The sequence below is a fragment of the Amphritea pacifica genome (assembly GCF_016924145.1).
Taxonomy (GTDB): domain Bacteria; phylum Pseudomonadota; class Gammaproteobacteria; order Pseudomonadales; family Balneatricaceae; genus Amphritea; species Amphritea pacifica.
This window is the reverse complement of record NZ_JAFFZO010000027.1, coordinates 1-57,671: the sequence shown is the minus strand read 5'-3', so window position 1 is coordinate 57,671 and position 57,671 is coordinate 1. Positions and strand designations below refer to the sequence as shown.

General features: G+C 52.3%; 52 protein-coding genes (1 of these 52 running past the window's edge). 26 read left to right on the top strand and 26 right to left on the bottom strand.

The features are described from left to right. From JW499_RS15710 to JW499_RS15670, 9 genes are all read right to left on the bottom strand, one after another. On the bottom strand, positions 1-3,948 hold the 5' portion of the coding sequence (locus JW499_RS15710) for an alpha-2-macroglobulin family protein (protein ID WP_205211475.1). 1,536 nt of this gene lie to the left of the window's left edge; the window shows 3,948 of its 5,484 coding nt (coding positions 1-3,948); it begins with the start codon at positions 3,946-3,948; the stop codon falls past the left edge of the window. A gap of 362 nt (positions 3,949-4,310) precedes the next feature. After that, positions 4,311-5,576 (bottom strand): DEAD/DEAH box helicase, encoded by a 1,266-nt coding sequence (locus tag JW499_RS15705; RefSeq protein WP_205211474.1) that lies wholly within the window; start codon positions 5,574-5,576, stop codon positions 4,311-4,313. Positions 5,577-5,674: 98 nt separating this feature from the next. Further along, positions 5,675-6,250 carry a phosphoribosyltransferase gene (locus JW499_RS15700; protein ID WP_091352549.1) on the bottom strand — a complete coding sequence of 192 codons (576 nt, stop codon included), beginning with the start codon at positions 6,248-6,250 and terminating at the stop codon, positions 5,675-5,677. Positions 6,251-6,292: 42 nt separating this feature from the next. Then, the gene (locus tag JW499_RS15695) at positions 6,293-6,868 is read right to left on the bottom strand and encodes a phosphoribosyltransferase (protein WP_232846459.1); all 576 of its coding nucleotides are present in this window, start codon (positions 6,866-6,868) and stop codon (positions 6,293-6,295) included. 115 nt (positions 6,869-6,983) lie between these two features. Further along, complete coding sequence (locus JW499_RS15690; protein ID WP_205211473.1) at positions 6,984-7,916, bottom strand: urea transporter; 933 nt, start codon at positions 7,914-7,916, stop codon at positions 6,984-6,986. A gap of 176 nt (positions 7,917-8,092) precedes the next feature. Next, positions 8,093-8,818 (bottom strand): DUF5020 family protein, encoded by a 726-nt coding sequence (locus JW499_RS15685; RefSeq protein WP_205211472.1) that lies wholly within the window; start codon positions 8,816-8,818, stop codon positions 8,093-8,095. Between the two features lie 182 nt (positions 8,819-9,000). Further along, positions 9,001-10,350, bottom strand: a complete 1,350-nt coding sequence (locus tag JW499_RS15680) for an 8-oxoguanine deaminase (RefSeq protein WP_232846458.1) — start codon at positions 10,348-10,350, stop codon at positions 9,001-9,003. 49 nt (positions 10,351-10,399) lie between these two features. Further along, entirely contained in the window at positions 10,400-11,872 is a 1,473-nt protein-coding gene (locus tag JW499_RS15675; protein ID WP_205211470.1) for a nucleobase:cation symporter-2 family protein, read from the bottom strand. A gap of 67 nt (positions 11,873-11,939) precedes the next feature. Further along, the gene (locus JW499_RS15670; RefSeq protein WP_205211469.1) at positions 11,940-12,287 is read right to left on the bottom strand and encodes a hypothetical protein; all 348 of its coding nucleotides are present in this window, start codon (positions 12,285-12,287) and stop codon (positions 11,940-11,942) included. A 187-nt stretch (positions 12,288-12,474) separates the two neighbouring features. On the opposite strand from JW499_RS15670, the gene xdhA reads away from it, so the two are divergent. From xdhA to guaD, 4 genes are read left to right on the top strand one after another with little or no spacing between them, the layout of a single operon-like run. Continuing rightward, a complete protein-coding gene (xdhA, locus tag JW499_RS15665) occupies positions 12,475-13,914 on the top strand; it encodes a xanthine dehydrogenase small subunit (RefSeq protein ID WP_205211468.1) in 1,440 nt (479 codons plus the stop codon). Beyond that, entirely contained in the window at positions 13,907-16,300 is a 2,394-nt protein-coding gene (gene xdhB, locus JW499_RS15660) for a xanthine dehydrogenase molybdopterin binding subunit (RefSeq protein WP_205211467.1), read from the top strand. The genes xdhA and xdhB overlap by 8 nt, the downstream gene beginning before the upstream one ends. 24 nt (positions 16,301-16,324) lie before the next feature. After that, positions 16,325-17,161: a xanthine dehydrogenase accessory protein XdhC gene (xdhC, locus tag JW499_RS15655; protein WP_205211466.1), complete on the top strand. Its 837-nt coding sequence runs from the start codon at positions 16,325-16,327 to the stop codon at positions 17,159-17,161. A gap of 42 nt (positions 17,162-17,203) precedes the next feature. Then, positions 17,204-18,514 carry a guanine deaminase gene (gene guaD / locus JW499_RS15650; protein WP_205211465.1) on the top strand — a complete coding sequence of 437 codons (1,311 nt, stop codon included), beginning with the start codon at positions 17,204-17,206 and terminating at the stop codon, positions 18,512-18,514. A gap of 138 nt (positions 18,515-18,652) precedes the next feature. Here guaD and JW499_RS15645 read toward each other — a convergent pair whose 3' ends face one another. Further along, on the bottom strand, positions 18,653-19,381 hold the full coding sequence (locus tag JW499_RS15645) for a GntR family transcriptional regulator (RefSeq protein WP_205211464.1): 729 nt from the start codon (positions 19,379-19,381) through the stop codon (positions 18,653-18,655). 463 nt (positions 19,382-19,844) lie between these two features. Between JW499_RS15645 and JW499_RS15640 the strand changes: the two genes are divergently transcribed. The 10 genes from JW499_RS15640 to JW499_RS15595 all read left to right on the top strand — a co-directional run bounded on the left by JW499_RS15640 (position 19,845) and on the right by JW499_RS15595 (position 30,580). Next, complete coding sequence (locus JW499_RS15640; protein WP_232846461.1) at positions 19,845-21,263, top strand: NCS2 family permease; 1,419 nt, start codon at positions 19,845-19,847, stop codon at positions 21,261-21,263. 85 nt (positions 21,264-21,348) lie between these two features. Further along, positions 21,349-21,963, top strand: coding sequence for a LysE family translocator (locus tag JW499_RS15635; protein ID WP_205211462.1), 615 nt, complete (start codon positions 21,349-21,351; stop codon positions 21,961-21,963). A gap of 702 nt (positions 21,964-22,665) precedes the next feature. Beyond that, positions 22,666-23,454 carry an SDR family NAD(P)-dependent oxidoreductase gene (locus JW499_RS15630; protein ID WP_205211461.1) on the top strand — a complete coding sequence of 263 codons (789 nt, stop codon included), beginning with the start codon at positions 22,666-22,668 and terminating at the stop codon, positions 23,452-23,454. Positions 23,455-23,546: 92 nt separating this feature from the next. Further along, complete coding sequence (locus JW499_RS15625) at positions 23,547-24,506, top strand: ABC transporter substrate-binding protein (protein WP_205211460.1); 960 nt, start codon at positions 23,547-23,549, stop codon at positions 24,504-24,506. A gap of 94 nt (positions 24,507-24,600) precedes the next feature. Further along, positions 24,601-26,580, top strand: coding sequence for an ABC transporter permease (locus tag JW499_RS15620; protein WP_205211459.1), 1,980 nt, complete (start codon positions 24,601-24,603; stop codon positions 26,578-26,580). After that, a complete protein-coding gene (locus tag JW499_RS15615) occupies positions 26,577-27,668 on the top strand; it encodes a quaternary amine ABC transporter ATP-binding protein (protein WP_232846457.1) in 1,092 nt (363 codons plus the stop codon). Before JW499_RS15620 ends, JW499_RS15615 begins: the two co-directional genes overlap by 4 nt. A 266-nt stretch (positions 27,669-27,934) precedes the next feature. After that, positions 27,935-28,708: an SDR family NAD(P)-dependent oxidoreductase gene (locus JW499_RS15610; protein ID WP_205211458.1), complete on the top strand. Its 774-nt coding sequence runs from the start codon at positions 27,935-27,937 to the stop codon at positions 28,706-28,708. A gap of 2 nt (positions 28,709-28,710) precedes the next feature. After that, entirely contained in the window at positions 28,711-29,412 is a 702-nt protein-coding gene (locus JW499_RS15605; protein WP_205211457.1) for a FadR/GntR family transcriptional regulator, read from the top strand. 322 nt (positions 29,413-29,734) lie between these two features. Next, positions 29,735-30,079: a cupin domain-containing protein gene (locus JW499_RS15600; RefSeq protein WP_205211456.1), complete on the top strand. Its 345-nt coding sequence runs from the start codon at positions 29,735-29,737 to the stop codon at positions 30,077-30,079. Between the two features lie 297 nt (positions 30,080-30,376). Beyond that, positions 30,377-30,580, top strand: a complete 204-nt coding sequence (locus tag JW499_RS15595) for a hypothetical protein (RefSeq protein ID WP_205211455.1) — start codon at positions 30,377-30,379, stop codon at positions 30,578-30,580. A gap of 128 nt (positions 30,581-30,708) precedes the next feature. Here the strand turns inward: JW499_RS15595 and JW499_RS15590 are convergent, their stop codons facing one another. The 3 genes from JW499_RS15590 to JW499_RS15580 all read right to left on the bottom strand — a co-directional run bounded on the left by JW499_RS15590 (position 30,709) and on the right by JW499_RS15580 (position 33,197). Beyond that, on the bottom strand, positions 30,709-31,941 hold the full coding sequence (locus JW499_RS15590; protein WP_205211454.1) for a DUF711 family protein: 1,233 nt from the start codon (positions 31,939-31,941) through the stop codon (positions 30,709-30,711). An 87-nt stretch (positions 31,942-32,028) separates the two neighbouring features. Then, a complete protein-coding gene (locus JW499_RS15585; protein WP_091352502.1) occupies positions 32,029-32,415 on the bottom strand; it encodes a tautomerase family protein in 387 nt (128 codons plus the stop codon). Between the two features lie 59 nt (positions 32,416-32,474). Next, positions 32,475-33,197: a polyamine aminopropyltransferase gene (locus JW499_RS15580; RefSeq protein ID WP_205211453.1), complete on the bottom strand. Its 723-nt coding sequence runs from the start codon at positions 33,195-33,197 to the stop codon at positions 32,475-32,477. Between the two features lie 305 nt (positions 33,198-33,502). Between JW499_RS15580 and JW499_RS15575 the strand changes: the two genes are divergently transcribed. Next, on the top strand, positions 33,503-35,086 hold the full coding sequence (locus tag JW499_RS15575) for a carboxylesterase/lipase family protein (RefSeq protein ID WP_205211452.1): 1,584 nt from the start codon (positions 33,503-33,505) through the stop codon (positions 35,084-35,086). A gap of 155 nt (positions 35,087-35,241) precedes the next feature. Next, positions 35,242-35,415, top strand: a complete 174-nt coding sequence (locus JW499_RS15570; protein ID WP_205211451.1) for a DUF6435 family protein — start codon at positions 35,242-35,244, stop codon at positions 35,413-35,415. A gap of 83 nt (positions 35,416-35,498) precedes the next feature. Here JW499_RS15570 and alaC read toward each other — a convergent pair whose 3' ends face one another. The 6 genes from alaC to uraH form a co-directional block, all read right to left on the bottom strand. Further along, entirely contained in the window at positions 35,499-36,731 is a 1,233-nt protein-coding gene (gene alaC / locus JW499_RS15565; RefSeq protein ID WP_205211450.1) for an alanine transaminase, read from the bottom strand. A gap of 600 nt (positions 36,732-37,331) precedes the next feature. Then, positions 37,332-38,522 carry a DUF3047 domain-containing protein gene (locus JW499_RS15560; RefSeq protein WP_205211449.1) on the bottom strand — a complete coding sequence of 397 codons (1,191 nt, stop codon included), beginning with the start codon at positions 38,520-38,522 and terminating at the stop codon, positions 37,332-37,334. 102 nt (positions 38,523-38,624) lie between these two features. Beyond that, positions 38,625-39,311: a response regulator transcription factor gene (locus JW499_RS15555; RefSeq protein ID WP_205211448.1), complete on the bottom strand. Its 687-nt coding sequence runs from the start codon at positions 39,309-39,311 to the stop codon at positions 38,625-38,627. Beyond that, positions 39,305-40,807, bottom strand: a complete 1,503-nt coding sequence (locus JW499_RS15550) for a sensor histidine kinase (RefSeq protein WP_205211447.1) — start codon at positions 40,805-40,807, stop codon at positions 39,305-39,307. Before JW499_RS15550 ends, JW499_RS15555 begins: the two co-directional genes overlap by 7 nt. Then, a complete protein-coding gene (locus tag JW499_RS15545; protein ID WP_205211446.1) occupies positions 40,776-41,294 on the bottom strand; it encodes a tetratricopeptide repeat protein in 519 nt (172 codons plus the stop codon). The genes JW499_RS15550 and JW499_RS15545 overlap by 32 nt, the downstream gene beginning before the upstream one ends. Positions 41,295-41,701: 407 nt before the next feature. Further along, entirely contained in the window at positions 41,702-42,055 is a 354-nt protein-coding gene (gene uraH / locus JW499_RS15540) for a hydroxyisourate hydrolase (protein ID WP_205211445.1), read from the bottom strand. A gap of 347 nt (positions 42,056-42,402) precedes the next feature. Between uraH and puuE the strand changes: the two genes are divergently transcribed. The 6 genes from puuE to JW499_RS15510 all read left to right on the top strand — a co-directional run bounded on the left by puuE (position 42,403) and on the right by JW499_RS15510 (position 47,526). Then, positions 42,403-43,356 carry an allantoinase PuuE gene (puuE, locus tag JW499_RS15535; protein ID WP_232846456.1) on the top strand — a complete coding sequence of 318 codons (954 nt, stop codon included), beginning with the start codon at positions 42,403-42,405 and terminating at the stop codon, positions 43,354-43,356. Beyond that, the gene (gene uraD, locus JW499_RS15530; protein ID WP_205211443.1) at positions 43,353-43,874 is read left to right on the top strand and encodes a 2-oxo-4-hydroxy-4-carboxy-5-ureidoimidazoline decarboxylase; all 522 of its coding nucleotides are present in this window, start codon (positions 43,353-43,355) and stop codon (positions 43,872-43,874) included. Before puuE ends, uraD begins: the two co-directional genes overlap by 4 nt. A gap of 26 nt (positions 43,875-43,900) precedes the next feature. Next, positions 43,901-44,887 (top strand): allantoicase, encoded by a 987-nt coding sequence (alc, locus tag JW499_RS15525; RefSeq protein WP_205211442.1) that lies wholly within the window; start codon positions 43,901-43,903, stop codon positions 44,885-44,887. Between the two features lie 38 nt (positions 44,888-44,925). Continuing rightward, positions 44,926-45,444: an ureidoglycolate lyase gene (locus tag JW499_RS15520; protein WP_205211441.1), complete on the top strand. Its 519-nt coding sequence runs from the start codon at positions 44,926-44,928 to the stop codon at positions 45,442-45,444. Positions 45,445-45,562: 118 nt separating this feature from the next. Next, on the top strand, positions 45,563-46,738 hold the full coding sequence (locus JW499_RS15515) for a urate hydroxylase PuuD (protein ID WP_205211440.1): 1,176 nt from the start codon (positions 45,563-45,565) through the stop codon (positions 46,736-46,738). Positions 46,739-46,902: 164 nt separating this feature from the next. After that, positions 46,903-47,526, top strand: a complete 624-nt coding sequence (locus JW499_RS15510) for a TetR/AcrR family transcriptional regulator (RefSeq protein WP_205211439.1) — start codon at positions 46,903-46,905, stop codon at positions 47,524-47,526. A gap of 63 nt (positions 47,527-47,589) precedes the next feature. On the opposite strand, the gene JW499_RS15505 is transcribed toward JW499_RS15510, so the two are convergent. Further along, positions 47,590-48,027 carry a GlcG/HbpS family heme-binding protein gene (locus tag JW499_RS15505; protein ID WP_205211438.1) on the bottom strand — a complete coding sequence of 146 codons (438 nt, stop codon included), beginning with the start codon at positions 48,025-48,027 and terminating at the stop codon, positions 47,590-47,592. 930 nt (positions 48,028-48,957) lie between these two features. Next, positions 48,958-49,137 (bottom strand): hypothetical protein, encoded by a 180-nt coding sequence (locus JW499_RS15500; protein WP_205211437.1) that lies wholly within the window; start codon positions 49,135-49,137, stop codon positions 48,958-48,960. 263 nt (positions 49,138-49,400) lie between these two features. Between JW499_RS15500 and JW499_RS15495 the strand changes: the two genes are divergently transcribed. Further along, positions 49,401-50,045, top strand: coding sequence for an HAD hydrolase-like protein (locus JW499_RS15495; RefSeq protein WP_205211436.1), 645 nt, complete (start codon positions 49,401-49,403; stop codon positions 50,043-50,045). 19 nt (positions 50,046-50,064) lie between these two features. Here JW499_RS15495 and JW499_RS15490 read toward each other — a convergent pair whose 3' ends face one another. The 5 genes from JW499_RS15490 to bhcA all read right to left on the bottom strand — a co-directional run bounded on the left by JW499_RS15490 (position 50,065) and on the right by bhcA (position 55,466). Further along, on the bottom strand, positions 50,065-50,946 hold the full coding sequence (locus JW499_RS15490) for an isocitrate lyase/PEP mutase family protein (RefSeq protein ID WP_205211435.1): 882 nt from the start codon (positions 50,944-50,946) through the stop codon (positions 50,065-50,067). Between the two features lie 74 nt (positions 50,947-51,020). Continuing rightward, a complete protein-coding gene (gene bhcD / locus JW499_RS15485) occupies positions 51,021-52,034 on the bottom strand; it encodes an iminosuccinate reductase BhcD (RefSeq protein ID WP_205211434.1) in 1,014 nt (337 codons plus the stop codon). A gap of 71 nt (positions 52,035-52,105) precedes the next feature. Continuing rightward, positions 52,106-53,263 carry a 3-hydroxy-D-aspartate aldolase BhcC gene (gene bhcC, locus JW499_RS15480; protein ID WP_205211433.1) on the bottom strand — a complete coding sequence of 386 codons (1,158 nt, stop codon included), beginning with the start codon at positions 53,261-53,263 and terminating at the stop codon, positions 52,106-52,108. Between the two features lie 22 nt (positions 53,264-53,285). Continuing rightward, positions 53,286-54,263: a beta-hydroxyaspartate dehydratase BhcB gene (gene bhcB / locus JW499_RS15475; RefSeq protein WP_205211432.1), complete on the bottom strand. Its 978-nt coding sequence runs from the start codon at positions 54,261-54,263 to the stop codon at positions 53,286-53,288. A 21-nt stretch (positions 54,264-54,284) separates the two neighbouring features. Continuing rightward, complete coding sequence (gene bhcA, locus JW499_RS15470; protein WP_205211431.1) at positions 54,285-55,466, bottom strand: L-aspartate--glyoxylate aminotransferase BhcA; 1,182 nt, start codon at positions 55,464-55,466, stop codon at positions 54,285-54,287. Between the two features lie 325 nt (positions 55,467-55,791). On the opposite strand from bhcA, the gene JW499_RS15465 reads away from it, so the two are divergent. The 3 genes from JW499_RS15465 (at position 55,792) to JW499_RS15455 (ending at position 57,445) form a co-directional block, all read left to right on the top strand. Continuing rightward, on the top strand, positions 55,792-56,562 hold the full coding sequence (locus tag JW499_RS15465; RefSeq protein ID WP_205211430.1) for an IclR family transcriptional regulator: 771 nt from the start codon (positions 55,792-55,794) through the stop codon (positions 56,560-56,562). A 351-nt stretch (positions 56,563-56,913) separates the two neighbouring features. After that, entirely contained in the window at positions 56,914-57,174 is a 261-nt protein-coding gene (locus JW499_RS15460; RefSeq protein ID WP_205211429.1) for a type II toxin-antitoxin system Phd/YefM family antitoxin, read from the top strand. Then, positions 57,164-57,445 (top strand): type II toxin-antitoxin system RelE family toxin, encoded by a 282-nt coding sequence (locus JW499_RS15455; protein ID WP_205211428.1) that lies wholly within the window; start codon positions 57,164-57,166, stop codon positions 57,443-57,445. The genes JW499_RS15460 and JW499_RS15455 overlap by 11 nt, the downstream gene beginning before the upstream one ends. The last annotated feature ends 226 nt before the right edge of the window (positions 57,446-57,671 follow it).

The following is a 57,671-nucleotide window of genomic DNA, read 5'->3' as shown; positions in this document are numbered from 1 at the left end:
ATTGATATCCAGATAAACCGTTTGACTGCTGTGAGCATGTGCCGACTCCAGAGCAACGGTAAATTCCGCTTTACCGGTTATATTGCCGGTCTGAATGGCAAAACTGGCAATCGCGGAGGAGTATGGCGGCAGAGTCAGTTGCTGCGTTGTTTGTTCAACCTGCACCCGGGTATCATCGACCTGCAAACTGATCTGCACAGGGGCGGGTTCAGCGGTGTTATTAAACAGTTCCACCGGCACCTGAGCCTGTTCTCCGGTTCGCATCACCCTTGGCAGGGTTGGAAAGACCGAGATCTCATCCCGCACCACCACTTCCTGCTCCGCTTTACCGTACGCGGTGCCATCTTCGGCCACCAGCATCACCCGCACCGCACCCAGATACATCGGCAGGGTGACATGGTGACTACGCTGCTCTCCGGCAGCCAACTTAAAACTGCCAATAAACTGCACCAACGGAGGAAAGCGGCGGTTCTTCTTGCTTTTCTCATCATCGGATTGGGCATCACTGCCGCCAACCGGCAACAGGCCATGCAGCTCACCACTGTAAGCGCCGACGACATCTTTATAGAGATCCCAGGTTTTCACCTGTAATGCCTGGCGCTGATAAAAGTACTTAAACGGATCCGGCGCGCTGTAGTTGGTCAGCCCCAGCAGCCCTTCATCCACCAGCGCCAGCGTATAGGCCATTGGACGGCCCTCAGACTCAGAGACCTGAATATCAAAACTGGCGCGGGAGTTCACCTGCTCCACAGTCGAGATCAACGGATGGAGATGTTTCTGCGGATCTTCAACCTGCAGCGGGATAATACCCATCAGTCGCATTGGCCGGTCATTTTCACGGCTGGCGTGGGGTTGCAGATAGGTCACGCTGAGATAGATATTCGGTGCCATCTCCGGGGTGATCGCGACCTCAATCTGCTGTTGCAGCATCTTTTTCTGCGCATCCTGTTCAACCCAGAACTGTTGTAACACCCGGGTTGCGGACTCAACGGTCACCAGCGCCCGTCCCTCTTTCAGTTCCGGCAGCGTCACTGTTGCGGTTTCCCCTACCTGATAGGTCTCCTTATCGCTGAACAGTGTCAGACGATCAACATTGTCACCCTGTGACTCCTGCTGACGTCCCGCCCAGCCGGGCCAGTCAATGTAGACCACTTTACCGCTGCAGTGGGTATCTTTACCGGCGATACAGGCGCGTACCAGATAACGCCCCCATTGAGGATAGTTGACCCGCAACGGCCACTCCGCCATTCCATTTTCATCGGTGACCGCTTCACCACTGGTAACCATTCTGCTGTGCTGAGCGTCAGTATAACGGGCCAGCGATTCACTGCTCTTCTCATACCACCACTTCCACTCAAGCTTATAGACGCTGATCTCAAGATTGGTATCACTCACCGGCTGACCACTCTTATCCAGCACCACCAGACGGGTTTTATGGTCCTCATCGGTTAGCAACATCCCCCGGGCAGCGTCCCCTTTCGGCAGTTGCAGTCCCAGATAACGGTCATAGTAATCAAAGGGGCGGGAGAAGCTGTTACTGCTGAACTGGCCACTCTCTTCAAACACCCGGTTAGTAAAACGCGCTTTAAGCATGCCGGGGGGTGGGGTTTTACTTTCAATCAGCAGATCAAATTCGGTATCGCCCTGCTCATTGAGGGTCCCTTCAAACAGATTGATTTTACTGGCACGGTAATCCCGGGCCGGATCATCAAAGGTATAATCAGGAAACTTACCGGCAAACCGGGTGTTCACCGGCACCAGAGTGACCGACACATCCGCTTTCAAGCCACTGGCAGGGGCACCATGCAGCCATTGCGAATGCAACCCGACCCTTTGCTCAACGGCGTTTTGCAAACGGAGATCCTCGGCCAGATCCAGCTCAACTTTGAGTCGGTTAGGCACCACGGTTTCGATCCGCAGAGGATAATGGAAATCCTGTCCGCCTACCCGGATCACCGCTTCCCAGTTACCGGTCGGGGCATTCATCGGCGTCGTCAGCGTAAAGGTGTACAGATTACCCACCGGATGATTACTGTAGATCGACTCGATCAGTTGTCCGGAAGGGTTAAACAGTTCCACAACCACCGGATGTTCGGCAGGCAGTTCATTGAGCTTATCCTGCAGGATAAAGCTCAGATAGATATTATCGCCGGGTCGCCAGATATCCCGTTCACCATAGATAAAGCCATCGATATTGCTTTGCAGGTGGGTGCCGCCGATATCAAACTGACTGGTGGTCAGGGCACTGACCTCATTCAGTTTAAGGTAACCAACCTGATCACCCGCTGCGGCCTGAAGATAAAACGCTTTACCGCTGAGTTTAACATCAACAAAACCACGTTTATCCGTTTTACCCTGGCCCACCGACTGACCCTGATAGTTAAATATTTCAACCTCAGTATTGGCGACAGGCTCAGCGGTTTTCAGGTTGGTGATAATGACATGGGCAGTATCCGCATCCGGCGCCTGTTTCACGACGATACCGATATTGGAGCGCAACAGATTTTTCGCAGCACGGGTATCGGCAGAATATTTATAGTAACTGTCATCGCAGGCGCTCAGACTATTCGCACGGGAGGAGGTCTGGCTAAAGTAGTTCCATGAACTCTCACCATCCTCATGCTGCAACTGATCGGCACTGGCAGGCAGTTTGCGCTCTGGCAGTGGCACAGCATTCTCTGCATCACTGCAGGGCAGCAGTGAGTCACCCCGGTCCAGTGACAGAGTAAGGCGGATCAGGCTGCCGGTCTTCTTGTTCATCAACTCGCTGATATCCATGCGATAGTCCTGCCAGCTGCGCAAAGCGCCCTCATCCAGCGGGATCGACTTTTGCCAGATAAAACGGCCAACCTTCTCCAGAGACCGATCACCGTCCAGACGGTTTTCCTGCAGGAACTGACCGACATTGTCAGCAAAAACCTCAAACGCAGTCACAGTTACTGATTTTGCGCTAACCGCCTGAAACGGCAGTTCAATGCGTGCGCCATCCGGCAGAATCATCCCCTGGCCGGTAAACCGTACCGCAGGCTTCATCGGCGCAATATTAAAGGTTTTATCCTGACTGGCAGCAAGGCCTACACCGCAGCGATCCTGCAGTTCCTTATGCACCGTCAGCTGTACACTTTCGGCATTGGAGTTGTTCAGTCCCAGGCGCAGCCTGTTCCCCCTGACCTGATAACGGGTAAAACGGTACTGACTGGAGATCAGATGTTTAAATGCCTGGTCTTTATCGAGATTACGGTTAAACACCAGTTCAAGCACACCTCCGGCATCCTCGACAATGCCTCCGGAAAGCAGCTCCAGAGAACTGCTGTCATCGCCTGCAGAGCTGGGCACTAAGAATACCTGTTGCTTACGGGAATCAGCACCGGACTCACGACGGTTCCAGCTAACGGTAATCTGCTGACCACAACTGGCACTGCGGGCTATATTACTGATTACCAGCTCGGGTAAAGCCGCTTTCCCAGACTCACCCTCTGCACTTTCCGGCATCAATACCGCAACCACAGCGGTGCTGTCCGACACACTGATCAGTTGCTCAATCTCAGTACTCTTCAGCCCCGCAGCACCGCTGATCTGGGCATGAATAGACACGCTGTTGGCGGTGTCATCCCGAACCACCGGCTGGCCCTGTTTAAGATCTGTCCAGTTCAGACTGAACGGCGAGTCGGCAGCCTCAGAGGCGTCAGTCGCAGAAGAAGAAGGAGCGGAATTGTCACTACTGGCAACACTAACCGCTGTATTTTCGGTGTTTTCATCCGCTGCTGCATCGACTGCTTCGGCTACAACAACAGGTTTGACCGGTTCAGAACTGGCAGCAGCGCTACTCTCTGCCGTCTGTGTCGCGGAGGGGGCTGAATCATCACCACACCCGGCCAGGTTCAGCAGTAACAGTAGCGCAACAAAAGTCCGCAGCAGTGACAGAGAAACAGGAGAAGCCCTTAACATATATAAATCCTTTTATAGAGTGGACGCCGAGAGAGTGAATTGTGCGGTAGAGGAAGCATTATACCAATGCTTTATGTCAGTGTTATATAACATCGGGGTCTGCCTCCATGACTGGCACTTACTGTAAGGTACAGAGTACGCATGTCCACCGATACTACCCCTGCCATCCTTAATCGTCCCTGAAGCTATTACAGCAGTGGCTCGTTGCTCATGCCCTTCATCAACCCCATGCAACAACTTTCTTACAAAGCTGTTAACCAAAACACTTACTATCAAAACAATAAAGAAGGCTGTTGCGAGCTACGAGTAAATCACGTTCTTGGTGACGTTCGAGATAAGCCACGAGCAACGACGGATAGCTTTTACTTCTTCCGGTTCTTCGCTGCGGGCTTTGCTGTGCCACTTTTACTGCGGATAATCTTGGTCCGCCCGGCTTTATTGGTGCGCGGCCGGTGGATCTTTTTACCCAGTTTTTTACGCAGGCCATCGCGGCTGCCCACTTCATAACCCGGCATATAGATACGCTGGATACGGCTGCCGATCAGACGTTCGATATCATCCAGGGCGCGCTCCTCTTCCCGACTAACAAACGAGATCGCTTTGCCCTGAGCGCCAGCCCGGCCGGTGCGACCGATGCGGTGTACATAATCTTCCGCCAGATAGGGCAGATTATAGTTCACCACCAGCTCCAGCCCCTGAATATCGAGACCACGGGCCGCCACTTCGGTGGCCACCAGTACCTGAATCTTGCCCTCTTTAAAATCAGCAATCGCACGACGACGCGACCCCTGCGACTTATCCCCATGACAGATCGCCGCTGAGATACCATCAATCTTAAGATCCACCATCAATGAATCAGCCTGGGCTTTGGTGCTGGTAAACACCAGCACCTGAAACCACTGATGCTTGTTAATCAGTTCTGCAAACAGATCCGCCTTGCGCTTCTCCTCAACCGGATAGACCACATGTTCCACGGTATCTGCGGTGGCATTCAGTTTTGCCACCCGAACGGTTTCGTAGGGTGTCATCAGCTGTTTCGCCAACTGATTAACGGTTGGTGAGATGGTGGCCGAAAACATCAGTGTCTGGCGTTTTTTGGCGGTCTGTTGCAACAATGTGGTGACATCGGCGATAAAGCCCATATCCAGCATCCGGTCGGCCTCGTCCAGCACCACAAACTCAGCTTTCGCCAGACTCACATTACACTGCACCACATGCTCAAGCAGCCGTCCCGGTGTCGAGATCACAATATCAACGCCCGCTTTCAGCTTTTTCTGCTGGCTATCCATATTAACGCCGCCATACAGGGCGAGAATTTTCAACGGCAGGAACTGTGCATAACGCTTAATCGTATCCGCCAGCTGTTCTGCCAGCTCACGGGTTGGCGTCAGAATCAGTGTGCGCGGACAGCCGGACTCGGTGGGTTTAGGCCGGTCATGCATCTGCTGCAGGATAGGCAGTGCAAATGCAGCGGTCTTTCCGGTGCCGGTCTGTGCATTGGCCAGCACATTCTTACCCCGCCGGGCGGGTACAATGGCCTGCTCCTGAACCGGGGTCATCTGACTATAACCACAGGCATCCAGGGCCTGCTGAATCTCAGGTGCCAGATCTAATGCTGAAAACTTCATGATAAATCCTCGGTATGCCTGTTTTTACGGGCGCATATGATAAAGGAATTTCAACATTTAAGTGAAACTCTTTACAGATCATCTCCGTTACAACACGGTCAGATCTTTACTGTCTCCATAATGGCCTGCATACCGGGCTTATTGGCAAAGATCTCCGCTTCCGTTAACCCGACCATCTCATAGGGCAGCACCAGCCACTTATCTGAGGTATGGATATAGAAATCAGGAACCCGTTGTGTCCGGTTATTGGCCGGTTTGAACCAGGGTACAGCGACTTTCACATCCACCGGCATATTACGCTTAGCCCGCTGAGACAGCTGGGTAATGACCGCATCAATGCTTTTGCCCGAGCCGTAAACATCATCAACAATCAGCAACTTGTCATCACGATTCAGATTTTCCAGCAGATAGCGCAAACCATGGGCTTTAATATTCCCCTCCCCCTCGATCATCGACTGATACCCAGGCAACCCGCGATAGGAGGTGCGAATTGAGATATGATCGGTTTTCACCCCCAGGTATTGCAGGCACTCCTGCACATAGATACCGACGGTACTGCCGCCCCGCCAGATGCCAACGATAAAATCGGGGCGATAACCGCTTTCAAAGATCTGAGCGCCTAAGCGAAACGAGTCACAGATCAGTTCCTGTTCATTAATATACTGTTTTTCCACAATACTCCCCCTCCCAATCGGGAACCGCCTCCTGTTTTGCCTTTAGCCCACCCGGGGAATCAGATCACCAATGATGTCAAACAACTCCGGCCGATGGCTCTTAATCTCATCCACGGTCAGCCCTTCAAGTGAGTGGGGATATTTCAGCCAGGCTTCGGTTTCGTGGAGATAATATTCAGGGTCAACCCCGGTTTTATTCCGTGCCGGCTTAAAATAGGGCACTGCGATGCGAATATCTTCCGGTGTGTTGAGGCGGCATTTCAGTTTCAGTTCTTTAATTACCGCCTGAATTGTCAGCCCGGTATCGTAAACATCGTCAACAATCAGCAGGCTGTCTGTGGCCTGGATATTCTTGATCAGATAATCCATCCCATGGATCTTCACCGCTTTAGACCGGCCATCGATACCGTCACTGTATGAGGAGGTGCGAATCGCAATATGGTCACTCTGAATACCGTAGTAGGCGAGAAACTCCTGTACCGCCACGCCAATGGGGGTGCCTCCCCGCCAGATAGCAATAATATAGGTGGGTCTGAAACCATCATTAATAATTTTTGCCCCTAAGCGGAATGAGTCTTCCAGCAGCGTCTGGGCATCGAGATATGTTTTTTCCATCATTTCATACTCTGTCGATAACGCCTGCCATCATAACAACCGGACCGCCATTTCTGTATCGGAATTTGAGCATAACGGTATATTTTCACGATGGCACTCCATCACCATTGCCGTGTTTTCAGGATACCTTCTCGAATACTCTTGTGCGATCAGGCTTCGGAAAAAGGCAGGATAACGTCCAGACACTCAGCACAAAGGGGGCGGTCAGGGGCATAACATCAAAGAGTTGCAGCAAACGACTCAGCAACACCGCCAGTAGTACACCGCAGACGAAAGTCAGTGGCCGGAGATAACTGCGCTGGTGTAACGCCAGAATCACCAGCACAGCGTTATAGCTGTATACACCCGACTGGGTTTGAGCCATCGGAAAGTCCAGCAACAGCGAGATCACCAGACTCAGAATTACCGCGCATACCACAACCAGGGTAGCCGCTCTCGAGGCGATAAACAGACCGGCTAGCAACAGCGCCCCACTGACACTACTATTGAGAAACAGCACCTGCCCAACAGCCGACACAACACCGCTGAGCAGACCCGTCACGATGCCTGGTGCTCCCGGGTCAACGATATCAGATAAACCGGACTGAGCCATCGGTTGGGGAGTGAAAAGCAGCCACAACAGCCAGACCGACAGAATAAACGGCGAGGTATAGGTAGCGCAGTCCAGTCGTTGTAAACCGCGCCCGATAATCGTGGCAAGCAGCGTAACGGCGACCGTCAGCATTAACACCAGCGGCCCGCTTAACGGCCATAAACAACTCACCGCCAGCCCCACCAGCGCACCATTAAAGCCATACAACCCCTGCCCCAACGGATTATGCTGGCGATTCGACTGGCTGAGCAGCATCAGGGTACAGAGCTGTTCAACCACACAGCCAAGAACGGCCGCAACCGCCATGATCGGTGCCTGAATCGCCACGGCAAGGATAAACAGCAGACCGGTCCAGCGGTTATGCTGCAACAAAATCTGGCTGAAACTGGTTAGCACACCATGCAGGAACGGGGTTCGCCACAGCAAACCTGGCCACGACAAAACATCACTGGACACCATCGGGAGATTCTCAAAAGTACTCAGATAAAAACCATACGCGAAGTATGAGGGGCGCTATGCCATCGATAACAATCTGCCGGATGCCGAAGGGGGAGGCATCCGCAGATTGTTATACAACGTGATGGCTAAGCGCCGGGATTACGCGCAAAACTGCGCGATGTTTTAAGTGGGACCAATCAGAAATGCCACTTCAACAGCAGTGCCGGATTACGCTCGTCAACGCCATCGATACCAAACTTATTGTTCCAGTAGGCATACTCCACACCAACATACACCGGGGCTTTGGTACCGATCAGCTTGCCGGCATTCCATTTCAGCTGCGAGGTGAAGTTCATCTCCGAGGCTTTATCCGACTCAGACGTGGTCCAGTCGATAAAACCATCATAAAGAAACTCCGCATCGCTCAGCGCAAATGGTAGTCCCCAGGTGAGGGTCAGTTGAGTATCATTGGATGACTTATCGTTATTGGCACGATACAGGTTGGCATTGAAGTACTGAAATCCCGGTACATCCAGACTGACGCCCACTCCGGCAAGAAAGTTATCAAATCCCTCCCCGCTCTCCCAGGTGCCTGCCAGCAGCACATCTTTCACCGGGCCAAACGAGAGATCATTACCGGTCAGGCTGGACAAGCTCAGCCGGGGTGACAGCTCCATATAGTTTTCGCTGTCACCATTATCCGATTCCAGCCGGTCGAGGAAGAAGAAGTTATCGCCCCAGCTATGACCGCTGGCATGTTCAACCGTCACCACCTGACGGTCCGGATCGCCCACCTCATAATCGCTACCGTTCAGATAAGTAAGGCTGAACGAGCTCCACAGCATCTCGGCAGAGGCCGACATAGAGAGTATTGAGAGCATCGCTCCGGCGACTACACTGACAGACATTGGTGCTATTTTCATCTTAGGTTTCCTTATTGTTATATTTTCAGTTTTCAGACACACTTTTTTGCAAACGCGTTTTTTAAAACGAGCGTTGCCCTGCCGGCCAGTTGTGGCCAGCATGACGGGGTAAAATTACACAGGGTAGTAAGGGTTATGTCCGCTACGAAGATGCAGCGGACAGCATCAGACCGCGTGGCTGATCAGTTGGCGGCCAGTTTTCTTGCCAGAGCTTTCTGTCGCTGGATTAATTGCGCGATATCATAATCGACGATGGCACCGTCAATCACACGCCACCGGCCAGCCACCATCACCCGGTCGGCCTGATGGGCACCGCAGAGCACCAGCGCCGCCAATGGATCGCCAGCACCGGCAAAGCGCAGCTCATCCAGTTTGAACAGGGCAATATCCGCCTGTTGCCCCACTTTAAGTGATCCCAGATCATCCCGGCCCAGACAGCGGGCAGAGCCTTCAGTCGCCCAGGACAGTACTTTCTGATGGGTAATTTCAGATGCATCGTACTTGAGGCGACCCAGCAGGAATGCCTGACGTACCTCCTGAATCATGTTGGAGCCATCGTTGGAAGCCGAACCATCCACCCCCAGCCCCACAGGGCTACCCGCAGCTTCAAGATCCAGTGTCGGACACAAGCCTGACGCCAACAGCATATTGGAGGATGGGCAGTGGCAGATACCGGTTCCCGCAGCCCCCAGACGACGCACTTCATTGTCATTAAAATGGATTCCGTGAGCCAGCCATACCCGGTCGGTCAGCCAGCCAACCTTCTCCAGGTAGTCCAGTGGCCGCAGACCAAACATCTTGATACAGAACGCCGTTTCATCATGGGTTTCCGCCAGATGGGTATGCAGTCGCACATCATATTTTTGTGCCAGTTCAGCGCTGGCCCGCATCAGACTTTCGCTTACCGAAAACGGTGAACAGGGCGCCAGTGCAACCCGGCTCATCGCCCCCGCTTCGGACTGATGATACTGGCTAATCAGACGTTCGCTGTCATCCAGAACAGCCTCTTCACTCTGCACCGTTGACTGAGGTGGCAAGCCGCCATCCTCTTCGCCCAGGCTCATCGAACCACGGGTGAGATGCACCCTGACACCCAGTTTTTCAGCCTGCGCCATCTGAATATCGATAGCGTTCTCCAGCCCCTGAGGAAACAGGTAGTGATGATCACTGGCGGTAGTACATCCGGACAGCAGCAACTCTGCCAGCGCCACCTGAGTCGACACTTCAATCATCTCCTCTCCCAGCTTAGCCCATACGGGATAGAGGCTTTTCAGCCAGCTGAACAGGGATTTATTCAGCGCCTGGGGAAACGCCCGGGTGAGGGTCTGATAAAAGTGGTGATGACTGTTAATCAGTCCCGGCAACAGGACATGTTCACGGGCGTCAAACACCTCATCCACAGGCTGAACCGGTGATGCGCCACTGGCCAGCACTGCAACAATCGTCTGTCCCTCTATCACCACCCCGCCAGCACACTCACTGTCCAGTGTTGCCAGAGGGTTCTTAATCCAGATACGCCGGGAACTGTTCAACGTCTTCACTCCGTTAGTAAACTCATTTATTAGATATGACGGGCAATCATTAGCCATTAACACTGGAACACAGCGAGGGATTTTGTCCCTGAGGGGTCATAGTGTCTGCAGCTGTCTCTGCTGCAGATCCTCTGCAAGCATTGTCATCAGTACCCTCGACTTCTGTCTCTTCAACCTCTTCGCCATCCATATTGGTTGGCAGGATGAAGTTCAGGATAATGGCTGCCAGTGCACCAATGGTGAGCGGCGAACCGATAATATTTTTCAGCGTCGCTGGCATGGCAGACAATACTTCTGGTACAGATGCCACCCCCAGTCCCAGACCGATAGAGATCGCGGTGATCAGCATATTGCGGCGATTCAGTCCCGCCTGGGAGATAATCTTAACCCCCGCCATCGCCACGGTACCAAACATAATCAGCGTCGCACCACCCAACACCGGTTTTGGCATCTGCTGCAAGACGCCGCCGATGATGGGAAACAATCCCAGTAACACCAGAATGCCGGCAATAAACAGCGCCACATGGCGGCTGGCCACACCGGTCAGCTGAATCACACCGTTATTCTGGCTGAAGGTGGTCATCGGCAGACTGTTCAGCGATGAAGCGATCGCCGAATTGCAGCCATCAGCCAGTACACCGGCTTTGATTCGCTTAACATACACCGGCCCGGACACCGGCTGATTTGACACCATACTGTTTGCCGTGAGGTCGCCGGTGGTTTCCAGTGCAGTAATCAGATAGATAATAGCGATTGGCAGAAACGCCGCAAAATCAAAACTGAAACCATATTTAAACGGTACCGGAATCGCAATCAGCGCCACCTCATTCAAACCGCTGAAATCAACCTTACCCATCGACCAGGCGACAAGAAAGCCAAATGTCAGGCCGATTATCACCGCACTCAGACGTAACATCTGTACCTGAAAACGGTTAAAGATCACGATAGTTATCAGCACAATCCCTGCCAGCGCCAGGTTCACCGGGGCCCCCAGATCTTTGGCTCCGAAGCCTCCGGCAATATCGGTCATCGACACCTTTATCAGTGACAGGCCGATCAGCGTGATTATCGTGCCGGTAACCACCGGGGTAATAATCCGTTTCAGCTTATCGATAAAGCGACTCAGAAATATCTCCACAAACGCGCCGAAAAAACAGACGCCGAAAATGGTCGAGAGGATCTCCTCCGGGCCGCCGCCCTTACCTTTGACAATAAAACCCGCCGCCAGGATGGAACTGAGAAAAGCGAAGCTGGTGCCCTGCACACAAAGAAGCCCCGATCCCACCGGGCCTATACGACGCGCCTGAATAAAGGTTCCTATACCGGAGACTATCAACGCCATGCTGACCAGATAGGGCACCTCACTGCCAAGCCCCAGCACACCGCCAACAATCAGTGTCGGGGTGATTATGCCGATAAAACTTGCCAGTACATGCTGCAAAGCCGCAAAGGTTGATACGGTAATCCCCGGCTTGTCTTCCAACCCGAAGATCAAATGAATTTTGGAACTCTGATTTGCCATTGTGACATACCTATTTATTGTTATTGGCCCCCTGCAGCGTATCAGGCAACAGGGGCTTCACAAGCGATCAGCCAGACTGTTTGTCCAACGAGTTATAAAAGTAATCCAGATAGAGATTATTGTCCACAAAATATAAAAACATTGTATCCACATTATGAAAACAGCCCTTCGGCTTTATCCTCTTCTGAAAGCCCGGCCAAACCAACGGCCGGGTTAAAACAGCAGTGCAACGCTCTGCCACCGCTGCCATCACGGCATTGCAGTCTTCCTGAGTTTTCCCGATGATAGCGACAGGCAGTTCGCAAACGGTTTTCAATGCAACACACCAAAAGACACACCCATACTTTGTATACAAAAATAACAAAATAAAGGTATACAAAATACTCTTTTTATTTATTACAGAAATTCCAGCCATATTTCACACCCACCACAGAACAATCTCCCGCATTTATTCAAACCAACAGGCAAATACCATATGCAAAACCGTTGGATTGCAGATCAGTGAGCTGCAAATAAGTTGACTTAAAAGTCAGGTTTTAATTTAATGGCTTAAATCCGAACTAAACTCCATAAAGATAAAACCTAAAAACAGGAGGTCCACCTTGATCAGGTTCTTACTCAACAGGGAACTGCGGGTCGAGCAGCAGCTAGACCCCAATATGACGGTACTCAACTACCTGCGTTCCGAATCCGGCAGGACGGGCACTAAAGAGGGTTGTGCATCAGGCGACTGTGGCGCCTGCACCGTGGTAGTGGGGGAGCTGGATGGCGACCGTATCCGCTATAAAAGCCTCAACTCCTGTCTGACCTTTGTTTCCGCCCTGAACGGTAAGCAACTGATAACCGTTGAGGACCTCAAGCAGGGATCTGCGCTACATCCGGCGCAACAGGCGATGGTCGACTGCCACGGCAGTCAGTGTGGTTTCTGTACCCCGGGCATCGTTATGTCGATGTTCGCGCTGGGCAAGAATATCACCCATCCTGACAAAGAGGAGATCAATGAAGCACTGGCGGGCAACCTGTGTCGCTGCACCGGTTACCGGCCGATCATAGAGGCCGCTGCAAAGATGTATGTGGATGCCACACCTGACAGTTTCAGCACGGAACAGGATGCCACAGTTGCCAGACTGCGGGAGATACAACCCACGCAACAAGCCGAACTGAGTGATGGCACTAAACGATCCTTTAACCCGACCACGGTGGCAGAGCTGTCAAACCTGTTAGAGCAGTATCCCGATGCCCGGCTGCTGGCTGGCGGCACCGATCTGGCCCTCGAAGTTACCCAGTTTCACCGGGCAATAGAGACGCTGATCTATATTGGTGATATCGCCGGGCTGAAACAGATCAGTGTCAGCGATGAACAGATCGAGCTGGGTGCCGGCGCCTCTCTGAGCAGTTGCTACCACGTCCTGAATAACGATTACCCCGACTTTGGTGCCCTGCTGCACCGCTTTGCTTCGCTGCAGATCCGCAATCAGGGCACCCTGGGGGGCAATATCGGTAACGCATCGCCGATTGGCGATTCCCCCCCGGCGCTGATCGCGCTGGACGCAAAACTGGTACTGAGAAAGGGTAACGCAGTTCGCACCATCGATCTGCAGGACTACTTCATCGACTATAAGGTCACCGACCAGCAACCGGGTGAATTTATCGAAAAAGTGATCGTCCCCCGGGCGGCAGACAATGGCGTGTTCCGCAGCTATAAGATTTCCAAACGAATCGACGACGATATATCTGCTGTGCTGGGTTGCTTTAACCTGAAAATCAGCAACGGCATCATTGAATCAGCCCGCATCGCATTTGGTGGTATGGCGGCAATTCCGAAGCGTGCCAGCCTCTGCGAGCAGGCGTTGACAGGCGCTCCCTGGACGATGGCAACGATCGAACAGGCCAAACAAGCACTGCAACAGGATTTCAGTCCGATCTCAGATTTCCGTGCCTCGAAGGAGTATCGCATGCAGGTCGCTGGCAACATGCTGACCCGCTACTTTGTTGAGATCGAATCCCCAGAAGTTGAAACACGGGTAACTGCATATGTCTGATCATAAGAAAAAAGCCAGCTATGAAGAGATGCTGGAACTGACGAAACAGGATCTGAATACCGGCGTTGGCCGCAGCGTCAAACATGAAAGCGCGGCAAAGCAGGTCAGCGGTGAAGCGATCTATGTCGATGACCGGCTTGAGTTCCCCAATCAGCTGCATATCTATGCGCGGATGTCTGAAAAGGCCCATGCCCGGATCACCCGCATCGACACCAGCCCCTGCTATGAATTTCCAGGGGTTGCCATTGCGATCACCGCTGAGGATATCCCCGGTATAAAAGATATCGGCGCCCTGAAACCCGGGGACCCTCTGCTGGTTGAAGATCGGGTGGAGTATTACGGTCAGCCGCTGCTGGCGGTAGCCGCCAATGACCACGAAACCGCCCGCAAAGCAGCGATGGCTGCCATTGTTGAGTATGAAGAGCTGGAACCGGTGCTGTCGGTTGAACAGGCTCTGCGAAACAACCACTTTGTCAGCGATCCGCACACCCATCAACGGGGAGATTCTGCCGCTGCGCTGGCCTCTGCACAACACCGTATCTCCGGCAGCGTGCATATCGGAGGTCAGGAACATTTCTATCTGGAAACCCAGATATCCTCAGTTGTGCCCACCGAAGATGGCGGCATGATCGTCTACTCCTCCACCCAGAACCCCACAGAGGTTCAGAAACTGGTGGCTGAGGTACTCGATATTCCCTTTAACAAGGTGCAGATCGATATGCGCCGCATGGGCGGCGGCTTTGGTGGTAAAGAGACTCAGGCGGCGGGACCTGCCTGCATCGCCGCCGTGGTGGCTAAGCTCACCGGTCGCCCGGCCAAGATGCGCCTGCCCCGTATGGAAGATATGATGATGACCGGTAAACGTCATCCCTTCTTCAACCAGTATGACGTTGGCTTTGACGACAACGGTATGATCACCGGCTGCGAAATGAAGCTGGCGGGCAACTGCGGTAACTCCCCCGACCTGTCCGACTCAATTGTCGACCGGGCGATGTTCCACAGCGATAACAGTTATTATCTGGGTGATGCCACTATCACCGGTTATCGCTGCAAAACCAACACCGCATCGAATACCGCCTATCGCGGCTTTGGTGGCCCACAGGGGCTGATCATGCCGGAAATCATTCTCGATGAGATCGCCCGCACACTGGGAAAAGACCCGCTGGAGGTACGCAAGCTTAACCTCTATGGCGATGAGGGCCGCGACACCACCCACTACTACCAGAAGGTGGAGGATAATGTGCTGCCCGAAATGCTTGCCGATCTTGAGCAGAGCAGCGATTACCATCAGCGGCGCCGGGAGATTAAGGCATACAATGCCAGCAGTCCATTCCTGAAAAAGGGGCTGGCGCTGACACCGGTCAAATTTGGCATCTCCTTCACGGCCACCTTCCTCAACCAGGCCGGTGCCCTGATCCATATCTACACCGATGGCAGTATCCACCTCAATCACGGGGGTACCGAGATGGGACAGGGGCTGAACACCAAGGTTGCACAGATCGTCGCAGAAGAGTTCCAGGTGGACTTTAACAACATTCAGATCACCGCCACCAATACTGAGAAGGTGCCCAACACCTCACCGACAGCCGCCTCATCCGGCGCCGACCTGAACGGTAAAGCTGCGCAGAACGCGGCCCGTACCATCAAACAGCGCCTGGTAGAGTTTGCCGCCCGTCACTTTAACGTGACCGAAGAGGATGTTGAGTTTCACAATAACCATGTGCTGATCCGGGATCAGCTGATGCCCTTTGCCGACTTTATTCAGCTGGCCTATTTTAATCAGATCTCGCTCTCCAGCACCGGTTTCTATCGCACACCTAAGATATTCTATGACCGGGAAAAAGCCAGAGGTCGTCCTTTCTACTATTTTGCCTATGGCGCGGCTTGCAGCGAAGTGGTGATCGATACCCTCACCGGTGAATACAAAATTCTGCGGGTTGATATCCTTCACGATGTAGGTGCATCGCTGAACCCGGCCATCGATATTGGTCAGGTTGAAGGGGCGTTCGTGCAGGGTGCCGGCTGGCTGACAACAGAGGAACTGGTGTGGAATGATCAGGGGCGTCTGATGACCTCAGGCCCGGCCGGATACAAAATTCCTGCGATCACCGATATGCCGATCGATTTCCGTGTCCGACTGGTTGAAAACCGTAAAAACCGCGAAGACACTGTATTCCACTCTAAAGCGGTGGGAGAACCCCCCTTTATGCTGGGGATCTCGGTATTCTGCGCCATTAAAGACGCCATCGCCAGCATTGGGGATTATCGCAGCAGCCCGGCACTGGATGCACCGGCAACTCCCGAACGGGTGCTCTGGGCGGTCCAGGATATGCAGCAGCGACAAACGCAGCATAACCCGGCCCCGGCGGCTGAGATAACCACCTGAAGCGAAAATCGCAGGAGCCTTGCCATGAACACAGCATGGATCAGAGCACTAAGTCAGATTGAAGCCGATGCCACTCCGGCGGTTATCATCACGGTGGTGGAGGAGCGCGGGTCAACCCCGCGCAACGCCGGCGCCAAGATGATCGTCAGCGAAGCACAGCAGTTTGACACCATCGGCGGTGGACATCTGGAGTATAAGGCGATCAAAATCGCCCGTCAGCTACTGCAGGAACAACAGACCCAACCGAGGCTGGAACGCTTCTCTCTGGGGGCCAGTCTGGGGCAGTGCTGCGGCGGCGCCACAACACTGCTGTTTGAGCCGATGAACACTGATATAGTCAAACTCACCCTGTTCGGTGCCGGTCATGTTGGCCGGGCGCTGATACCGATACTGGCCAGCCTGCCCTGCAAAATCCGCTGGGTCGATGCCCGTGAGGATGAGTTTCCGGCCAGCATCCCTGAAGGAGTGGAGAAAGTGGTCAACGAGTTCCCGGTGGATGAAGTCGGGAAGCAGCCTGCGGGCAGTTACTTTATCGTCATGACCCACAACCACCAGCTGGATCAGGAACTCACTGAAGCGATACTGAAGCGAAATGACTTCAGCTACTTTGGACTGATCGGCTCGCAAACCAAACGCAACAAGTTTATCCACCGGCTGCAGGCAAAAGGTTTCAGCAGCGAACAGATCGGTCGGATGACCTGCCCAATGGGTATTGCCGAGGTCAAAGGCAAGCTGCCCGCCGAGATCGCTGTATCGGTGGCCGGAGAGATCATCGCCCACTATAACGCTGGATTCAACAGCGGACATAACGCGACAACCACGACGTCAGCAACCGCTGTGGTTGATCGTCTGGCCATCTGAACCGGCCAGCAAATGATAAATGATGTACAACAGAGAACCCGCATGACACAAAACACCGCAATCGCTTACCGTGCCGCTATGCTGGACAGCCTGGGCGACCCCGCCGAGATCGGTTTAACCGACTGCATCCGCTATTTTGAAGATGGCCTGATGCTGGTTGAGAACGGTAAAATCAGCGCACTGGGAAACGCCCCGGACCTGTTACCACAGCTACCGCAGGGCTGTGAAATCAAGCATTACCCAAATGCACTGATCACCCCGGGGTTTATCGACACCCACATCCATTATCCACAAACGGGCATGATCGCCTCCTACGGCGAGCAGTTACTGGACTGGCTGGAAAACTACACCTTCCCGGCTGAACAACAGTTTGCCGACCGTCAGCATGCTGACGAGGTCGCTGATATCTTCCTGACCGAATTACTTCGAAACGGTACTACCACTGCACTGGTATTTGGCACTGTGCACCCGGAATCAGTTGACGCCCTCTTCAGCAAAGCGGAGCAGCGCAACCTGCGTATGATTGCCGGTAAGGTGATGATGGATCGCAACGCCCCTGAAGCGCTCACCGATACCCCTCGCGGCAGCTACGAAGAGAGTAAAGCGCTGATCGAACGCTGGCATGGTAAAGGCCGCCTGCACTATGCGGTCACCCCCCGTTTTGCCCCCACCAGCTCAGCGGAGCAGCTGGACCTGGCCGGCCAGTTACTCAAGGAGTATGACGGCCTCTATATGCACACCCACCTGTCGGAAAACAGGAGTGAGATCGAGTGGGTTAAAGAGCTGTTCCCGCAACAAAACGGCTATCTTGATGTATATGATCACCACCAGCTACTGGGTGAGCGCTCGGTATTTGCCCATGGCGTGTATCTGTGTGATGAGGAGTGTGCGCGTCTCAGTGAAACCGGCTCAGCCATCGCATTCTGCCCCACCTCCAACCTGTTCCTCGGCAGCGGGCTGTTTAACCTGCCCCAGACAGAGCAGCACAGAGTCAAAGTGGGGCTGGGTACCGATGTCGGTGCCGGCACCAGCTTCTCGATCCTGCAAACCCTCAATGAGGCCTATAAGGTGATGCAGTTGCAGGGCGTCAGACTACATCCGTACAAGTCCTTCTACCTTGCCACACTGGGCGGCGCCCGGGCGCTGCAGCTGGATCATCAGATCGGTAACCTGGAACCCGGCAGTGAAGCCGACTTTGTGGTGCTGGACTATCAGGCCACACCGCTGCTGAGCTACCGTATGGCACAGACCAGATCGATTGAAGAACGTCTGTTTGTGATGATGACGCTGGGGGATGACCGGATGATCAAACATACCTTCGCCATGGGAGAGCCGGTATATAACCGAGACTAAACACTGCCGTTGAGAATAAAAAAGGCTGATTCGAAAAAGATCAGCCTTTTTTACATTCTGCGGTTAACCCCATGCCCGCTGTAGCAAAGCGTTAACAATACTTAACCGCAGAGCTCGACAAGCGTGAGAAACCAGCAATCATCTCGGATTACGTACATGGGAGAAGATCGCCTTCAGATCATCGGTAGCGATCTCATCATCCAGACTCAGCTTCTCCTCAATATGATCCAGATGATGCATCATCAGGCTTACCGCCCGGGGCTTGTCTTTCCCGGCAATGGCATCGATCAGCTCAAAGTGCTCATCATAGGAACAGTGAGACTTTGCGCCACTTTCATACTGGGCAATAATCAGTGAACAGAGCGACACCAGACTGCGCTGAAAACTCAGCAGCGGTGGATTATTTGCAATCTCTGCCAGCAACAGATGAAACTCGCCGGACAACCGGATACCCGCGCCCCGGTCACCACGATCAAAGCAGGCCTGCTCATCCCGCACCATCTGTCTCAGTTGCTCCAACTGTTTCTTCTGGGCATTATCACACACCAGCTCCATAACCGCCTTCTCGACCACCCGGCGGGCAAACACGATCTGCCGGGCCTCTTCGATGCTCGGACAAGCCACCACGGCACCACGGTTAGGCCTTAAAACCACCACCTGCTCATATCCCAGGCGAGATAGCGCACGACGAATAATGGTGCGGCTGACACCAAAGATTTCACCCAATGATTCCTCATTCAGCTTAGTGCCGGGAGAGAGGCGCTGTTCCAGAATCGCATCAAAGATATGTGCGTAGACAATATCATCCTGGGTCTTTTTACCGTCCCTTTTGGTATCACTCTTTTTTAGCTCAGATATCTGACTCATTTAAGCCTCATTAACTCCGGGTTAGCGGTCAAAAGCAGATCGAAAAACAGCCATAACGTTTTGATCATAAACGTGATTCGATAGTACACAAAAGTGGTTATTTTGTACACATAATCAATTTTATGCTTCCCTCAACCTCATCGCATCAGGGTCTGTTCAGACAGGCTGATTCAACCTCTGTTCCAGCGGTTTCTCTGCTACGTTCGATACCCGGCTGACAAAACAATTTCATATAATAAAACTAGCAGAATCCAAAAACCTGACTTTTAGGTTGACTTTTTTGTATACAATTATAGCATGAATACAAGCACAATATTACTCAGGACGCGTTATATTTCCAGGGAATGAAACACAACAACCCGGCAGCTACCCCTTCCGTTGACTGCCTCCATAAAAATAAAATGGGTGACACCCCAAATCAGGAGTTAAAGTTGTGGAAAACATACAACTCGATACCGCCACGATGGATTCACCGTCGGCGTCGCAAAAGCGCACGTTTCTGGACCGTTTTTTTAAACTCAGCGAACATAAAACCAATCTTCGGACAGAGATGATCGCAGGCCTGACCACCTTCGTCACCATGTCCTATATTATGTTTCTTAACCCCATCATCATGTCGAAAACAGGCATGCCGTTTGATGGTCTGTTTCTCGCCACCTGTATCGGTGCGGCGATTGCGACTATTTTTATGGGGCTTTATGCCAACTGGCCTATTGGTCTGGCACCGGGCATGGGCCTGAACGCCTTCTTTACCTTTACCGTTGTGCTGGAGATGAACTACAGCTGGCAGATCGCCCTGGGGGCGGTATTCCTCTCCGGGGTGCTGTTCGTGCTGATGAGTATCACCCGTTTAAGAGAGTGGATGCTGGAAAGTATTCCCCTGAGTCTGCGTCTGGCAATGACCGCCGGTGTGGGGCTGTTCCTCGGCTTTATCGGCCTGCGCTTTACCGGCCTGATTGTGCCCAACTCCGACAATGTGGTCGCCCTGGCAGACCTGACCCACTTCGGCTTTGGTCCCTTCGGTCCGGAAGCCCCCGCGCTGGGACTGCTGAGCTTTCTGCTTATATGTATCCTCAGCTATCGCCGTGTCTTCGGTTCAGTCATTATAGGTATCGCCATTACCACTGCGATCGCCTTCCTGATGTCGGCAGTACTTCCCCATGAATTTTTCAGTGTGACCTCAGACAGAGCACCCGCCTCTGGCTTTATGGCCTGGCCTGAAAACGGCCTGATCGCGGTACCCAACTTTAGTGATCTCGGACCGGTCTTTATGCAGCTGGATATTATCGGCGCGTTGGATGTCGCGTTGATTCCGGTGATTATCACCTTCCTGTTCGTGAATATCTTTGATACCGCCGGCACCCTGATGGGGGTTGCTCAGCGAGCCAACCTGCAGGATGAAAACGGTAAAATCGAGGGGCTGGACAAATCGCTGAAAGCCGACTCTATCTCTTCGGTTATCGGTACCGCGTTTGGCTGCCCTCCGGTCACCTCCTATGTTGAGTCTGCAGCAGGGGTTGCCGCCGGTGGCCGTACCGGTCTCACCGCTGTGGTGATCGGTATCCTGTTCCTGCTGGGGCTGTTCCTGCTGCCGCTGGCGCAGATGCTGCCAGGCTTTGCGGTGGATGGTGCTCTGATCTATGTCGCGATGCTGATGATGGGCTCACTGGCCAGTATCGACTGGGATGACCTGACCGAATTTGCCCCCGCGCTGATGACCACCATCATGATGCCACTGACCTTCTCCATTGCTAATGGCATCGCCATCGGTTTTGTCACCTACACCTTTATGAAAGTGGCGACCGGTAAGGCATCCAGCATCTCCACCGGAGTCTGGGCACTGACCGCGATATTCGTTGCAAAGTTTATCTTCCTGCCATAAAGTGCGCTTAATTTTTGATCAGCTTTAACCGGCCCTCCCTTCTCAGGAAGGGCCTTTTCTTGACTCAATAACCTAAGAGAAACAGATGACCCTGGACACCTGGCTACTTTACTGTTCTGCCGCCCTGCTGGTAATCCTGATCCCCGGCCCGCTATCGCTACTGATGATGGCCAACAGTCTGAATTTTGGCATCCGCCGCAGCTATCCGGCATTTTTAGGCGGTGTCAGTGCCTCCCTGATTCTACTGATCGCCTCGGCCACCGGACTGGGGGCATTGCTACTGGCCTCAGAGCAACTGTTTACCCTGCTACGTTATTGCGGTGCCGCCTACCTGATCTGGCTGGGTTACCGCGCCTGGCGTGATGCCGGTCAGACAAGCGGCAAGAATGAAACGGCGAGTAACAGTGGTCGCGGAGTGATGTTCCGGCGGGCATTTACGCTGGGTATCAGTAACCCCAAGGATATTCTCTTCTTTGTTGCCTTTCTGCCGCAGTTTATGACTCAGGAAAGTCCACTACTGACCCAGCTACTGATTATGTCGATCAGTTGGTGTGTCCTCGATCTGATCAGCAAACTGGGATACGGCCTGGCCGCCCGGGTGCTGGCACCGGCCCTGAAAAAGCAGCGCAATATCCGCCGCTTTAACCGCGTCTGTGGCGGGCTGTTTATCAGCGCAGGAAGTCTGGTGTTTATCCGCTAGCCGGAATGTATGTTTACCACAGATACCAAGAACACCAAGAACATCAAGAACACCAAGAACACCAAGAACACCAAGAACACCAAGAACACCAAGAACACCAAGAACACCAAGAACACCAAGAACACCAAGAACACCAAGAACACCGATAGGATTATATATTATCCTGGTGTACAAACAGGTTAATTCACCCCTCTATTCAGAGGGCTTGTTCTGTACTGTGTTGCCCCACCGGTTTTACATGAGATCCAAGAAAAACACAATGTCACACACGTTACTCCTGACTGATCCGTTATTTACCTGAGAAATCACCGGGACTTATCCGGCGGCGTAGTGTTGATTTGGTACTCTTCGCGTCCCCCCCTGTACATAACAGTATGGCAGTCTCCAATTCCGTCAGATGATGTGCAGATCTGACAATCTGATTCTAAAGCCCTATGGCTGCGGCCCATATTCCGACGAAGGCTGCTGCCGGGTGAATGTTAAAGAGACTGACTTCTGCAGACTTAACGACGCGTCATTCGCCAAATACCTCTGAAGACAAACCGATGTCTGCCACCCACCGCCGAGAAAACAGCTACTAAACCCAGCGCTGGATCGGTGAAAAAACATCCACTTTTTACTCTTCATGTGTTGACACTCTCTCCCGACAAGCGTATTGGTATATAGAACAGACCATTAAACCAATACAGCGAGAATGGGGAAATGAGCATAAATAACAATAAAACAGGTCGCCTGGCTGGAAAAACTGCGGTCATCACTGGCGGTGCCAGCGGAATTGGTCGCGCTGCATCACTACTGTTTGCTGAAGAAGGAGCACGGGTTGCAATTTTGGACATTCAGAAAGAAGCCGGCAGCAATACCGCCGAAGAGATCCGGAAGATGGGTGGTGACGCGCTGTTTGTACATTGCGATGTGTCAAACGCTCAGTCCGTCGACCAGGCATTCGCGGCCGTTCTCGAAGTGTATGGCGTGGTGGATACCTTGTTTAACCACGCAGGTACTATCATCGTCAAACCATTGCATGAATCCACGGAAGCCGATTATGACAGGCTGATGGACATCAATGTGAAATCTGCTTTCCTTGTCTGCCGCCGTATCGTACCGCACATGGTTGAAAATGGTGGCGGATCCATCGTTATAACCTCGTCCATTGGAGGTGAGAAAGGCTTTGCCCTGGAGTCTCTATATTGCATGTCCAAAGGGGCTGTCCTGCAGCTGGCACGCTCAATTGCCATTGAGTATCGCGACGCCGGCATTCGCTGCAATGCCGTTTGCCCGGGCTTTGTCAAAACCGCACACGGTCTGCGCGAAATTGATGAATTAGACGATTTGGGCCAAAACTGGGATTCCTCAGAACTGGAGATGGCTCAGGTTCGAATCTGCGAAGCCGAAGAGGTCGCTTCAGCGGCGCTTTATCTGGCCAGCAATGATGCCAGTTTCGTAAACGGAACGGCACTTTATGTGGATAACGGCTGGTATGCCAAAGGCTGACCCCTGCGGTACGGCTCATTTATACACACAGCATTAATGATCTCGAAACAGACGCAACATCACAAAAAATCCAATAAGTGGAGTCTACGAACATGAAAAAGCTAATCGCCTCAATTGTTTCAAGTGCAGTTATCCTGAGTGTTTCTCAGGGGGCACAAGCATTCACACCCGAATCGAAACAACCGATCAAATTAATGGTGGCGGACTGGACCTCCATGCTGATCAACACTGAAATTATGAATATTATTCTGTCCACCTACGGCTATAATGTTGAGAAAGTCATCGCCGACGACTCAGCGCGCTACCCGGGTTTTGAATACGGCGATTTGCACATTGCCCTGGAAACCTGGCAGACCACTCAGGAAGCAGCACTGGCTAGCTCAATCAAAACCGGCAAGGTGCTCGATCTGGGTGAAACCGGTATGCACGCGAAAGAGGACTGGTGGTATCCACTATATATGAAAGAACGCTGTCCGGGCTTACCCGAGTGGAAAGCGTTGCAGGACTGCGCGGCGGCGTTTGCCACTGCAGACACTGCACCAAAAGGCCGCTACCTGAGTGCTCCGGTCAGCTGGGGCGGTAACGATGAAGAGCGTGTCGCGGCGCTGGATCTGCCCTTTGAAGTGGTGCATGCCGGAACTGACGCGGGTTTAACCGCCGAGCTGAAAGCCGCGTATGAGAGAAAAGCACCAATTATTCTGTGGGTGTATGAACCAAACTGGGTTTCAAAAGCGTTCGAAGGTGAATTTGTAAAATTCCCGGCCAACACACCTGAATGCACCAGCGACGCCTCCTGGGGACCAAATAAAGACGCCACCTATGATTGCGGCAAACCCGAAGGCTGGATCAAGAAAATGGGCTGGGCCGAAGGCGAGACAATCTGGCCATGCGCATACGATATGGTTCGTAACTTCAAGATGGACAATGCCACTATCAGCGATCTGGTGTATCAGGTTGATGTCGAGGGCAAAGAGGTCGAAGACGTCGCCATGCAGTGGGCCAGAGACAACGAGAAAACCTGGCGTAGCTGGGCGAGCTGCGCGGCTAATTAAGCCTGTATTCTCGTTACTGTAATGCCATCTTCCAATGGCATTACAGATTGTCTTGTCACCTTGCAATCGCCGCAGTGCGATTAAGGAACGTCCTATGATAAAGGCTATGCGTTTTGCCATGCACACACCGTGGCTGGTGTTTGTTCTGTTGGTATTAGTCTTATTCGCGATCAGCTCTAACTCCGTGTCGTTATTCGGTACCAACTTACGCAGCATTCCTGAGTTTATGATTTTGCCGCTGTCCGATTGGGCCGGTAACGCACTGAACTGGTTCGCTCGCGAAGCCAGTATCGGCAGTCTGACCGTTCAAACCATTACCCGCAATTTTGCTGAGCTGGTCAACTGGCCAATTACAGCGCTGAACATGCTCCTGGCCGATGGCATCGTCACCGGTGCCGGATTTAACAAGCATCAGCTGATGCCACCGCTATCCTGGTTGGGACTTTCCTCTGCGCTGGTTTTGTATTCCTATTTTCTCGGTGGCCGCCGACTGGCCTGGCTATCAGCTATCGGCACTGCTTACCTGGTGTTTTTCGGTCTGTGGCAGCACGCGATGACAACTCTGGCCAGTGTCATCATGTGCGTCATCGTAGCAGCCGGACTTGGCCTGTTCATTGGCATAGCTTCATACCGGGCCGAAAAGGTTGAAATCGCATCACGCGTTGTTATGAATGTCATGCAAACAGTGCCGATCTTTTCCTACCTGGTGCCGACCCTGTTGCTATTTGGTTATGGCCCCAGCGCGGCGTTGCTTGCCACTGTTTTGTACGCATTGCCGCCGATGGTTCATGCCACAGTTCTGGCATTAAAATCGGTGCCAACTGAAATCCGTGAATATGGTGAAATTGCCGGTTCCACCAAACGACAACTGCTGTGGAAAGTCGAACTGCCAGCAGCACTGCCGATGCTGACCGTTGGCTTGAATCAGGTCGTAATGATGTCATTGAACATGGTTATTATCGCATCAATGATCGGCGCCGGCGGCCTCGGCTACGATGTATTGCGGGCGCTGCGTCGCCTCGATATCGGTGGCGGATTAGAGGCGGGTATGGGCATCGTAGTACTCGCGGTCATTCTTGATCGCATCACTCAGGCGGCTGCGAGAAGACAAAGCGCCGGACTAAACCATGAGGTTCGTTCACCCCGGCCATGGTTATATCTGTTAATTATTTTCGGAGCGACTGGGGCCAGTTTCCTGCTACCGGCACTTCAGTTCTGGCCCGAAAAAATGATGCTCTCCACTGCGCCTTTCTGGAATGAGTCGATCAGCTTTATCAATCAGCACTTCTTTGACCAGATGGAAGCACTGCGTAATTTTTCACTGCTTCATATCATGAACCCCTTTCGGGACTTTCTGGTTGAACTGCCATTTGTGTTAGTGCTGCTGACACTCGGTGGTATTGCCTATGTTCTGTCGGGTATTCGCCTTGCAGCAATAGTAATGGGCATGACGGCATTTATTGCGGTATCTGGATTCTGGGAAGCGGCCATGATTTCCGTTTACCTGACCGCGTGTTCGGTCGTCATCGCAGTTCTTATTGGTTTTCCGTTTGGGGTTTATATCGCCTCCAGCCCACGGTTGCTCAAACCTGCGTCACTGCTACTGGACACACTGCAAACACTACCGACGTTTATCTATTTGTTACCGGCGGTCATGCTATTTCGTAACGGTGATTTTTCGGCGCTGATTGCCATCGCCTGTTACGCCATCGCTCCGGCGATTCGCTATACCATTCATGGTCTGCGAAGCGTACCGGAAAGTCGTATCGAAGCAGCCATCATGGCCGGTTGTACTCCGACACAGGTATTCCGCCATGTCAAAATTCCGTCGGCATATCCCACTCTGCTGCTGGGATTGAACCAGACCATTATGATGGCGCTTTCCATGCTGGTTATTGCTGCCTTGGTCGGGACCCGTGATCTGGGCCAGGAAGTTTATATTGCACTGACGCGCGCCGAAACGGGCAACGGAATCATTGCCGGCTTAGGTATCGCCGCAATCGCACTGATCTCAGACAGCCTGCTGAAAGCCTGGGCTGCTAAAAAACAACATCAGTTGGGAGTCAAACCATGACCAACGCATCTGTTTTAGAAATGAATCTGGCCGGGGGACATCTGTCCGCGCCAGCCGCCACACAGGAAGCACGTGAAACGATATTATCCGTCTCCGGGTTATGGAAAGTGTTCGGGGCCAGTGAAAAAGAATTTAACCAGGCCAACGGAACACAACTATCGGATGAGGAGTTCGCGGCCCACGGCTGGACGGCGGCGGTGAAAGACGCGACATTCGATGTAAAGCAAGGCGAGATCTTTGTCATCATGGGCTTGTCTGGCTCGGGCAAGTCGACGCTGATTCGCAGCCTGACGCGCCTGAATACCCCCACCGCCGGCTTACTGGAGATCGACGGGCAGGATATTACCCATGCCACACCGGATAAATTGCTGGAGCTGCGCCGTAAATCTCTGGGCATGGTGTTTCAGAATTTTGCTCTGCTGCCGAACCGCACAGTGGAATCCAATATTTCCTTCCCGTTGGAAATTCAGGGCATCAGTAAAGAGGACTACAGCGCACGCGCACAGGAACTGGTCGACCTGGTCGGACTGCGCGGCCGTGAAGATCATTACCCGGCAGAATTATCCGGCGGACAGCAACAAAGAGTCGGTATCGCTCGTTCTCTGGCAACCAACCCCAAAATATGGGTGCTGGATGAGCCCTTTTCAGCCCTGGACCCTTTGATTCGGAATGACCTGCAGGATGAGGTCCTGCGACTGCAGGCAACACTCCATAAAACCGTTATTTTCATCACTCACGATCTGGATGAAGCAATGAAAATTGCTGACCGTATCGCAATTATGGAAAACGGCCGGATCGTTCAGATTGGTCGTCCGGAGGAGCTGATTTCAGCTCCCGCCGATGATTACGTTAAACGCTTTGTCAGCAAAGTACCTCTTGCGAAAGTCACCCGGGTCAAGCATATTATGTCGTCTGCCAGCACTCAGGACTTGCCTGGCCCTTCGGTATCCGCCAACGACACGATTGCAGAAATCGGCCCGTTGATTATCGATGCTGGCACAGATATTCCCGTCACCGAAGACGGCAAAATCGTTGGTGTACTAGCCAAAGAGCGCGCTATCCGGGTGCTGGCAGGTGCCAGAGACTGAGCCTGTGTCGGTTTGGTTGGAACGGGTTCCGACCGTCAAATCGACCCGATATTTCCTGTGAATGTCACTGTAATGGTTTTAACGTTGAGGCGCCTCAGAGAACAGGCTCAGTTCCGACCTGAAGCTGCCGACAACAGCCCAAGAGATTGTGAACGTGGTGCTACATCGCGAAAAATAACCATAACCGCTTTTCTGCCGCTGGCCAGCAGTGCCTGGAAAGCCACGTGATCCGGAAATCATCAAACAGAGCACAGGATAGTAATATCATGCAAACCGAACGTAATTTATCAGGAAAATATATCTTGGTGTCTGGTGGAGCCAAAGGAGTAGGCGCGGCAAGCTGTCGTATGTTTTGTCAATCCGGAGCCAGTGTCGCCATTCTGGACCGGGATAAAGACGCCGGTATTGCGCTGTCAACTGAGTTGCAGAGTGACGGCTTTTCGGTCGAGTTTTTCGAAACCGATGTATCCGTCGCCGAGCAGGTTAGCGATGCCATTGAACAGGTTTTCAAGCGTTTTCCGCGTATTGATGTGCTGTTCAATCATGCCGGCATCATGTTGGTAAAACCCTTTCTGGATATCACGATCGGTGAGTGGGATGAGCAAATGAACAACAATGCGAAAAGTGCGTTTCTGGTGACTCGCAAAGTGTTACCGTCGATGCTGGAGCAGGGCCACGGAGTCATTGTGAATACCTCGACTACCGGCGTTCGGGCGGCGACACATCTGGAGTCCGTCTATTGTGCATCAAAAGCCGCCATGCATCAGTTATCGCGTGCGATAGCCGTGGAGTATCGCGATCAGGGCATACGCTCCAATGCGATCTGTCCAAGCTTTGTGCGCACAGATCACGGTGAAGATGAAATCCAGCAGTTGAGAAACTACGGAGTGTTTGCCTCGGAAAACGACGTCAACATGATGCAGGGACGAATCTGCGAGCCAGAGGAAGTGGCAGCCGTTGTACTGTTTCTGGCATCAGACGATTCCAGCTTTATCAATGGCGCAGAACTGTTCGTCGACAATACGTTTACGGCGGTCTGATTATGCTTTGGGGACTTAGACCAGTTGAACAACAGGCGGCTTATGGCTTAGCCGTGGATCGACTCAAACGCCAGATCCATATGGGCCTGCTACTGCCAGGTGAACGGCTGCCTGCAGAGCGTAAACTGGCCGAAGAAATCGGGATTTCACGAGTCACCTTACGTGAGGCGTTTCGTATTCTGGAAACCGAGCGCTATATTTCCACCAAGCGCGGTGCACACGGCGGCACTTTTGTCGCAGACGCCAGCATTCTCGATGACATTTCTGGCCATCGAATTGCTTTAATGAATGCCACCATCATGCGTGCTATGGAGTTTAGGGAGGCGAATGAAAAAACAGCCGCGGTGTTAGCCTGTAAGCGGAGAACATTGCCAGAGATCAAAGGCATGACAGCAGCATTAAATGATATGAATAACGCCAAGTTGCCTGGAGACTTTCGCCGGGGGATAACCTTGTTTAAACTAGCAATGGGTGCGGCCTCTCATAATCACTACATCAACGATGCGGTTGAATACGGCCTGACAGATATGTTTTTCCCAATTCACATTCTGGAATCGGAGCACAACCGGCCCAGTCTGATTACGATTTATCAACAATTGCTTCAGGCCATTCAGGACCACGACGAAGTGGTCGCAAAGAATCATGCTGCGGCACTGATTCAGCTGGACTGGGACATGTTGCGCGACATCCAGAGGGTCGATTAGCCGGCCCCGGCCGCAAAGCTCATCTGACTTATCCAGATGGTGTTGTCTGCCGGGTAGCAACAGAACTCAATCACTTGGCCATAGTAGAAGCCCGCAGGAATCAAACGCTTATTATCTGCATTTGAAGCCCACGTTTCCAGCCCCGAGCCCGTTGTTCTTTATACGTGACTGAGTCGGTATAAAAACATCCCATCTACCCCTCTTATCACCCCTTATTTCTCTGTCGGCGCTTTTTAGAATAAACCACGTCGGAACCGGACAACCCCGGATATCACACTGCCATACAATAGCCGCTCTTTTAATACAAACCTTTGGAGCCGATATGTCCGATTTCATCACAGTAATGCGCGAAACCTGCCCCACTCCAGTCGTTGACGCTACCAAGTGGAAACGCATCGGCGGCGAACCGCACACCGTGAACCTCAACGCCTACCTGTCTGAAGATGGCAGCAAAATCATGGGTACATGGATCTGCACACCGGGCAAATTCGAAGTGAACTATGACAAATGGGAATTCTGCCACTTCCTTGAAGGCTACTGCATCATCACCCCGGAAGGCGAAGAGCCGGTACACCTGAAAGGTGGCGATGTATTCGTAATTGAACCGGGGATGAAAGGCACCTGGGAAGTCGTAGAGACGGTACGCAAATATTTCGTCTTTGCCTGATTCAGGCTGACGCGTTGGGCTGAGCCAGGCGAAGCCCAACGTTTATCACACGTTCTGAAAATACTCAGCGTCAGATCTCTCTGGCAGAGTCTGCACTCGTCTCCTTGGCCGTTGTGGTTAGCGCATGCAAACAGCGAGCGGTTTCACCACCGGAATCACCAGAGAACAGCAAACCTCTATACTTCTCTTCCATTGTTTCAGTGGCGACCAGCGAAAGTAAAGTAACGTAAAGTGAATTGAACACTCCCCTGCGTAAACGTTATAAAACAGTGGTTGTCTAATAATAAGGAGAAGATTATGAATAAGTATATCGCTTCATTTCTTGCTGCCAGCGCGCTGGCATTCACAGGCACCAACGCTATGGCGCAGGACAGTAGCCGCACCGAAAGCCAGACAGAAGAACTCCGGTCTCAGTCAGAATCCACAACCGAATATTCAGCTATTTCAGACAACGAACTCTGTTCATATACCAGCTTAAAGGATAACCAGGCTGAAGGGTAATTCAGCTTAGCGATTATTAACGGGGAAGCGGTTACTCCGCCGCTGGAAAAAGGCTCTCCCCCTTGATGCAGTCAGGCTATGCAGACCTGAGTCATTCAGCAGCCAATCCCGTGTCGCAGGCGCGCTGCTTATGGCACGGCCAACACCGCGCAATTGCACAGATCATCACTTTCAAAAGCCGTCATATCGCCCGCATCCAGGCCAGGAACGGGAAACACACGCACGGTTAATGGTTTGTTCAAACGGTATGCCATCGTCCCGGTATCTCTCATCAGTGCCGCAATCTTGTCTGCTGGGGTGTCTCCAGGGATAGGAACGGTATCCAGCCCAATGCCACACACCGCGCTATAGGTTAACAATGAACGGATATCAAAATGTGCATCGATACTGCCCTGCGCCAGGCCGGTATCTTCTGTCAGCGCCAGCATCAGGCCGGAAAAGCCGACCAGATCGACACCCTCAATCGACTTGAACACCCGGGTCAATAACGCTGACGCCTCAACGGTGCCCGCGGCACCAAAATATTCCACCCCCATCTGCTCATAGACAGCGGTCATACTCGCACAGTTTTTAGACGGGGCGGCAGAGCTGTCAAAGCCAGAAAACTCAAATGGCATGTCAAATTCAGCATGGTCGATAATCGTTTGAATATGGCTGATATGGTGCTGTAGTGCGTTACGCATCACCTGATAATACCCTTGAAACAGGTCATTATGGTTTTCAGCATCCGTGGTCTGGTTATATGTCTGCAGCACATCAACCAACAGGTCCGGTGTTTCAAGGCCGATAACAAAGCGGTTAGCTGACGCTTTGCGATGATAGCTGGCGGGAAAATAGGGAATAAGCGGCTCACAGTTAAAATTAACGGTGAAGTTAAAGTTCCCCTCACCCCGCGGGGTGATAGCGCTGATCCTTTTAACCGCCTTTACCGCATGGCGGATCAATTCGTTATCAAGAAAGCCATATTCATCCAGACCGACATTGACACACACATTGCACAGATCACCAAACGCATGAATTAACTCGGGTAAAAGCGATATTTCATGCGCAGTTTTAGCCTCACCGATGGCAAAGCGGATGCGCAAGCCGGACAGATCAGACGCGTTCAACAGCTCACTCAAAAAGGCCAGGTCAGCTCTGGCGCTGTCAAGACTGGCGGTATTCAGATACTCACCGAAGGGGTTTGTCACAATGCGAATCGACTGAACAATATAGCCATTATCGTTAAACTCTTGTGATAATCGCAGACAAAACCGGGAGGCTCTAGCGATCTCGTCTTTCCAGCTCTCTTTATCACCCGTCAAAGACAGAAAAGTGGTGATCGTTCTGACTTTACAAAGATCTTTATTGTAATAGCTCAATTGTCTGCCTCCATTCTATCTAAGCTCTCTAACCCGGTCTTAGAGTTCTGTCTGAGAATTGTGTGATCAACACAGCTCTACCGTTTCTTACACATTAACTTTGTAGTTCAGATCCCTGGCTTCATCGCCAGTTATCCCTCTGAAGCCCCACTGATAAGGAGCTTGCTCCTTAATGGTAATCTCAACATCCACCGGGGAGATAGACAGCTGCCCCTCGATCTCATGAAACAGGGCCTTGATCAGCGCCTTTTGCGTTTCCGGTTTACGACCCGCCATCATATTAATCTCAATCACCGTATAGGCGTCAGATCGGCCACCCGGATAATAGAAGTCCTCTTTATCCATCGGCACAAAACGGTGGGCACGCTTATCTTCAGGCATACCCAGCACCGCTTGCATACAACCATGAATCACATCGGATAGCTGAGCTTTTAGCGGATTTAATCGCTCTTTAATTCCATAGACAACGATCATAATCATTCCTTAATGATGATAGGTACGGGGCTGCGAAAACCGCAAGCCTACTGAATGCGCTATGGCTTCACACACACATACACCGAATTGGTCGATTCGCTGCCCTGAAACGGATTATAGAAAGAGACCACATGGGATTCCACTTGTGCAAAGACAGTCTTCAGCAGCGCCTCAAACTGCGCTTCCGGGAGATTTTGCGACCACATGGCAAACACACCACCGGGCTTAAGTTGTTGCGCCATCCGTGCCAGATTTTCAGTGGTATAAAAGCTGGCATTGGCGGAGTTAAGATACTCCGTAGGCGAATGGTCGATATCCAGCAGAATGGCATCAAACTGTTTACCAGCACTGTCCGGATCAAACCCCTGCTCAGGGTCTGTCGCCAGATCGAAGAAGCTACCCAGCACATAGCGATTACGAGTATCTTCATTCAGTATTTTCCCCAGCGGCACCTGCTCATTCCGGTGCCAGCCGATCACAGTCTCAATCGCATCCACCACCAGCAGCTCTGCAATGCGCTCATCCTTCAGAGCAGCCACAGCGGTATAACCCAGCCCCAGTCCACCGACCACAACACTAAGGTTATCGCCCAGCACCGCCGCTAAACCCAATGTCGAGAGCGCCTCTTCCGCCTCAACAAACATACTCGACATGAGAAACTCTTCGCCAAGTTTCACTTCGTAGATATCCCGGTCACCAAAAGCAGGCATCCGCCGTTTGCGTAATGAGATCTGCCCTAATGGCGAGCTCTGGCTATCAATCTCTTCAAATAATGGCGGCATGGCGGGTCGGTCCTGATGTCAGATGTGGAATGGAGGCAGGCAAACATCATACCCACTTAGTCCCTTTTTGGAAAACACTGGCCTCGCTCGCTGCGTCCCGGTCACTTTTTCAGAGATCATCACAAGGAAGCCAAACCACCAGAGCCAGAGCTGAGACAGCTGATGTTGTTTGCCCATCAACCAACTTTCTCAGGGTATTTTTGGCTGTTCGCTTTTTGACAAACTTCAGAACTAGTTAACATATTTATTATTTTTAGCGCTTCACGTATATTTAAGCTCCACTGATTTTCTATGGCTGAAAAGTAATGAAAAAAACAATCATATTAGTTGCAGGGCTGACTCTGGGGATGCTTCAGAGCCATCTGTCTATTGCTGAAGAAAGCGCAATGCAGACAACCACAGAGATCACGATCAAATCTGGCCAGCTGAAAGGCCTATCCAATGAGGGTGTGACCTCTTTCTACAATATTCCCTACGCGAAAAATCCATTTGATCAGGAGCGTCGTTTTCAGGCGCCTCAAGCCTATGGCCGTTGGGATGGGGTATTAGATGCAACGGCAGCGGGACAACCGGTTCCCCAACCCAGCCGCGGGAGAGAGGTTTCGTTGGTCGGGGCACCGGGTGACCTTACCCTGAATATCTGGACGCCCACCAAAGCTCTGCCAACCAATACCCTGCCAACACAAGAGCCGACGTCAGCAGCAAAACTGCCGGTGATGGTGTGGCTGCCAGGTGGCGCATTTATTCGTGAAGACGCCGCCGAGCAGGTCTATAACGGCAGCCAATTTGCTAAAAACGATGTCCTGGTCGTCACGGTCAACTACCGTGTCGGTGTGGACGGCTTTATGCATCTGGAAGGTGCGCCCGATAACCGGGGGCTGCTTGACCAGATAATGGCTATTGAGTGGGTGAAAAATAATATCGCCGGGTTTGGGGGCGATGCCGATCAGATCACTATCGCTGGTCAGTCTGCCGGTGCAGAGAGCGTGGCCATTTTATTAGGTACCCCTAAAGCTCAGGGGTTGTTCCAGAAAGCGATTATGCAAAGTCCTCCGATGCAGTTTTTCACCCCGGATGAAGCGACACGTATTTCCGCCAGTTTTGCGCAAAAGTTGGAGATACCGGCAACGATAGAGGCTCTCTCTGCAGTCCCTTACGATAAGCTTGTCGCCACGGTACTGGATATGGGCAATAGCATACGCAATCATGATGAGTGGGGCATGATCTCCTGGGGAGGCACCGCATTTCTGCCGGTAGCCGATGGCGAGATTGTTGCGGGCTCTCCCATGGAGAGTATCGCCAGGGTTTCCTCTGAGATCCCGGTAATCGTTGGCAGCACCGATCAGGAAGCCCGGCTTTACCTCGTTCCCAGCGGTGTGGTTGACAGAACCAGCGAGGCTACACGAGCACGTTTTTTAACCGATCTATCACTTAATGGCGAGCCATTAGCGGTTTACGCAAAGCAGGGAACAGAACACTCTGTCGGCGATAGCTATGCAGAAGTCCAGTCTGACTTTACCTTCAGAATGCCTGCACTGCATATTGCCGAGAAGCTGACGCAGAACGGTAATAATGTCTGGCACTATAACTTCTCCTGGTCCTCCCCTGCGTTTGGCGGGAAACTCGGAGCAGCACACTTTGTTGACGTACCCTTCATGTTCAACAACATCGACACCCCCCAAGCCAGCTTCTTTTTAGGGGGTCAGCAACCAACAGAGCTGGCGCAAAGGATGCACACCGAGTGGACCCGGTTTATCAAGTCTGGAAAGCCTGGCTGGACACAGTACAATCTGGACACCCGGCCCGTCATGCGATTTGATACCCAATCGGAACAAATAGACAACCCGGCTGAAGCTAAACGCCAGTTATGGGAAAACTACAGGTTCTAACCTGCCACTTAAATCGGATCCGCTTCGGGCTGGGATCGGCTGTTCAGGCTGTCCCGGTCGGAACGGATTCCCCCGTCCCGATCTTTCAACATATCAGCGATCCAACATCAACCTCTCACCGTATTGTTAAGTAACGACAAACCGTGAGAAACGTGATGCTTTCTATATTCAGATCCGATCCGACAAAAAAGCTGCGTAAGCGTTACAATGCAACACTGCAGGAAGCGATGCTCGCCCAGAGAGATGGCGATATCGAAACCTACTCAGAACGCACCGTAGAAGCTGAGAAAATATATAAAGAGATACTGGCGATAGAAAAACCGGAGTAACCGCCGGTACGAGGGCAACGGGCAGATTTAAGATCAAACGTGTCAACAGGCCTGACGCGATAGGTCAGGCCTGTCTGTGGAGTTTAACGGCGTTTTTCCGGCATCCTGATCAGGCCATCCTTACGGAACATCGCTTTGATACCCCGCACCGCCTGACGGATACGGTCCTGATTCTCGATCAGGGCAAAGCGTACGAAACCATCACCGTAATCCCCAAAACCCACACCCGGAGAGACACATACTTTAGCGTCAGAGAGCAGTTTCTTGGCGAACTCCAGCGATCCCATCGCCTGATAAGGTTCAGGAATTTTAGCCCAGATATACATCGATGCTTTGGGGATATCCACCATCCAGCCCGCCTCATGCAGTCCCTTTGCCAGCGCATTACGCCGTTGCCGATACTGCTCAGCGATATCCAGCACACACTGCTGATCCCCCTCCAGTGCAGCAATAGCCGCCACCTGCAGCGGGGTGAAGGTGCCGTAATCGTGGTAGCTTTTGATCCGGGCCAGCGCATGCACCAGCTCTTTGTTACCGACCATAAAGCCGATACGCCAACCCGCCATGTTGTAACTCTTGGACAGCGTGAAGAACTCGACAGCGACATCCTTGGCACCCGGCACCTGCATGATCGAGGGCGCTTTCCAGCCGTCATAGACAATATCGGCATACGCCAGATCGTGTACCACGATGATATTGTGCTCTTTAGCCAACGCCACCACCCGTTCGAAGAAATCCAGTTCGACACACTGCGCGGTGGGATTGGACGGAAAGCCGAGAATAATCATCTTCGGTTTCGGAATCGACTCCCGGATAGCCCGCTCCAGTTCAACAAAAAAATCGACACCGGGAATCAGCGGAACCGAACGCACCTGGGCACCGGCAATCACCGCGCCGTAGATATGAATCGGGTAACTTGGATTGGGCACCAGAACAGTGTCGCCATGATCCACCGTCGCCAGCATCAGATGCGCCAGGCCCTCCTTGGAACCAATAGTGACAATCGCCTCCTCTTCAGGATCAATCTCGACCTGATAGCGATCCTGATACCAGCGGGAGATCGCCCGTCGAAGGCGTGGAATACCGCGAGAAGTGGAGTAACCATGGGTATCATCACGCTGCGCGACGGTGCAGAGCTTCTCAACAATATGCGGTGGTGTGGGGCCATCGGGATTGCCCATACTGAAATCGATAATATCCTCACCACGACGGCGCGCCGCCATCTTCAGCTCAGCGGTGATATTAAAAACATACGGGGGCAAGCGATCGATACGGGAAAAATGACGTACGGGGGGGGTGCCAGAATTATCGGCCATAGTAACCTCTATTAACGTAAGCGCCCGGAACCGTCCGAGCGACGCCGACCCTGTGCTCAGGGACGTAGGGGAAATATTAGCGGTATATGAGCGGGCTGGCTAGACGGGAGGGTTAAATATTTAGTCGCGAGATCGCGGCTCCGCCACTAGCTAGTTATCTAGAAAAAGCAGGGACATCGCTCGTGGATCGAACTATAAGAGCCGTGGCTCGTGGTTCGAACGCCGGTTCCCGGCTTGCCCGTCGCTCGGAAAGCCTTCTTAACAGCAAGAGTGATGGAGCAGGTTTCTGTGCTATTAAGAAGGGTTGGTGAAATCGATTGCTCTGACCCTTTTGATTCTCTGTGGTTAAACTTTGAAGTAAAGGATCCCCCTTAAAAAGGGCTCCTACAATAACAAGTTGGGCAGTAATACCAATCGCGACGGGGACGTCGCTCCTACAACAACCCCCACAGAAAGCCACACCCCCGCTTTTTCGAGACGACAACGAACAACGGCTTTTCCTTTAACCATCCGTCGCTTCAGCAGAAAATAATGCCCCTTCAAAAGGGGTAAGTAGTATCCTTTTCTTTCAAATAGTTCACACGGGAGAAATAACCAGCGTCACAGCACTTTGACGATTGTTGAGCCGCGGTGTAAGGCTATATCACTGTAACTACATCTTCCCGAGCTACGGAGGAATACGCTGTTGGCAATCAACCAGATTCGGGTGACCTGTGTGGCCGAACCTCCAATAAATTGCTGATAATCACTATACAGGTTCCGCTGCTCTTTCAATTCTTTACCTAACTCAGTTGCCCCACTTCGCTGCACAACATGGGTTTCTATGTCGCTCCAGCGCGGTAGTGGACATTGAAAGACCTTGCCTTCCGGTAACGATGAGCTCCACATATATGTAATGTCTTTACCATCATCAAACTCAACTGCAATAGATAGATAATCGTGACTCAAGACAGCATCTTCGGCTACATCAGCCGGTAGCTGTTCAACCAGCCACTGCCAGGAAATACCCAGCCCCTTCTCCAGGGGCATTTCGATGGGATATTGTAAAATACCTACATCTTTGTGAGTGTTGCAGTCTATATGGCCCTCATGGTCACTGGTAAAGATCCCCCCATCACCAAACATATACATATAGTGCCAACCCGCCGGCAGGCTGCTTTCATGGCTTAACCGCTTAATTTCGGCACTTACCAAGCCTTCTACATCACCGGCTGCGGAAAGTTGTATCAGTCCCTGGAGCGGATCGTCCTGCCATATGATCGCCACTCCCTCGATGAAGCCTTCAGCCGCGACGTAGTGCTCAGGGGGCGTGAATAACTCACCCTGTGGATTTGAAAATTCACCTACGGAACGGGCGATCTCTAAAACACCGGAGCGGTCGGCCAGCATAGTGCCACTATTATTCATCGGATTATATGAGAGACCGCCATCAATTCGCGCATGAAAAGCAACACCCGGCTCCACCCACAGGTCCATCTCTTTAACAATCCACCAGCGACCGTTCAACAGAAAAGTAACAGATTGCCCTGCAGTTAACTGCCCCAGCGTTTGGGTCCAGGGAAGATCCTCCGGGGTCAGGGTAAAGTTGATCAGCCGCTCGATATTAGCCCTGGAGCGGTTAACTAAATTAGCCACCTTGAGATGAAAGTTTTTATTCGGTTCCGGTGCAGAAGCACCACTTTTCAATGCCAATACCGAGGCACAGGGAAGCAGAGCGCCAACCCCCAATATAGATTTAATCGCTCGTCTGCGACTCTGGCTATTTGACTGATCTGATAATGACTTTGACATACAGGATTCCTTATTACGTTACGGTTTCTATGTAGCGTAATAAGTGCGCGCTGTTGTTAAGTCAGTTTTGAGTAAGTAGAAGGTAAGTTTTTTGTAAGCCCTTCATGCCTCATAACGATAGCCAGAGCCCCGTGCGGTTTTAATAATCTCGGGAACCTTCTGATCTGTTTCAATTTTCCCCCTTAGCACCGCAATAGATTGATCAAGCGCCCGGCTATTGGGAAAGTAATCGCGTCCCCAGCACTCGTTAAACAGCATATCCCGGCTTACCACATTGCCCTCTGATTCATACAATAAGCGCAGAATAGACAGCTCTCTGGGGGTTAATTCCACTGAATTACCCTCACGCACAGCCCTTAAACCACCAACATCAATATACAGATCACGCATCCAGAATCCGGAGATCGGTTCACAGCTTTTATACAGGGGTATTCTTCTCACCATCGCCTCGATACGAGCTAACAGTTCATTCACACTGTAAGGTTTGCTGACATAATCATCCACACCTAGCGCGAGTCCTTCAATACGTTCAGGTTCAGAGCCCTTGGCTGATAACATCAGAATCGGCAGTGTCGGCCAGTGACTTCGCAGCCTTTTACAGAGTTCGTCGCCCGACATGCCCGGTAAATTCCGATCCAGAATACAGAGATCCGGTTTCGACTGCTGACAGGCTTGCCAGGCGTGTTCTGCCGTGTCAAAGCACAGGCAACGATAACCCTCGAGTGTCAACAGCTCTTTTAAGCCCAAAGTGGTCAGAGAGTCATCTTCAACAATCAGCACAGTTAACATGGGGGATCTCGCTTCAGTATGGGCAGATAAAGCTTATAGTGACGGCCGGAGTCTGTCATTTTCATATCCAGTCGACCATCAAATTGAGCTGCGAGTCGCTGACAGGTTTGCAAGCCAAGGCCCAGCCCGGCAGGGGCGATAGCATAGGGGCTATCAACCGCTTGCTGCCTGCGGTTATTTACCGAGAAGAACAATTCGTTGTCCTCCAGTCCTGCCGCCATTGTAACCAGATGTCCGGGAGCATACTTACGCGCGTTGTCGAGCAGATTCAGTAACACTAACTCAACCGCGAGTTTTGGATACCAGTACTTATCATTGAGTGTCGTTTGTACACAAAGCTGACAGCCCGTTGACGTCAACCGGAGCTGATACTGCTGATATAGCGACTGTAAATGGGTCGCCGGTGACAAATACTGCCACGGGTCCACTGGTTTTCCACGCATGAGTGCTGTGGCATTATCGATGATCTGAGAAATACGCAGCATCTCGTTATCAACAATCAATTGATAACGTTCTTTATCTGATTGTTCTTCGGAGCGCAGCATGAGACCAACATACAAATTGATATTCCCCAGAGGAGTTCTGAGCTCGTGGGCAATATCCTGAGTACAACTAAGCAGCGTCTCCGCCCGCAAGACCTGCACTTTGTAATGCCGGTAAACCAGGTAGGAGACAGCGCAGCTCAGCCCCAGCAGCGGCAGCACCAGCGCGAGAAATAACCAGCGAGCAGAGGCAGTTTCCTGCGGTGCAACTTTAAGTTGCGGCGTAATGATCAACCCGAGTTTTTTGAAGGTGTACTGCACCTTGGGAGGAGTATCAGGAGCGGCCTGCAACTGACTAAAGCTGTCCTCAATTTTAAAGTCATGGCTCAGCACTCTAAGCTCATCGCTATCCCACACCCAATCATGTACCACTTTAGCTGTCGACAACACACACAGGGTCATACCTGGCTGCCCCCTCCAACAGTAAAGATATGCAGGACCAATTGAAGTGGTCACCGCCAACCAGACATCCACTGCCTGATTGGCTGAGCGACGCTGTAATTGATCATGCGCAGAGATAATGTCTGTTTTCACATCGTCCAGTAACGTTTTATCAAAAAACGTCAGTGCGAGGCCAGAATCCGGGTAGAGAATACCATCGTCGGTATACACAGATACCAGTTCAATCAGGGAGCTATTAGTGGCCAGAGAACTTAAATCTCCATATTTATCATCCAGTATCTCACTGCGCACCGCGGTCTGATGCGATAAGGCCAGAGCATCAACCTGCCTGGATAATAAACTCTGTAACAGCCTGGACTCTGCCGTAGTCTTATCGAACAGCTCGCCCTTATGCAGCTCGTCCAGCGCCCGATAACCATGAATACCCAGTCCAACGACCAGCATAAACGGAATCAGAACCGCGATACCGATAAGCAACCCAGCATACCGGCCAGTGCTGCTAATCAACCGACTTAGCACATTATCTCCACTGCTCATACGCCTCAACGGCATCTGGAAACCCTTGTCTGGCAGCCAGTTCTATCCATTGCCGGCCGAGTGTTTCATTTCTGCTATGGCCGTAACCCCGTAACAGCGCCAGGCCATAATAATACTGCCCCCGGCTATCGCCAGTGTCTGCCGCACGCTTTAACCATAACGTCGAAACTCCAGGTAGTTCACCTGTATTAAGCACGCCGTCCTCATAAAAATTTGAGAGCATTAACATTGAGGCAACCAGGCCTCGATCAGCACAAGCATTAAGCAGGGTCATCGCACTCTCATGTTTACCCTCTTTATGAACCTCATAAGCTGCCCAGCAGATCACCCCTAACCTTTCGGGCAAACGCTCAAGCTGTTCCATATAGTAACGTAGATCTTCCACCGGATTAAGGTAACCATCGTCGATGGGGGCAGTATTCGCGTGAACAGTGCCGCCGTGCAACATGAATATCAGCGCCAGGCTGGTATATAAGTGATGAACGTTCAGGAAGTTTTTCATAGCTAACCTCTGTATTAGAAAAAACCGTTATAGGTAGGCTTTAATTTTTACAGAAGTTGCTCCGCCCGTGTGTAAGAAGCACGTAAGAAATTGATCGGGGATATGACAGCATGAAATTTACAGAAAGACAGATGTAAAAGATCGCCCTTAAAAAGGGCTCCTACAGTGGGTTTATTAATTGCAGGGGTCGTGAGGGAGAGTTCCCGCAATAACAAGTTGGGCAGTAATACCAATCGCGACGGGGACGTCGCTCCTACAACAACCTCCACAGAAAGCCACACCCCCCGCTTTTTCGAGACGACAACGAGCAACGTCTTTTAAAACGCTTTTTCTAACAACTAGCAAGGAGCGAAGCGACGTCTAGCGACTGAAGTTATTATTCGCGAAGCGACGTCTAGCGACTGCCGTTAAGACCCGCGATAGGTCGAATAGCTATAGGGCGAGATCAACAGCGGCACGTGGTAATGCTCCTCTTCATCGGCAATACCGAAGCGCAGCACCACTTCATCCAGAAAGGCGGGCTCAGGTAGTTCTACACCCCGTTTGCGGTAATAACTGCCAACACTGAAGACCAGTTCGTAGACGCCCTTTTTAAAATCAGCTCCTTCCAGCACCGGCTGATCGCAGCGACCATCACCATTGGTCAGGGTTGTTTGCAGCAGTTCACGGCCGGTGTCACTGATACGATAGAGCGCGACGGGTATGTCACTGCCAGGACAGCCGTGGGCTGAGTCCAGCACATGTGTTGTCAGATAACCCATAAGTTATTCATCCTCTCTCTTATACTTACGCTTTGCATAGTTAAACGTTTGCGACCTACTTTTGGCAGACCGGACTAAACTGATCTGCAGATGGCTACACTATAGAACAGCCAAAACCACAGTTAAAGACAATTTTTTAGTTTATTGTATACATTATTATCTAAGCAATATCACATACTGAAATCAAACCCTGAAACCATTGATCTTAAAGGTGTAACATCGGTTTCAGTGGAGATCCGTCGGGGATAACCTGGAATTTACTGTCTATTTTCGCTTGTTACTTTTAAAAAATATTGTATACAATGATTGCATACCAGTTTGGATTAATCCATTATTTAATCCAATAGATGCTTACCGTTTCGTTAAGGAGTGCCCCTGTGAACAATGACTATCCCCGTGATCTGATCGGATATGGCAGCCACCCGCCCCATCCCCGCTGGCCTGGTGAGGCCCGTATCGCTATATCATTTGTTCTTAACTACGAAGAGGGGGGCGAGCACTGCATTCTGCATGGTGACAGCGAGTCCGAGGCGTTTCTGTCAGAGATGCCGGGGGCACAGCCGCTGCCCGGTGTGCGCCATATGAGTATGGAGTCCTGTTATGAATATGGCAGCCGTGCCGGTGTCTGGCGTCTGTTAAAACTGTTTAGTAAATACGAGATCCCCCTGACGATCTTTGCCGTGGCGATGGCGATTGAACGTCACCCGGAGGTGGCGAAAGCGATGGTAGAAGCCGGTCATGAGATCTGCAGCCACGGTTATCGCTGGATCGACTATCAGTATTTTGATGAGTCGGAAGAGCGTGATCATCTGCTGCGCGCCATCGATATCATTACTCAGGTGACCGGTGAGCGTCCGCAGGGCTGGTACACCGGTCGCAACAGCCCCAACACCCGTAAGCTGGTGATGGAGGAAGGTGGCTTTATGTATGACTCCGATGCCTATGATGATGACCTGCCCTACTGGGTCAACAATCAGGGCAAGGGCCATCTGGTAATCCCTTATACACTGGACACCAACGATATGCGCTTTGCCACACAACAGGGCTTTAATAGTGGCGAACAGTTCTATCAATATCTGAAAGACAGTTTCGATACCCTGTACGCAGAGGGCGCCGATGCACCAAAAATGCTCTCTATCGGTCTGCACTGCCGCCTCATCGGTCGTCCGGCCCGGATCGCAGCACTGGAGCGGTTTATCCAATATGCCCAGAGCCATGAACAGGTGTGGTTCAGTCGCCGCATCGATATTGCCAAACACTGGTACGCCGAGCACCCCTTTAACCCGGAGAGCGCATCATGAGTAACGCTCAGTTTCAACACTGCACCCCAAGCCAGATGAGCCGTGAAAGCTTTGTCAGCACCTTTGGCGACATCTATGAGCATTCGGCCTGGGTTGCTGAGCAGGTCTTTGATCAGGGAATCGATAGCCGTTGTGATGAGATAGCGGCCCTGCATGGAAGGATGGCAAAGATCTTGCTCGAGTCTGATAAACAATCTCAACTGGATCTGATCAATGCTCACCCGGACCTGGCCGGAAAAGCCGCTATTGCCGGTGAGCTGACCGAATCTTCGACCTCAGAACAGGCCGGTGCGGGCATCAGTGAGTGCACCGCCGAAGAGTTCGCCCGTTTTACCCAGCTGAATGATGCGTATAAAGCGAAGTTTGGTTTTCCATTCATTATGGCGGTCAGGGGCAGCAACCGGCACCAGATTCTGGCGGCCTTTGAAGAGCGCATCCATAACAATCCCGAGCAGGAGTTCAGCCGGGCATTACAGGAAATCAACAAAATAGCGCAGTTCCGACTGGAAGCTATGTAACCTATTTACGCTAGATGAGTAAAATAATGACAACAACATTTGAGAAACAGATCAACCTGGCTGACGCCCGTCTGGGCAGCAAGGCCATTTTCGTAACCGACGACTGGTTTGCCGCCGTCGACCGGATGTTACAACCCGAAGCCCCCGTCTGGAAAGAGGGTGTCTTTGACGACAATGGTAAATGGATGGATGGCTGGGAATCCCGCCGTAAGCGTTTTGAAGGCTATGACTACACCATCATCCGCCTCGGCGTACCCGGTGTGATCAGAGGCGTCGATATCGATACCTCGTTCTTCACCGGAAACTACCCGCCTTCAGCCTCACTGGAAGCCTGCTTCTGCCCTGATGGCGACCCTGCGGATAATGCGCAATGGACCGAACTACTGAGTGCCGTTAGCCTGCAGGGTGACAGTCAGCACCTGCACGCTATTAACAATGATCAGCCCTGGACCCATATTCGCTTTAATATCTTTCCGGATGGCGGTGTTGCCCGTTTACGGGTGTATGGCACCCCCTACCTGAACTGGTCTGAGATTGGCAGCGAGCAAGAGATCGATCTGGCGTCCTCCCTCAACGGTGGCCGGGCGCTGGCCTGTAGTGACGAACACTTCGGCAAGATGAGCAACATTCTCAACCCCGGACGAGGGGTGAACATGGGCGATGGCTGGGAAACCGCCCGCCGCCGCACACCGGGTAATGACTGGGTGATTGTGGCACTGGGACATCCGGGGGAGATCAGCCGCATCGTGGTGGACACCCTCCACTTTAAGGGCAACTATCCGGACAGCTGCTCGATTCAGGCGGCCTTCGTCAAAGGCGGCACCGATGAGCAGATCGAAACCCAGAGTCTGTTCTGGAAAGAGTTACTACCCTCGCAAAAACTGGAGATGCATCAGGAACATGAGTTCAGCGAGCAGATCAACATGCTGGGGCCGATCACCCATATCCGGTTGAATATCTTCCCGGACGGCGGCATCAGCCGACTGAGACTGTTTGGCCATATTTCTGACTAAGAGCTACGGACTGAGAACTAAGGACTAAGGTGCTTTAAATGACTGAACAAACCAGGCTGACCCTGACACCGGAACCGCTGACCACCACCGCATTCGCCCCCTATGGCACGGTGATTGAGACCCGGGATCGTGACTTTTTCATGATCAACAACGGCTCAACCCAGCGCTTTCACCGTTTAGCTGAGGTGATGCTGGGAAAACCGGACGACCGGGGGATTATCAGCATCTTCCGAGCACAGGGAGTGACGATGCCGCTGCGGGTGAAACTGCTGGAGCGGCATCCGTTTGGCAGTCAGGCGTTTATCCCCCTGAAGCAGAACCCGTTTCTGATTATTGTTGCAGAGCCCGGCGAAGTGCCGGAGCCTGCCAATATCAGGGCTTTTATCACCGACGGCAGCCAGGGGATCAATTACCACCCCGGCGTCTGGCACCACCCGGTGCTAAGTTGCGTACCGGAAGATGATTTTCTGGTGGTCGACCGCGAAGGTGAAGGCAATAACTGCGATGAGTACTTCTTTGCTGAAGACACTGAGATAGTCCTTGAAAATAGCCCTTAAAAATAGCGCTTGAGTCAGATCACTGATCAGCAGGCAATAGCGACCAAAGCACAACAAGAACATTAACAGCTCGGGCCTTTAGCGAAAGCTATGAGTGTCACTATATGAGGAGTAAACCATGGATCCCCATATCACTGAATGGTTAAACCTGGCAGTACGCTGGGTACATATGATTACCGGTATCGCCTGGATCGGCGCGTCCTTCTATTTCGTCTGGCTGGAGAACCACCTGGACCGGAGTAACCCCCGTGAAGGTCTGTCCGGCGATCTGTGGGCGATCCACGGCGGCGGCATCTACCATCTGGAAAAATACAAACTGGCACCACCAAAAATGCCGGAGCAGCTGCACTGGTTTAAATGGGAAGCCTACGCGACCTTCCTGTCTGGCTTTACCCTGCTGGCCGTGGTGTATTACCTCAATGCACAACTCTATCTGGTAGCGCCCGGTTCAGACCTCAGCTCGGCTGCGGCCATCGGCATCAGTATCGGTAGTCTGGTGGCGGGCTGGTTTATCTATACCACCCTGTGTGATTCTCCCCTGGGTAAGAAACCTGCACTGCTGGGACTGGTACTGTTTGTTCTGCTGGTTGCTGCTGCCTGGGGCTTCACTCATGTATTTAGTGGCCGCGCGGCATTCATCCATATCGGCGCCATGATCGGCACCATTATGGTGGGCAACGTATTCTTTATCATTATGCCGGCTCAGAGTGATCTGGTGGGGGCGATTAATGCAGGGCGCGAGCCTGACCCCGCCCTGCCAGCTAAAGGCTTACTGCGTTCACGGCACAACAACTACTTCACCCTGCCGGTGCTGTTTATTATGATCAGCAACCATTTCCCCAGCACTTACAGCTTTGAGTATAACTGGGCAATTCTGGCAGGGTTGGCGATACTGAGTGTGCTGGTGCGTCACTACTTTAATACCCGTCACGAAAGCCAGAAATTTGTCTGGACCCTTCCCGCGGCGGCGCTGGGTATGATCGCACTGGCGTTTGTCACCGCACCGAAAACCGCTGCAACATCCACCACCCAGGTCAGCTTTACACAGGTGAAGCAGATCATTGATGAGCGCTGCTCCGTATGCCACTCAGCCACACCGACCTTTGCCGGTTTTACCGCCGCACCGCTCGGGGTCATCATGGATAATCCGCAGCAGATCCAGATGCTGGCTCCGCGGATTCAGGCGCAGGCGATTACCACCCAGGCGATGCCGCTGGGTAATATCACCCAGATGACGCAGCAGGAACGGGATCTGCTGGGCACCTGGATCGCTCAGGGCGCGTTGACAAAGTAGTCAGCGTCACAATCCGTTTGCTACGTTCTGCTAAAAAGCCCTGTTAACCGACAGGGCTTTTTCATTTTCGCAATAACACGGTTGAGCCGGGTTCAGTGCGGGTGATAACATGGCCCCGCAGTTGACCATCACGGTTAAATAATAAGACAGGATAAGGTAAGCCGATGGCTAAAATAGGGGACCGTAACCGGGAGCTGATTATTCAGGCTGCCAGTGAAATTTTTGCCGCCCGGGGTTACGCCGCGACTAAAACCATGGATATAGCCAACCATGCGGGCCTCCCCAAAGCCAACGTTTACTACTACTTCAAAAGTAAAAAGAACCTCTACCGCAGCGTTGTTGAAAGCGTTATTGATCCCCTGCTGCAGGCAGCCACACCGTTTTACGAGAACGATGACCCGGCCACCGTGCTGGAACAATATATCCGCGCCAAAATACGGGTGTCGCAACAGCATCCCCATGCCTCGAAGGTGTTTGCCAGTGAAATTATGCATGGGGCGCCTCATCTGCCCGAAGATATTGCCGAACAGATGATGGAACAGACCCGGGTCAGCAGTAACAAGATTGAGTCCTGGGTCAAACGAAAACTGATCGATCCTGTTGACCCCCATCACCTGCTGTTCACCATCTGGGCGGCCACCCAGACCTATGCCGATTTTGACTGGCAGATATCCCGGGTGACCGGCAAAGACAAGCTGAGTCAGGCTGACTACGACACCGCCGCAGAGCAGTTAACCCGGCTGATACTGAAAGGCTGCGGGGTAAAAAGCCACAAGTCTGAACAATAAAAAGCCCCCGATTGACTGAAGGTCTGATCGGAGGCTTAAGCGGTTTAAATAAAGGGTTACAGGTTAAGCCGGGCCGGCATCCGCGATCAGGCCCGCCGCCTCAATCCCGGTGATGGCACATAGCTCATCCACATCGGACAGATCGCCACTGACCCCCACAGCACCAACCACCTCATTGTCGCTGTTGCGCACCAGCACACCACCCGCCACCGGCACCAGATGCCCCTGCGCCAGCGTCGTTAAGGATGCAATAAAGGCAGGACGTTCCAGCGCATCCCGGCCCAGTTCACGGGACGACTTACCCATCGCCACTGCACCCCACGCCTTGCCGATGGCGATATCGGGGCGCAGCATACTGGACCCGTCCTGACGCTGGAGTGAGATCAGCCTGCCCGCGCTGTCCAGTATTGCCACGGTCAATGGCGAAGTATTCAACTCACGGCTTTTATTGAATGCCGCCTGAATTATGGTGATCGAATTTTCCAGATCTAGTCTGACCATCAGTGTTACCTCTGAATTGTTAGTTTTATTAATTGAGAAATCTGATCGTTCGGCACTAAGGGCAACCCTCACTCAGCAGTAGATAAAACGAATATATAGATAAAACTTACATTCAGACCAAAGTATTGTATACATATTATAAGATATATTGTTGCCATATTATGAAACGGTATTATCTGGCAACAAGTTGACCAAAAAGTCAGGATTAACCACAATAGCAACAGCATTACGGCCCTGAAACCGGTGATCGCTGATCTCAGGTTTCACGGTCCGGGTGCTGTGTCTTCACCGGCAACCTATCATTGCCGGTAAGATTCTTGTTGACTCCCCTCTGCGAGGGTTTAAGACTGTCAGGACGCTGACGGTCTTTTTTTTTGTGCTTTTCCGGACCCCGGACCTCAAAGAACGCCCCGTAGGAGCTGCATCCTGCAGCGATTCACCTCATTGCCTGCACCCAATATCGCCGCTGGAAGCGGCTCCCACAACAGCGGTCAGATCACCGGAATCATTGCAGAGTTGAATTGCAGGTTTAACCGTAGGAGCTGCATCCTGCAGCGATTTGGCTATTCACCTGCACAGACATCGCCGCTGGAAGCGGCTCCCACAACAGCGGTCAGATCATCGGAATCATTGCAGAGTTGAATTGCAGGTTTAACCGTAGGAGCTGCATCCTGCAGCGATTTGGCTATTCACCTGCACAGACATCGCCGCTGGAAGCGGCTCCCACAACAGCGGTCAGATCACCGGAATCATTGCAGAGTTGAATTGCAGGTTTAACCGTAGGAGCTGCATCCTGCAGCGATTCAGCCCAATGCCTGCACCCAATATCGCCGCTGGAAGCAGCTCCCACAACAGCGGTCAGATCACCGGAATCATTGCAGAGTTGAATTGCAGGTTTAACCGTAGGAGCTGCATCCTGCAGCGATTTGGCTATTCACCTGCACAGACATTGCCGCTGGAAGCGGCTCCCACAACAGCGGTCAGATCATCGGAATCATTGCAGAGTTGAATTGCAGGTTTAACCGTAGGAGCTGCATCCTGCAGCGATTCAGCCCAATGCCTGCACCCGATATCGCCACTGGAAGCAGCTCCCACAAAAGATACAACCACCCTGCATTTTCCGGACCTCGGACAAGCGCATCGTTCAGACCCCGAAAAGCTTTATCGCGCCTGGAAGGCGCTCCTACAGGGCGGTTATCGCCGTCTTCCTTCTGTAGGAGCTGCATCCTGCAGCGATTGAACTCATTGCCTGCACCCAATATCGCCGCTGGAAGCGGCTCCCACAACAGCGTTCGGACATCGAACAACGATCTTTAAAATTGTGTACAATAATCAACTCACACGCTGCAACCGGATAGGAAAAGATAAACGCCATGAAAACGCTGTTTTTTGATCTCGATGGCACCCTGCTCGATTCTCAACGGGGAATAGCCGAATCGATCCAGAGCGCCCTCTCCGGTCTGGGGTATCCGCAGGCCGGCCCTGAGCAGTTACAGCGCTGTTTTGGCCCACCTATCCGCGATAGCTTTGCCCGACTGATGCACAGCACTGAAAAGGCGCTGATTGAGGATGCGGTGCGTCTGTTCCGCCAACACTATCTGCAACAGGGGATCAGAAACTATCAGGTTTATCCAGGTATCAGGGATCTGCTACAACAGCTTGCAGATGCCGGGCTGCGGTTGCGGGTGCTGACGGTTAAACCCCAGCCGCAGGCAGAGTGGCTGCTTGAGGATGCACAGCTGGCTAAACTGTTTGAGGGTGTTCACGGCAGTGAACTCAACGGCGCTAAAAGTGATAAAACTGTGCATCTGGGAGAGCTGATCAAAGAGCACCCCAAACCCTACAGCCGCCACTGGATGATCGGCGACAGAGCGAGCGATATCCGGGCGGCCCGGGCCCATGGTCTTAATTCGGTGGCGGTTAGCTGGGGTTATGGCGAAGCCGGGGAGCTGCATAGCAGTGACTGCGATTATCTGATTAATGAACCGTCGGCCCTGTTGGATCTGCTGATCCGTTAGCCCCCTTCAAACGACTCCATTACCCATGGGCGGGGTTGAGGTAGTCATTGCAGATCGCATTGAATCTCTGTTGTTGAGCAAACCGGCCAATCAGCTGTTTACCATTGCTGCTGTTAGCCATCTCACGGCTGGGAAAATCGCTGTTATACAGTTGCAACAACGACTGATAAACCGCTTTCACAGAATCCTCATACGCACGATGCCCCCTGAAGTGAATCCGCACACCCAGCTGTGTCAGCTCCTCTGAAGACAGCCCTGAGCCTGAACCTGAAGGCTCATAATCGATCAGCATCAGCGGCAGATCGGTCACCTGATTTAGCTGCACCAGTAGCGCTTTGGATATCTGGCCAAAAATACAGATACCATCGACGCCGGTGCGGCTGTAGGCATCCACCCGTTGCAGCAGATCGCTGTGGGGTTGCTGCCCATGGGTGCGGGCAAAGATCGCCATATCAGCATCGTTACGGGCTTGCAGCGCTGCCTGCAATTTACTGCATCCCTCTTCCACCGTACTGAGATTCAGCTCCGGCTGTTTGTACGGCCTGGGGATAACCGTATCTTCGATAGTGACCACCGCCGCGCCGGCATGCTCCAGCTCAGACACCGTGCGCATCACATTGAGGGCATTACCATAGCCGTTATCACCATCAACAATCACTGGCAGATCCGACGCCTGACACACCCTAAGTGCCTGCTCCGCCAACTCACTCAGCGTCAGCAGATAGATATCGGGGACACCCAGCGACATCAGCGAGGCCACAGAGCCTCCCAGTATGCCGACCTGAAAGCCTATATCATCCGCCATCCGCGAAGACAGCGGGTCAAAAACCGAAGCGCAGGTCATACACTGCTGACTGTCCAGCAGTTGACGCAGTCGTAATCGCGCGGCAGAACTCATCATAAATACCTGTAGGATAAAAGATTAAATGAAGTCCCCCCCTTCCACCGGGAAGGGGGGGGGGACAGAGTAGCAGCTTACAAAGAGACCTGTCCCGCCAGCCCTTTGGCTTGTGCAAGCTCTACCGCCGCAGAAGCCACCGCCAGATCCTGCAGGCCGACCCCGGTGCCATCAAACAGGGTGATCTCAAGATCATCCCGACGGCCCGGATGAGTGCCGTTAATCACTTCACCTATCGGCGTGATATCGGCTTCACTCAGCAGCCCGGACGCAACTGCGTGCTGCGCTTCACCGATACTGATCGATTGTGCCACCTCATCGGTAAAGACTGAGGCCACCGCCAGCAGTTCAGGATCAACCTCCTGTTTGCCTTTGGTATCGGTGCCCATACAGGCGATATGGGTTCCCGGTTTAATCCAGTCCTTCATGAGCAACGGCTCAAACGCAGAGGTGATGGTAATAATGACATCCGCCTCGGCGCCCAGTTGTTCCTGCTCAACCGCTTCGAAGGGCACCCCCAGTTCTTCACACACCGCGGCCAGTCGGGACAGATATTCCGGGTGTGGATTCCAGGCCACCACTTTTTCAAAGTTGCGCTGTTCAAGGGCGGCCCGCAACTGAAAGGTGGACTGATGTCCGGCACCGACCATCCCCAGCACCCGGGCATCTTTACGCGCCAGGTGAGCGATGGACACCGCCGACGCGGCAGCGGTGCGTACCGCCGTCAGATAGTTGCCCCCCACCAGCGACCGCAGTTGTCCGGTATCGGGATCAAACAGAATCACCGTGGACTGATGGTTGGTCAGGTTTTTATCAACGTTGCCCGGCCAGTAGCCGCCGGATTTAACCCCCAGTACCATCCCGGCACGATCGAAGCCGGACTTGAAACCATAGAGGGCGTCGGCGTGACCGATCGCCTCCCGCACCACCGGGAAGTTATAGGCAGCACCACTGGCCATCGCGGCAAACACGCTTTCAACGGCACTGAAAGCTTCAGGACGACCCACCACCTGTTGACACACTGCTTCAGATACCAGGGATATGCCGGGTAATGCGTTAACAGACGTAAGCTCTTCAATAGAACCACCCATAGATATTCTCCTTAATCAGGGATTGAACAGATGCCCTGACGGACACCTGTTGATATAGGTTAAATGCCTTATTAATAAGCCTTACCACGGGCGGAGACTGGCCACAGCGTCTCAACCTTGCCGTTACGCACCCCCACATAGTAATCGTGAACGTTACAGGTGGGATCGCAGTGCCCCGGCACCAGACGGATCTTCTGATTAACCTTCAGTGCCCCGTTCGGATCGGAGATCACCCCGTGTTCATCGGAGCACTTGATATACTCCACATCATCGCGGCCAAACACGTAGGGCAGACCACTATCAACCGACTGCGCTTTCAGACCGGCATCACAGATCGCTTTATCCGCTTTCGCATGACTCATGATGGAGGTGAGAATAAACAGTGAGTTTTCAAACTCAGAGATCCGCTCACCGTTTTCATCATGAATCGTCTGATAATCAGCATCCATAAATGCATAGGAACCACACTGTAACTCGTTATACACCCCGGACGCGCCCTCAAAGTAATAGGAGCCGGTGCCACCACCGCCAACGATGTCACACTCCAGACCAACCGCTTTGAGCATCTCAATCGAACGGGCCACCATCTCAATGGCAATATCCACTTTCTCTTTACGCTCGTTATAGTTTTGCAGATGCTGCATCGCCCCCTGATACGCCTGAATACCCGCGAACTTCAGACCGGCTGCCGCATCGATCGCCAGAGCGATATCCACCACCGGCTGTCCCGCAGCCACTCCACAACGTCCGGCACCGCAATCGATCTCAACCAGACACTCGATCTGCGTGCCATGCTTCTGCGCGGCAGCAGAGAGTTCCGCGACATTTTCAATGTCATCGACACAACAGATCGTCCGGGCACCCAGTTTCGGCAACCGCGCCATACGGTCGATCTTGGCCGGATCACGTACCTGATTCGACACCAGAACATCTTTAATACCGCCACGGGCGAACACTTCCGCCTCGGACACTTTCTGGCAGCAAACGCCACAACTGTCGCCCAGCTTTTCCTGCAACAACGCGATATCAACGGATTTATGCATCTTGCCGTGCACCCGGTGGCGCACGCCCATCTGCTTAGCGTAATCCCCCATGGTGCGGATATTCTTCTCCAGTGCGTCCAGATCAACAATCAGACAGGGTGTCTGGATATCTGCTTCATCCATTCCCGGGATGGCCGGAACGTCGTACCCTACTTCCAGATTGTGCAATTCATTCTGTGCATTCATTGGTGTTCTCCTGTCAAAATTCTTAGTTGTTCAGCCATGGCAGTTTGTCGAGGTCGACATTTCCGCCGGTAATAATGACCCCTACCCGTTTGCCTCTGAAGAGTTCCGGATGCTTCAGAATGGTCGCCAGGGGCACTGCGCTACTGGGTTCAATGACAATCTTCATCCGTTTCCACACCAGCTTCATCGCCTCGATAATCTCCTCCTCGGTGGCAGTGAGAATGTCGGTGACATGGTTGCTGACAAAGTGCCAGGTCAGGTCTTTCAGCGGGACTTTCAGACCATCGGCGACGGTATCCGGAGCATCATCCGCAATAATATGACCGGCCCGGAAAGAGCGGGCGGCATCATCCGCATTCAACGGTTCTGCGGCGTAGATCTTCACCTGGGGCGCGATGGTGGAAAGTGTCAGGCAGGTGCCTGAGATCATTCCGCCGCCACCGATCGGCGCGATCACCGCATCCAGGTTTTCCACCTGACTGAGCAACTCTTTGGAGCAGGTCGCCTGCCCGGCGATAACCCGTGGATCGTTATAGGGGTGGACAAAATCAGCCCCGGATTCAGCCACCACCTCGGCAAACACCGCTTCGCGGGAACTGGTTGAGGGTTCGCACTCAACGATAGTGCCACCATAGCCACGCACCGCATCCTTCTTCGCCTGCGGTGCCGTGCGTGGCATCACCACCGTGACCGGAATGCCCCGCTGACCGGCTGCATAGGAGAGCGACAGCGCATGATTGCCGGAGGAGTGGGTTGCCACGCCCACCGCCGCCTCCGCTTCAGTCAGGCCAAACACCGCATTGGATGCCCCGCGTACTTTAAAGGCCCCCGCCTTCTGCAGGTTTTCACACTTAAAGAACAGCTCAGCACCGCTCAGTTCATTAAGGAAACGGGAGGTCAGCACCGGCGTTTCATGGATATAGGGTTTAATCCGTTCATGGGCGATCAGCACATCATCGTATGTGGGGATCGTCATCTTCTGTTCAGTTGTATCGGTCATGGGATACCTCAAAAATTAACTTCAGGCACAGTTTTTACTGGCAGTCTTACGAAAATACTCCTGTGCGGCGGCAACCCCGGAGCCCAGCGTGATCGGGTAGTTGAGATCCGCCATCGCCATCTCAATCGTGGCCAGACCCGACAGCACCATCACGTCGGTCAGTGAGCCCAGATGGCCGATGCGGAACGCTCTGCCGTTCATCTCTCCCAGACCGATACCGAAGGAAACCCCGTAGGCATTAAAGGCATGTTCGGTCAGTTGATTACTGTCAAAGCCGTCCGGTACATAGATCGCGCTCACTGTATCGGAGTACAGCTCCGGCGACTGAGCACACAGTTTCAGCCCCCAGGCGTCAACCGCTTTACGCACCCCTTCAGCCAGACGGTAATGACGGGCATAGACATTCTCCAGCCCCTCTTCAAACAGCATCGCCAGACTCTCTTTCATGCCATAGATCAGCTGCAACGGAGGCGTATAAGGGAAACCACCGTTGGCATTCGCGGCCATCATGTCGCGAAAATCGAAGAAGGTGCGGGTCAGGGTCGCCGTCTCCATCGCTGCCAGGGCCTTCTGGCTAACCCCCAGAATGGCCATACCGGTATTCAGCATGAAGCCCTTCTGCGAACCGGAAACCGCAATATCAACACCCCAGGCATCCATCTCAAACGGCATCGATGCCAGTGAGCTGACGCAATCAACAAACAGCATCGCCGGATGGCCCGACGCATCCATCGCCTGACGAACGGCGGCGATATCACTCTTAACACCGGTCGCCGTTTCATTGTGGGTTACCAGTACCGCTTTAATCTCATGGCCGCTATCGGCACTCAAAACCTCGGCAAACCTGTCTGCCGGTGCACCTCTGCCCCAGGCACACTCAATAACCTGAACATCCAGATTATGGCGCTGACACAGATCGATCCAGCGGTGGGAGAACATCCCGTAGCGGGCGATCAGTACTTTGTCACCCGCTGACAGGGTGTTACAGATAGAGGCTTCCCAACCGCCGGTACCACTGGACGGGAAGGTAATCACTTCACCCGTCTCAGTACCAAAAACACGTTTGCAGTCGCGCAGTACCGGAGCGAATGTTTCAACAAAATCCGGCGCGCGGTGATCGCGGGTCTGAAGATGCATCGCATTGCGTAACCGATCAGGAATATTGGTCGGGCCGGGTATAAAAACAGGATTCTGATCTGTCATGGTGAATACTCTTGATAAGTGTTGGAAAAAGGCACACGGCTTCGGGATAGTCTGAAGCAGTAAGACTTAAGTGTTATTCACCATAAGAACAACGATTACCTTCCGCAATACGCAAATATTCCATATTGTGAAATTATAATTTTTCCCCAGTTTATTTTTACTAACCAACTGAAATTAAAGGAGTAAATAGAAAGCATCGGTTAAAAACCAACAATTTCATAATATGAAATATAGTTTTTTATTGTTGCTATGTGGTAATTTCATTAAAAATTGCACAATATAAAAAGCACCAAACCGCTACATCAGCCTTTAACAGGAGATCGCTATGTCAGATACAAAACCGGAAGCCCGGATTCAGGTCATCGACCGGGCCACACTGTTACTGGACGTTATCTCCCGTTATTCAAAGCCGGTGAAACTGAAAGTCCTGAGCGCCGATGCCGGTCTGCACCCCTCTACTGCCCACCGCATTCTTCACTCGCTGATCGATAACCGCTTTGTCGAACGCAGCAGTGCCGGCGAATACCGCCTGGGACAGCGGTTACTGCAACTGAGCAACCGGTTACACACCGATATCGACCTGCGGGCGGTGGCGATGCCCTATATGGAAAAACTGCGGGATAAGCTGGGAGAGACCATTAACCTCACCATCCGCGAAGGCGATGTGGTGATCTACTTTGAAAAGGCCACCCCCAACCGCATGATGCATGTGCAGCAGATCGTCGGCAGCCGGGCCCCACTGCATGTCACCGGTGTTGGCAAACTGATGCTGGGGATCAGCGGTGAACAGGAGATCGCAGGCTACGCCCAGCGTACCAACCTGCCCGCCTACACCCGCAACACCTTCAACTCACTGGAAGCACTGACAGAGGAGTGCCTTAAATCAGCTGAGCGGGGCTATGCACTGGATAATGAAGAAGCGGAGATCGGCGTCGGCTGCATCGGCGTACTGATCTACGATCAGAGCAATCAGCCGGTGGCCGGATTGTCACTCTCAGCCCCGATTGACCGCCGCCGGGATGAATGGATCGAAGAGCTGATGCAGGCGGGCAGTGCGATATCGGAACAGTTGGGGTATGGGAAAAGCAGTGGCTAGATCGCCGCTACGCGGCTGGCTAGTGGCTAGTGGTTAGAACGTCGCTGCGCGACTGGCTAGAAAAAGCATCGGAAATAGCGGTCAGGGCTTCGAATTAAAGGGCTTGCGCAGATAGAGTGAAAATCGATAGCGCCTGGCAGGCGTAACTTGCTGCAAAAAATAAATCTGTCACCTTTTTTCTGCCCTTTTTCACTCTTTTTTCACTAGACACACCCATCAGCTAAGCATGAAGGTGGGGATCGGTAACTACTTACAATAAAATAGAAAATCTGTACAAGAATTACTAAAAGGTCTATATTTAGACCTAAATAAAGGTTGCATAAGCGACTCATAGTAATTAAGGGTAAGAATATGAGCCATGTATCAAGAATGATGGCTGGGGTTTCAGCCAGCATCACCGACTTCAAGGCCAATCCAAATGCAGTGCTCCAGCAGTCGGGAGGTGAAGCTGTGGCTGTGCTTAAAAGTAATGAACCATGCTTTTATGCTGTACCTCCTGAACTGTTCGAAATGATGTCAGAAGCTGTTGAGAACCTGGCACTACTCGCTCAGGCCAGAGAACGCTTGAATGATGGTAAGGAACCTATAGAAGTCAATATTGATGACTTATAAGTTAAAGTTTCATCCAGATGCACTGGATGAGTGGGAGCGTTTACCGTCAGCGGTAAAAGAGTATTTTAAAGGCAAACTGAAAGAGCGATTACAGCACCCGCATATACCGAAAGCCAGGTTATCAGGTGGGTACAATTTGTATAAGATTAAACGCAAGCATCCCCCGTTTCGTTTAACTTATCACGTTAACGACACAGATTTGATCGTAACGGCACTGAGCGTAGGGAAGCGAGACGGCGACGTTTATCGAGAGATGTTAGAAAGACTCTGACATCTCTACTTTCCTAAGAATTTCATCCGAAATTTTGAATCGCGGAATTGAAAGAGACAGGTACTGAATTTTTCACAATAGTTAACCCTATTTTCTTAACCCTGCAAAATGCAAGACCTGATAATCATCTAGCCGACTCCCCCCTGCAGTCGTATCGTTAAGAAGTAACATCGACAAACAGCCACAAGAGGAGTCGACCAATGAAACTATATGCTGGAATCGATCT

Coding starts and splice junctions, on each gene's coding strand:
- guaD (WP_205211465.1), top strand. CDS start 17,204: ATGACACAAAACACCGCAATCGCTTACCGTGCCGCTATGCTGGACAGC.
- JW499_RS15595 (WP_205211455.1), top strand. CDS start 30,377: ATGAATAAGTATATCGCTTCATTTCTTGCTGCCAGCGCGCTGGCATTC.
- JW499_RS15515 (WP_205211440.1), top strand. CDS start 45,563: ATGGATCCCCATATCACTGAATGGTTAAACCTGGCAGTACGCTGGGTA.
- JW499_RS15625 (WP_205211460.1), top strand. CDS start 23,547: ATGAAAAAGCTAATCGCCTCAATTGTTTCAAGTGCAGTTATCCTGAGT.
- xdhC (WP_205211466.1), top strand. CDS start 16,325: ATGAACACAGCATGGATCAGAGCACTAAGTCAGATTGAAGCCGATGCC.
- JW499_RS15640 (WP_232846461.1), top strand. CDS start 19,845: ATGGATTCACCGTCGGCGTCGCAAAAGCGCACGTTTCTGGACCGTTTT.
- alc (WP_205211442.1), top strand. CDS start 43,901: ATGACAACAACATTTGAGAAACAGATCAACCTGGCTGACGCCCGTCTG.
- bhcD (WP_205211434.1), bottom strand. CDS start 52,034: ATGGGTGGTTCTATTGAAGAGCTTACGTCTGTTAACGCATTACCCGGC.
- JW499_RS15615 (WP_232846457.1), top strand. CDS start 26,577: ATGACCAACGCATCTGTTTTAGAAATGAATCTGGCCGGGGGACATCTG.
- JW499_RS15630 (WP_205211461.1), top strand. CDS start 22,666: ATGAGCATAAATAACAATAAAACAGGTCGCCTGGCTGGAAAAACTGCG.
- JW499_RS15620 (WP_205211459.1), top strand. CDS start 24,601: ATGATAAAGGCTATGCGTTTTGCCATGCACACACCGTGGCTGGTGTTT.
- JW499_RS15545 (WP_205211446.1), bottom strand. CDS start 41,294: ATGAAAAACTTCCTGAACGTTCATCACTTATATACCAGCCTGGCGCTG.
- JW499_RS15580 (WP_205211453.1), bottom strand. CDS start 33,197: ATGCCGCCATTATTTGAAGAGATTGATAGCCAGAGCTCGCCATTAGGG.
- JW499_RS15575 (WP_205211452.1), top strand. CDS start 33,503: ATGAAAAAAACAATCATATTAGTTGCAGGGCTGACTCTGGGGATGCTT.
- xdhB (WP_205211467.1), top strand. CDS start 13,907: ATGTCTGATCATAAGAAAAAAGCCAGCTATGAAGAGATGCTGGAACTG.
- JW499_RS15490 (WP_205211435.1), bottom strand. CDS start 50,946: ATGATGAGTTCTGCCGCGCGATTACGACTGCGTCAACTGCTGGACAGT.
- JW499_RS15675 (WP_205211470.1), bottom strand. CDS start 11,872: ATGGCAAATCAGAGTTCCAAAATTCATTTGATCTTCGGGTTGGAAGAC.
- JW499_RS15555 (WP_205211448.1), bottom strand. CDS start 39,311: ATGTTAACTGTGCTGATTGTTGAAGATGACTCTCTGACCACTTTGGGC.
- uraH (WP_205211445.1), bottom strand. CDS start 42,055: ATGGGTTATCTGACAACACATGTGCTGGACTCAGCCCACGGCTGTCCT.
- JW499_RS15705 (WP_205211474.1), bottom strand. CDS start 5,576: ATGAAGTTTTCAGCATTAGATCTGGCACCTGAGATTCAGCAGGCCCTG.
- JW499_RS15685 (WP_205211472.1), bottom strand. CDS start 8,818: ATGAAAATAGCACCAATGTCTGTCAGTGTAGTCGCCGGAGCGATGCTC.
- bhcA (WP_205211431.1), bottom strand. CDS start 55,466: ATGACAGATCAGAATCCTGTTTTTATACCCGGCCCGACCAATATTCCT.
- uraD (WP_205211443.1), top strand. CDS start 43,353: ATGAGTAACGCTCAGTTTCAACACTGCACCCCAAGCCAGATGAGCCGT.
- JW499_RS15635 (WP_205211462.1), top strand. CDS start 21,349: ATGACCCTGGACACCTGGCTACTTTACTGTTCTGCCGCCCTGCTGGTA.
- JW499_RS15495 (WP_205211436.1), top strand. CDS start 49,401: ATGAAAACGCTGTTTTTTGATCTCGATGGCACCCTGCTCGATTCTCAA.
- JW499_RS15610 (WP_205211458.1), top strand. CDS start 27,935: ATGCAAACCGAACGTAATTTATCAGGAAAATATATCTTGGTGTCTGGT.
- JW499_RS15510 (WP_205211439.1), top strand. CDS start 46,903: ATGGCTAAAATAGGGGACCGTAACCGGGAGCTGATTATTCAGGCTGCC.
- alaC (WP_205211450.1), bottom strand. CDS start 36,731: ATGGCCGATAATTCTGGCACCCCCCCCGTACGTCATTTTTCCCGTATC.
- JW499_RS15560 (WP_205211449.1), bottom strand. CDS start 38,522: ATGTCAAAGTCATTATCAGATCAGTCAAATAGCCAGAGTCGCAGACGA.
- bhcB (WP_205211432.1), bottom strand. CDS start 54,263: ATGACCGATACAACTGAACAGAAGATGACGATCCCCACATACGATGAT.
- JW499_RS15520 (WP_205211441.1), top strand. CDS start 44,926: ATGACTGAACAAACCAGGCTGACCCTGACACCGGAACCGCTGACCACC.
- JW499_RS15585 (WP_091352502.1), bottom strand. CDS start 32,415: ATGATCGTTGTCTATGGAATTAAAGAGCGATTAAATCCGCTAAAAGCT.
- JW499_RS15505 (WP_205211438.1), bottom strand. CDS start 48,027: ATGGTCAGACTAGATCTGGAAAATTCGATCACCATAATTCAGGCGGCA.
- JW499_RS15550 (WP_205211447.1), bottom strand. CDS start 40,807: ATGCCGTTGAGGCGTATGAGCAGTGGAGATAATGTGCTAAGTCGGTTG.
- JW499_RS15460 (WP_205211429.1), top strand. CDS start 56,914: ATGAGCCATGTATCAAGAATGATGGCTGGGGTTTCAGCCAGCATCACC.
- JW499_RS15695 (WP_232846459.1), bottom strand. CDS start 6,868: ATGATGGAAAAAACATATCTCGATGCCCAGACGCTGCTGGAAGACTCA.
- JW499_RS15690 (WP_205211473.1), bottom strand. CDS start 7,916: ATGGTGTCCAGTGATGTTTTGTCGTGGCCAGGTTTGCTGTGGCGAACC.
- puuE (WP_232846456.1), top strand. CDS start 42,403: ATGCTTACCGTTTCGTTAAGGAGTGCCCCTGTGAACAATGACTATCCC.
- JW499_RS15455 (WP_205211428.1), top strand. CDS start 57,164: ATGACTTATAAGTTAAAGTTTCATCCAGATGCACTGGATGAGTGGGAG.
- bhcC (WP_205211433.1), bottom strand. CDS start 53,263: ATGAATGCACAGAATGAATTGCACAATCTGGAAGTAGGGTACGACGTT.
- JW499_RS15570 (WP_205211451.1), top strand. CDS start 35,242: ATGCTTTCTATATTCAGATCCGATCCGACAAAAAAGCTGCGTAAGCGT.
- JW499_RS15605 (WP_205211457.1), top strand. CDS start 28,711: ATGCTTTGGGGACTTAGACCAGTTGAACAACAGGCGGCTTATGGCTTA.
- JW499_RS15645 (WP_205211464.1), bottom strand. CDS start 19,381: ATGAGTCAGATATCTGAGCTAAAAAAGAGTGATACCAAAAGGGACGGT.
- JW499_RS15465 (WP_205211430.1), top strand. CDS start 55,792: ATGTCAGATACAAAACCGGAAGCCCGGATTCAGGTCATCGACCGGGCC.
- JW499_RS15670 (WP_205211469.1), bottom strand. CDS start 12,287: ATGGCTGGAATTTCTGTAATAAATAAAAAGAGTATTTTGTATACCTTT.
- JW499_RS15600 (WP_205211456.1), top strand. CDS start 29,735: ATGTCCGATTTCATCACAGTAATGCGCGAAACCTGCCCCACTCCAGTC.